Here is a 57671-nt window from a genome sequence, read left to right as displayed (position 1 = left end):
GCTTCGGACTCGTCGGAACTCGAAGCCGGCGGCGCAGAAAGCGTCCGCTCCGCCTCGAATCCACCCGCCGCGTCGCTGTGCCCGCCGTGGACCGGACGCACGTCGTCGACCCAGTCGTCTTCCGAGGGCTCTTCGCGCAACTGTGCCGACAGCTCGATGTGTTCATGCACCTGAGGCGCATCGTCATGGGCATCGTCGATCGCGAGGCTGGGCGCATGGCTTGCGGGTGGAAGATCGTCGCGGCTGGCGATGAAAGCGGGTGCTTCTTCGTTGCTAGCGGGTTTCGAGCGAACCGGACGCACGTCGTCGACCCATTCCTCCTCCGAATCCGACAGCCCGAGCACGTCGGGGCCTTCGTCATCGAACCTAGGGTCGTACTGTCCGCGGCCGCCGCGCCCGCGCTTGAGCCATTCACCACGTTTGCCGACGAGGTAGATGCCAACAAGGACGAGAATACCGATAACCAACAGAATCCAACGTAAGGTATCCATGTTCAACTCACTGCCATACGGGCCGCTTCGTCGATATCCACAGCCACCATTCGCGACACCCCGGGCTCGCGCATGGTGACGCCGATCAGGTGGTCGGCCGCCTCCATGCTGACCTTGTTGTGCGTGATCATGATGAACTGCACGCGCTCCGCCATCTCCTGCACCAGCCGGGCGAAACGGCCGACGTTGGCCTCGTCCAGCGGCGCGTCCACTTCATCAAGCATACAAAACGGCGCCGGGTTCAGCTCGAAGATGGCGAACACCAGGGCCACCGCAGTGAGGGCCTTCTCGCCACCCGACATCAGGTTAATGGTCGACAGGCGCTTGCCCGGCGGGCGTGCAAGCACGGCCACGCCGGTCGTGAGCAAATCCTCGCCGGTCATCTCCAGACGTCCCTCGCCGCCGCCGAACAACCGCGGGAACATGTCCTTGAGCCGTCCGTTGACGTGTTCGAAAGTCTCGCGGAACCGGCTGCGCGTCTCGCGGTCGATCTTGCCGATGGCCGTCTCCAGCGTGGTCAGTGCCTCGGTCAGATCGGCGTGCTGGGCGTCCAGGTACTCGGCACGCTCGCTTTCGCTCTGGTATTCCTCGATGGCCGCCAGATTGATTGCCCCCAGCCGCTGAATCTTCTGCTCGAGTTCGGCGACCCGCCTCTCCCAGGCCTGGATACCGGCGTCGGAATCCCGCTCGGTGCGCAGCTGCTCGCGCTCGAACCCGGTTTCGGCAAATTGCTCTCGCAGCGTCTCGCCTCGCACCTTGACCGATTCCAGGGCCAGGCGGCGTTCGCTCTGCTGCTCACGCAGCGATTCGACCTCTCGTTCGATCTCCACGCGCGCCTGTTCGGCTTCGCGCAGCTCCGCCTCGAGGTTCTGCACGGCGGTGCGGGCATCGGCCAGCTCGGCATCGACACGGCTACGCTGCTCGAGCAATCCGGCCAGCGTCTCACCGAGCGTTTCGGCCGGTCCGGCGTCGGCATCCAGCGCCTCACGCAGTTCAACTGCGCGCTGTTCCAGCTGCGCCACCTGCGCGCGCCCGCGCTCGGCTGCCTGATGCGTGGCGCTCAATTCCGTGCGCCGGGCCTCCAGCGCCAATGCCAGGCGGTGATGCTCCTCACGCCGGGCATGCGTACCGCGCCGAGCTTCGTCGAGCGCATTGGACAGCTCTACTCGATGCGAGTTCAGGGTTTCGCGCTCGGCGGCGAGACGTTCCATTTCGGCCACCGCAGCATTGCGCCCGGCGGTCGCGTCCTGCAGCGATTCGAGGTCACGCGCGTGGCGTTCGTCGACCTCCTCCAGCTCCTGGGCTACAGCCTCCGCCCGTTTCTGCAGCTGTTCCAGACGGGTACGCTGCGAGCCCAGGCGCGCATCGTCGGATGCTAGTGCGCGGTGGGTTTCGTTGACCCGGGCCTGAATCCTGGTCCGCTCTTCCTCATGCTGGCGCAGTGCCGCACGGGTGGCCTCCTGCTCCGTGACCAGGCGCTCGGCATCCGCTTCCAGTACCTTGCGGCGTTGCTGCAGGCGGATGATCTCCTCACCGCGCGCCAGCACGCCGGCATGTTCCTCGTCTTCGCCGGGCAGGCGCAGCCAGCCGCGGCCGACCCATTCGCCGGCGGGGGTGATGAACGACTCACCCGCAGCCAGCTCTGCGCGGCGTGTCAGGGCTTCGTCCAGCCCGTTCACGAGACGCACGCCACCGAGCAATTCGCCAATCGGCCAATCGCACTCGACCTGAGCCGCGAGTTCGCCGGTAGCCGGCGGCATCGTCTCCTTGGCCATGAAACTGCGCGGCGCCGTATCGTCGGCCGCGGCCTCGGCGACCGCATCGAGACGCTCGACGCAAACCGCCCCGAGCTGCGCGCCCAGCACGGTCTCGACCGCCCGCTCCCAACCGCCGCTGACGCGGATGCGTTCTCCCAGGCGAGGCGCGTCGGCAAGCCCTCGCGCCTTGAGCCAGGCCTTGCGGCCGTCCTCCCGCTTGCCCAATGCGGACTGCTGCAGCGCTTCCAGCGAGGCCAGCCGGCCACCCAGGGTCTGCAGTTCGCGCCGAGCGTGATCCAGAGACTGATTGAGGTCACGGCCCTGGGTGCGGGACTGCTCGATGGCTTGTTGGCATTCGGCGAGCTGCGCCTCTTCCTGCCCGACGCGGGTGCGCTGCTCGGCGACGGCGGCTTCAAGGCGCTTGATCTCGCCGTCCACGACCGCGGTGTCCAGCCCGCCGGCCTCGGACTGCAGGCGTTCACGGCGACTGTCCAGCGCTGCGATCTGGCGCTCGAGGTGTTCCATGCGGGTGCGCTCGACCTGTGCCCGCTGCGCGGGTTCGGCGGCGCGCCGGTTGAATTCGTCCCAACCGCTCTGCCATTCGCGCATGGCCTGTTCGGCCTGTTCCAGGCCGGCCAGCGCTTCGGTTTCGGCTTGTGCGGCGGCGGTCAGCGCCGGTTCGCGTTCGGCGACCTCGCCCTCGATCCTTGCGGCCTTGGTCTCGTCCGCCTCCAGCGTACGACGAGCCTCGGCGAGGTTGGCTTCGGCCTGCTCCAGCGCCTGCGAGCGCTGCGCACGCAGGGTTTCGGCGTGTTTGATAGCCTGCTCGGTGCGCGTGATCTCGCCACCGATCTGGTAGTGGCGCCCCTGCACACCGTTGAGCGCTTCGTTACGCTCGTTCAGTTGTTCACGGCCCTTGACCAGCTCGGTCTCGCGTGCCCGTAGACCCGCAATGGTCGCCTCCAGCGCGCTTTGCGAACTCTGGATGCTCTGCTCGCGCTTGGCTGCGTCGGCCTCGATCTCCTCAAGTCGCAGGCCGATGAGTTCGGCGCGCACGCGCCGCTCCTCGCCCTTGAGCGTCTTATAGCGCTCGGCGGTCTGAGCCTGGCGCTTGAGGTGCGAGAGATGCTTGGCGACCTCTTCGCGCAGATCGTCCAGACGCTCCAGGTTCTCGCGCGTGTGACGGATGCGGTTCTCGGTCTCGCGGCGGCGTTCCTTGTATTTGGAAATGCCGGCGGCTTCTTCCAGGTAGACGCGCAGTTCCTCGGGCTTGGCTTCGATCAGGCGCGAGATCATGCCTTGTTCGATGATGGCGTAGCTGCGCGGTCCCAGGCCGGTGCCGAGGAAGATGTCGGTGATGTCTCGGCGGCGGCAGCGCGCGCCGTTGAGAAAGTACTGCGATTGGCCGTCGCGCGTCGCCTGTCGCTTGACGGAAATCTCGGCGTATTGCGCATACTGCCCGCCCAGCGTGCCGTCGGAGTTGTCGAACACGAGTTCGACCGAGGCCTGGCCGACCGGCTTGCGCGCCGAGGAGCCGTTGAAGATGACGTCTTCCATCGATTCGCCGCGCAGATATTTGGCGGAGGATTCGCCCATCACCCAACGCACCGCGTCGATGGTGTTGGACTTGCCACAGCCATTGGGGCCGACGATCGCGACGCGCTGGCTGGAGAGCTGGATGGTGGTCGGGTCGACGAAGGACTTGAACCCTGCCAGTTTTATCTTGCTTAGCCGCATGCGCTGTCCGCGTCGATTCAGAGTGTGACTGGGCGTTATACTGACCGGCTTTCCCGGATTGCCGAAAGCGGCCGCGCGTCGCCCCCGGCAGTCCGCTATTTCGTCACCCAAAGAGGATTGTCCATCCATGGCGACCGAGCCTAGCAAGGAACTCGAAACCTTTCCCAACCCGCAACCGGGGCGCGATTATACCATCCGTATCCGCATCCCGGAGTTCACCTGTCTCTGCCCGGTGACGGGCCAGCCCGACTTCGCCACGCTGCATCTGGAATACATTCCCGAGAAGCGCTGCGTGGAACTCAAGTCGCTCAAGCTCTACGTCTGGGCCTTCCGCGACCAGGGCGCGTTCCACGAAGCGGTCACCAACGAGATTCTGCAGGATCTGGTCGACGCGCTGGAGCCGCGTTTCATGCGCCTGACCTCCGAATTCAACGTACGCGGCGGCATCTACACCACCGTGGTGGCCGAACATCAGGCCGAAGGCTGGGTGCCGCCCGTCCCCGTACAGCTGCCCTGAACCCGTCATGGCCGCTGCGCCCCTGTACATCGGTGTCGACGTCGGCACCTCCGGGGTGCGCGCCATGGCCGTGGACGAGGCGGGCGAAGTGCGGGCCCAGGCCCGCACGTCCCTGCCCCCGCCGATAAGCGGCCCGGCCGGCCGTCAGGAGCAGGATCCGGAGTTGTGGTGGCAGGCGCTTGCGGCCGCCCTTCCTCGTGGCTCCGAGCCGATTGCACTGGCATTGGACGACACCTCGGGCTCGCTGCTGCTGACGGACGCCGACGGCCATGCGCTGCACTCCGCCCTGCTCTACGGCGACCAGCGCGCGACGGACGAGGCGCGGGAGGTCGCCGCGACGGCGCCGGCCGAAAGCGCTGCGCACGGCGCCAGTTCAGCCCTCGCGAAACTGCTCTGGCTGCGCAGGCACGGCATCGGCAAGGCGGCCCATGCGCTGCACCAGGCCGACTGGCTGCTCGGCCGCCTCGGCGCGCCCTGGGGCACGTCGGACGAAAACAATGCTCTGAAGCTCGGATACGATCCGGTCAGCCGGAGCTGGCCGCAGTGGCTGCAGGAACTCGGCGTGCCGGTTGCCTGCCTGCCGCGGGCGCACCAGCCGGGCACGCCTGTTGGGCAACTGAGTGCACGGGCTGCCGCCGCGCTCGGACTGCCCTCCGGCCTGCAGCTGGTCGCGGGGACCACCGACAGCGTTGCGGCCTTCCTCGCCACCGGCGCCAACACGCCGGGCGACGGCGTCAGCTCGCTGGGCAGCACGCTGGTACTGAAGTTGCTCAGCAGCCGGCCGGTGTTCGAACCGGCGCTGGGCATATACAGCCATCGCCTCGGCAAGCGCTGGCTGGCCGGGGGCGCATCCAACAGCGGCGGCGCCGTGCTGCGCGCCTGGTTCAGCGACGAGGAAATCGCCCGCTTCAGCCTGGAACTCGAACCCGACAGCCCGACCGGCCTGGACTACTACCCGTTGCAGTGTCCAGGGGAACGCTTCCCGCTGGCCGATCCCTCCCTCGCTCCGCGTCTGGAGCCACGCCCGGCCGAGCGGCGGGTGTTCTTTCAGGCGATACTCGAAGGCATCGCATCGATCGAAGCTCGGGGTTACGCCCGCCTGACGCAGGCCGGCGCCGACCCGCTCCGCAGCGTGCACAGTGTGGGCGGCGGCGGTGCCAATCCGCTGTGGACCGACATCCGCGAACGCAGACTGCAAGTGCCGATGCTCCCCTCTGCTCAGGTCGAAGCCGCCTACGGCGCGGCGCTCCTGGCGCGCGGGTTGCCGGCCTGAATCCCAGGTCTCCTGTAGGTATTGCAGTCCGCAGAACATCTCGGGTTCACGCTCGGACACTGATACCGGGCATACCGTGCGAGCGCGTAGTGCCGTTTTCGATCACAATCGCACCGTCATCGCTTGCCGCTCAACCGAACAGGCTGCCGGCGGGCAAAGGCACTTTGAAGACGATGTCGAACAGGTAGTAGAACAGCAAGACGACAGCCAGGCCGGACAACGGATAGACCGCCAGGCGCAGCGGCGTCCAACGTTCGTACATGGCGACCGCCATGATGATCAGATAGGCCCCGAGGGCGGATGTCACGAAACCGATGTGGGGCATGGCCAGGGCGGCAACGAACATGCCCGCCAGCAGACCCAGCCGCCGCGGCACCGAGCCGCGCGGGGCACGCGCTTCGCTGGCGGCGTGTCCCAGCAGATTGCGCACCACCAGCAAGGCTGAGAATCCCGTCATGAGCAGAATCACGACATGCGGGAAGATGACTGCCGAGGCACTACCGACACCGAGCATGCTCCACCAGGCGATCGCCCCCACCCCGATGAACATGAGGGCGCCCAGCGTGCCGCGGATGTCGTTGCGATCAGAGGTGGGATGGTTTGCTTTCATCGCCGGTTCCTTTGCGGGCTTTGCGCAGCCGCTTGATCAGCAGCGGATAGAGAAGCGAAAACAGCGTCAGCGCGATGATGCCAATGGTCAGCGGACCGCTGAAAAACGCGACGACGGGATGACCGGTTGCGCTGCCGATCATCCAGCCCTGAACGAAGCCCTGCTCCGCAATCGGACCGAGGATCAGACCCAGGACGATGGGTGACGGTTTGAAACCGAGCCGATCGAGTCCCCAGCCCATGATGCCAAGCCCGATCATGATCACCACGTCCGCAACGCTGTTGCGGATGGCATAGGTGCCGATGATGGTCATGAACGCCACGACCGGCACCAGCACCGCCTTGGGAAAGCCCACGATGGATCGGAAGGCGTAGCGGCCGATCAACAGTCCGATAGGCAGCATCAGGAGGGTGGCGATGAACAGCCCGTAGATGAACGTGTAGACGATCGCACCTCCGGCGGACGAGAACAGCTCGGGGCCGGTATGAATGCCCTGCACCAGCAGCGCACCCAGAATCACCGCATCCGGCGGCGTACCCGGAATGCCCAGCACCAGGGTCGGAATCATGCCGCCGCCGACGGTCGCGTTGTTGGCCGATTCGGTAGCCTGGATACCGTTCGGCTCCCCTTTCCCGAACCTTTCCGGATGGCGCGACGCGCGCCTGGCCTCGGAGTACGACACCAGGCTTGCGATGGAACCGCCCGCGCCGGGCAGAATCCCGGTCAGCGTTCCAAGCACGGAACTGCGCAAGAGATTGAACTTGCCCGTGCAGCACAGTCCGAACGCCTCGCGCAGGCGGAATCCGCGACTCTCGCCGGTCACTTCCAGATGTCGTTCCGGACGCGCCACGAGGTCGATCAATACCGGGATGCAATACAGGCCGATGAGACCGGACACTACATTGATACCGCCAAGCAGCGTGGCCGAGTCAAAGGTGAAGCGAGGTGCCCCGCTGATCGGCGCGACCCCGACGCAGGACAGCAGCAGGCCGAAGGACGCTCCGATCAGCCCTTTGATGAGTTGTCCTTCGGAAATCGCGGAAATCAGCGTCAGGCCGAAAATCGCAAGCCAGAAATACTGCACCGGGCCGAAAGCCAACGCTACGTGCGCCAGCGGCGGTGCGAGCAGCAACAGGGCTGCCGCGCCTACCAGTCCACCGACCACGCTCGCCAGGCAGGCCAGGGTGACCGCGAGATCGCCGTCGCCACGCTTGGCCATCGGGTAGCCGTCGAAGGTGGTGGCGATCGCCGAGGGCGTTCCCGGCGTATTGAGCAGGATGGCGGCATAGGCGCCGCCGTAGATCGCTCCCGTATATATCGCGCCCATCAGCAGCAACGCGGAGGCCGGATCCATCGAGAAAGTCAGAGGAACCAGCACCGCGATCGCCATGGTCGCGGTCAAACCCGGTATCGCGCCCAACACCGTGCCGGCCACCACTCCGGCGAGCGATAGCATCAATCGGAACGGCGTTACGGCGTCGACAACATATTCCAGTCCCAGCATCGGATTACCCTGTCTGCAGCGAAGAGAGCGCCGCCCGGCGCAACACCGGGCAGCAACGACGGCTATTTGATGACGCCGGCGGCCTTGCCGAGCCGGATGTACTCCTTGGTCTTCTGCCGCATGAACGCGCCTACTTTCTTGTATGGCACGTCGATGAGCACGAAGCCCCGGTTTTCCATCTTCTTCTGGAACTCCGGATCGGCGTTGATTCTGCCGATCAGATCGGAGACCTTCATCCGCATGGCTTCAGGGGTCGACTTGGGTACGGCAATACCCCGGTAGGTTCCACCGATCATATCGATGCCTTTCTCCTTGAAAGTGGGAACGTCCGGGAACAGCGGCACCCGCTTCTCGGTCGCTACGGCCAGCATGCGCACATCGCTCTTGTGATTGGCCGCCACCGTGCTATAGCCCCACTCCGCCTTGACCTGCCCGCCCATCAACGCGGTAAACGCCGCGCCGGTTCCCTTGAACGGAATATAGGTGGTCCTGGTGCCGGTAGCGTCGTCGAAACGCGAGTTCGCCAAGTCGTTGGCGGTCCCCTTTCCCGAGCCGGAGAAGGTCAGCTGCCCCGGATGGCTCTTGGCGTAGTCGATCAGATCCTGAAGCGTCTTGAACGGGCTGTCCTTGCGCACCAGAATGGCGTCGGGCGTGTACTCGAACATGTATACCGTGGTGATGTCCGAGGTCTTGAACCCGACGTTACCCATCAGCGGCTTGATAATGATGTGGGGCAGGTTGACGCCCATGATGTTATAGCCGTCGCCCTTCATACCGTTCAGCTGCGACCAGCCGACCGCCCCGCCTCCGCCGGGCTTGTAGCTGATGATCAGATCCTCCCCTGTCAGTTTCTTGAAAAAGGGCTGCTGCAGGCGCGCGGTGATATCCGACTCTCCGCCGGGGCCGAACGGAATGACATATTGCACGGGTCTGCTGGGATACTTGTCAGCGGCCCACGCGACGGGCAGCAAACCCAGCGTGCTCAACGTAAGGGCGATACCCCCAAACAGTGCTTTTTTACGGCTCAACATAATCCCTCTCCTCCTACGCTCTTCTGTTTGCCTGCGTCACTTGCACGATCAGGTTTCCGGCTAGGCCGGCCCCGATACCTTGCCCCCATACATAACCAAGGGGTCTTCCGAGATGGTGAGATGCGCGTGCTTGTTTATGCATGCCTCCGGCAGCCGGACCGTTACTTGCTGCCACCGAAGTTTTGTCAGTTCCCTCCCGTGACTTCAGTCGATTTGCCCATCGCACAATCGGCCCCTCAGTCCCGCCCATCCGCCCGACGTTCAATCTCCTCGTACAAGGTGTCGGGAATGTCGAGCCCATTTTCGAGATTATGCGAGCGGTTCAGCAGACGGCGTTCGCCCGGCAGGCGCGCCCCCGCCTGTCCGGTAACTGCCGTTAATAGCAACTCCAGACGCTGATAGTAGTCGGCACCGGCCATCTTGATCGGATCGAACAGGAGAAACAGCTGCCCGACCCGCGGCGGATCGCCCTCTGCAGTGAAAAACGAACTGGCTTCGAAACCGAACTGCGCTCCGGTGAGACCCGCTGCCATGATCTCCACTGCGAGAGCGAGGGCCGCACCCTTGGCGTCGCCGAGCGGCAGCATGGTGCCGCCGTCCAGCACGGCTTGCGGATCGGTGCTCGGCTCTCCGGCGGCGTTGAGTGCCCAATTATCCGGTATGGCTTCACCCCGGTCGCGCGCCACCATCACCTTGCCTCGCGCAACCTTGCTCAGCGACAGATCGACCACCAGCGAAGGCTGTTCCAGCCGAGGAGTAGCGAAGGCGATCGGGTTCGTACCGTATACGGCGGCGGCACCTCCCCACGGGGCTATTGCAGCTGGAGAGTTGCCGAAGGCGAGTGCGACGGCCCCCTGTTCGGCAGCACGTTCGACGTGATGGCCGGCAACGCCGAAGTGATGCGAGTTCCGTACCGCCAGCGCGACCGCTCCGACTTCCTGCAAGCGTTCCAGCGCCGCCTTCATGCCGTCTTCGATGGCCGGGAACGCGAAACCGCAACAGGCGTCGCTGCGGACCACGGCCGGAGCGGCAATATGCACATCCGCTGTCGCCTGTCCGTCCACCTTGCCGCTGAGCGCCTGGTCCGCGTACGAAGGCAGGCGCGATACGCCATGCGAGGTGAGGCCATCTAGATCGGCGGCAACCAAAGCACGGGCGACGCAGCGCGCGTTGTTCTCTGAGGTGTTCGAGCGGACCAGGGCGCGGACCACCAAGTCCGTGAGCTGCTGCGCATCCACCAGGCTCACGCGGCTGTCTCCAGAATCCGTCCGACGGCACGGGCAATCATCGCGCTGACCCGAATGTTGGACTCGCACGTCACACCGGCGATATGCGGCGTAAGCAGGAGGTTCGGTGTGTCCCGATACACTGAATCCGCCGGCAGGGGCTCGGTCTCGAACACATCCACCGCCGCGCCGCCGATGCGGCCGGTGCGCAGCGCATCGGCCAGCGCGGCATCGTCGATCACGCCGCCACGCGCCGTGTTGATCAGGATCGCATTCGAGCGCATGAGTGCGAGTTTGCCGCCATCGATAAGATGGCGCGTGTGTGGCGTAAGCGGAACGTGCAGGCTCACGACGTCGCTGCCCACGAGCAGTTCTTCAAGACTGTCCGCACAATTCACCTGCAACGCCTTCCAGCAGGGTGCGTCCTTCGCCAGTGCGGGATCGAACGCATGGACCTCCAGCCCCATGGCGCGGGCCCTCGATGCGACCTCGCGCGCAATGCCCCCAAAGCCGACCAAGCCTAGGGTGCGGCCGCTGACCTCTCCCCCGATCAAGCGGCTGCGTGGCCACTCGCCGGCCAGCATGGCTTCGTTGGCGCCGAACGCGCCCCGCACCAGCAACAGCATGGAAGCGACGACATATTCCGCGACAGCGGTATTGTTGGCGCCCGTCGCGGGCACTACCTGAATGTTTCGCGCGGCACACATCTCCTGGTCGATGTTATCCAGGCCCACTCCCAGACGTCCGACCACGCGCAGACTTCCTGTCGAACCCAGAAGGTCCGCGTCGACCTGTGTACGGTTGCGAACGATCAGTGCTCTGGCGCCATGAAGCGCATTTGAGAGACGCCCAGGGTCGTTCACCAGAGTCGGTTCGTACAGCACTTCGAAACGCGACCGCAGTCCGCTGACGGCGGCCTCGTCCATGAATTCGCTGATGACTATGTCGCTCACTTATCCCCCCTGCACTCGGCATAAAGACGCCGACCAATTCCAGGCGATCCCATTTTCCGAATGTCCGGTGACCGTGAACGCCGCAACCCGTGAAGGGCGCGCGTCCACGGCCTCGCCGGTGGACATCAGGCGCTGCGATAGAGCTTGGTGAACACGAACTCCCGGTGCCCCAGCGCCTCGGCTGCGGTCGAGCGGCCGTTGCAGGTGCGCAGCATGGTTTCTATCAGCTCATCGCCGGCCTGGTCGAGATTCATCTCGCGACGCAGAATGCCGGAGACATCCAGGTCGATGTGCTCCGCCATGGTCCGCGCGGTGCGCGGATTGGCGGTGAGCTTGATCACGGGCTCGACCGGATTGCCGATGATGTTGCCCTGGCCGGTGGTGAACAGATGAACCACGTAGCCGGCCGCGCACTGCAGGGTCACGCACTCGGCAGCCGCCGATGAGGTGTCCATGAAGTACAGCCCGGAGCCCTTGGCCGGCGTTTCGGCCGGTTCCAACACATCGATGAACGGCGTCTTCTTGCCGATCTTGGCGAAGTTGCCGAAGGCCTTTTCCTCGATCGTGGACAGACCGCCCGCGATGTTGCCCTTGGTCGGTTGCGATTCCGAAAGGTCGTCGGTCTTGTGGCGGTTGATGAAGTCGTTGTAGTCGTTCCAGGTCTTCAGGAACTTCTTTTTCACCTCGTCGTTGACCGCGCGTTCCGCACAAACCTGCTCGGCGCCGGTCAGTTCCGAGGTCTCGCCGAAGCACATGGTCGCGCCGAGCGGAACCAGCTTGTCGACCAGATTGCCCATGGTCGGATTCGAGGCCAGACCGGACGTCGTATCCGATTCGCCGCACTTCATCGAGATCCACAGCTCGTCGATGCCGCAGCGTTCGCGTTGCAGCTCGGTGGCCCATTGCACGTACTCCTTGGCTGTGCGGGATGCCCTGGCGATGGTGTCGATGTCGCCATGCTCCTCGATCGCGAAACCCGCCACAGGCTTGCCCGTCGCCTTGATGCCGTCGACCACGCGCTGTGTCCAGCCGGGTTCGATGCCGATGACCACCACCGCCGCCACGTTGGGATTGGCGCCCGTGCCGATCAGGGTGCGGAAATGCAGGTCGAGATCGGCCCCGAACTGCAGGCGGCCGTACGGGTGCGGCAACGCCATGCAGCCCTTGATGTTGTTCGCCACCGCTTCGCAAGCCGCATTCGACAAGTCGTCCAGCGGCAGAATCACCACATGGTTGCGGATTCCCACGCGGCCGTTCTCACGCCGATATCCCAGAAAGCTCAGATCGTTGTTCGCCATCGTTACCACCGCTTCGTCTTGATGTTGTGTACGTGCACGTGATGCCCCTGCCCGATGTCGGCCACTGCGCGGCCGATGTCGTGCTCGTACTCCATGATCGTATCGCCGTTCGCGATGTCGGCCAGTGCGATCTTGTGGCCAAGACGAATGTCGTCCTTCGCCTCCAGTCGAATGGTGCTGTCGTCTTCCAGAAGCCATCCGGTCAGCTCTTCACCGGCCTTGATGTCTTCCACAACGACAACGCCTACCTTGTCTACCTTGTTGTGAACCAGAAAGTGGGTCGTCATGCCTACTCCTTGGAAATCATGCTGCCCATGTGAGTTATATCATATGTCTTATATAAGACGTAATTTAAAGTAGACTAGGCTATCATCATCGTCAAGGGGTAAAATGACCTCGACGAAAGTGCAGATTAGCGTCAGGCCGCACGGAGTCCCGCGAACATGCGCACTATCGGCAAATGCCCAATTCGAAAAGAGTGAGAATCATGCAAGAGGCAGCAGGACCGAATTTCCGTCCGCTATACAGTCAGATAAAGGAATTGCTCATCAGACGTCTGGCCGCGCGGGAGTGGAAACCGGGCGATGCCCTGCCCAGCGAGATCGCGCTGGCCAATGAATACGGCGTCAGCCAGGGCACCTTGCGCAAGGCGCTGAACGAAATGGAAGCCGAACGGCTGGTCGTACGGCGTCAGGGCAAGGGCACTTTCGCGGCCAAGCACAGCGCCAATCGGTCCCTGTTCCAGTTCTTCCATCTGGTGGGAGAAAACGGCGAGCGACAGCTTCCAGAAAGCCGTGTACTGGAATGCAGCGCCGGGAGAGCCACGCAGAGCGAGCGCGCAGCTTTGGGGCTGGAGGCAGGCATGTCGGTAACCCGGATCTCGCGGGTGCGGCAGATGAATGGCCGCCCCGTCATCTGCGAGCGCATCAGCGTACCGACCTCGCTGTTCCCCGAACTGCAGCGCTGCACGCCGGAGGAAGTCACCAACACGCTGTACGACATGTATGAAACCCGCTACGGGGTCATCGTCGTACGGGCCAAGGAGCAGCTCCGTGCTGTAGCGGCGGGAGAGGAGGAGTCGCGGCTGCTGGACGTGCCGGCGGGTTCTCCCCTGCTGGAGATCGACCGTGTTGCGCTCAACATAGAGCGCCAACCCGTGGAGTGGCGTGTGAGCCGCTGCGATACGGCACACTTCTTCTATCTGAACGACCTGGATTAAGGTTCTGGGGAAACCGCCTCATAGCTCTGATCGAGCCATCAGGCCCCGGTCACACATTCCTCAGCTTGAATTCCGGAGGATACGGGTCGAGATAGACCTGCCGCTGCACATAGGGTTGTGGATGCCGGCGCAGATGATGGTTGAGCAGCGTGATCGGCACGACCAAGGGCACCAGGCCGATTCGATAGGCCTCGATCAGCTCGGCCAACTCGGCGCGATCGGCCGCGTCGAGAACCTCGCGGAAATACCCCGCAATATGCTGCAGGACGTTGGCGTGGCGGCCGCAGGTCGCCGGCGTGGAAAGAGCGTTCATGAGTGCCGGGAAATATTCGTCGACCGAAGTCTCCGAAGCCCCGGCCCGCGCAACCACGCGGCCCAGTCGGCGATAGGCGCCGGGATCGTGCGCCATGAGCAGCAGCTTGTGGGAGGAGTGGAAGTCCACCAGAGTCCCGGGAGTAAGACCTTCACGCAGCAGACGTCGCCAGCGGTGATGGACGAACACACGCTGCACGAAGTTCTCGCGCAGCCTCGGGTCGCCCAGGCGCCCCTCTTCCTCCATGGGTAGCTGCGGAAACCGCCGCCGAAGCTCCGCAGCGAAGCCGCCGACTCCGCTCCGCGTGGCATTCGCCCCAGCGGCATCGTAGACCCGCACCCGTTCGAGACCGCAACTCGGCGAGTCCTTCTTGAGGATGTAACCGTCGAGTTCCGCGTGCGTCTCCGCGAAGCGCCCGGCATACGCGGCGAGTGCATCGGTAACGTCGAGTTCGGGGGTGCGCACGCCGACGACGCGGATGCCTCCGTCGATACGGCGCAGGTGAATGGGCTCGCGCGGCACGCTCAGCCCGATCGCGGTCTCGGGGCACTGCGGCACCCATTCGAACCACTCTCCCAGAACATCGCAGATATAGGAATTACGCTTGTGGTTGCCGTCGAAACGGACCGACTCGCCGAGCAGACAGCTGCTGATGCCGACCGGAACGCGTTCGGCATCCATCCGCTGCCGGGTAACGCCGGATGCGTTCGGCGCAGTCATGAATGCTCGCACCTAGCCCCGCACGAGCCTCAAGAACTCGGCCCGGGTATCGGGGTTGCTGCGGAAATATCCGAGCATCACGGAAGTCGTCATGCAGGAGTTCTGCTTCTCGACACCACGCATCATCATGCACAGATGCCGGGCTTCGACGATCACCCCCACGCCTTTGGCCCCCGTCACTTCGAGCACCGCGTCGGCAACCTGGCGGGTCAAGTCCTCCTGGATCTGCAGGCGCCGTGCATACATGTCCACGATGCGAGCGATCTTGGACAGTCCCAGCACCTTGCCGTCAGGCAGATATGCCACATGGGCCTTGCCGATGAACGGCAGCATGTGATGCTCGCACATCGAGTACAGCTCGATATCGCGCACCAGCACCATTTCGTCCATCTCGGATTCGAACAATGCGTCGTTGACGACCTCGTCTAGCGTCTGGTTGTAACCCCGAGTCAGGAACTGGAACGCCTTGGCCGCGCGTAATGGCGTATCACGAAGCCCATCCCGTTCCAGTTCCTCACCGGTGCTACGGATGATCTCGCGATAGTGCGTTTCCAGTTGTTCGATATCCATGGCTTTCTCCGGAGGACGGCTGTGGTGCAGAAACGGTGCGGGGATTATACGTCACTGGGGACAGCTGTCCCCATTCGACGGGGCAGGATACCTGAGCAGTTGGATTCCGGACCGACAAGCGTGGAGTCACGACGACACGGACACGCCGTCGCTGGGTTTTGGGGCGTTTTCGGACGCGTCACCGATTCGGACGGAGCCGAACCATCGCCCCTCGCTTCATGTGGGTCGTCCATGCCGAAGCGCCTCAGCATCATCCGCGGAGCAAGCCTTGTAGCCGCTAGTAGCTCAGACAGCGCCCATCCGGATGGTAGACGGGACCGCGATGCAGATAGTTCTCCGTGTGGACGGTGACCTGCTCGTCGTCGAGCAGAACCACACCGTAGGCGGGAGGTTCGTGAGTGAAATAGTCATCCAGCGCAACGAAGTCGAGCATCGACTGATGCGCCGTGGCCGGCAGCGTGGAAAACGGGATACCCCGCCAACTGCCGAAGATGGTGCGGTGAATGTGGCCGAAGAACAGATGCCGTATGTTGCTGCGTCCCCGCAATACTTCACTGAAGGCGATTGCGTCGGGTGCCGCCAGATTGATGTCGTCGAAAGACCGCACTCGCACACCGAAAGGCGGATGGTGCATGAACAGATAGACCGGACGGTCGCCAGCCTCATCGAGTCTCTCGCGCAGCCATTCTACACGGCCGCCGCCGAAATAGCCGGCGGCAGGATGGCCCGCCTCGTCGCCGCGCATCACCGTGTCGAGCAGCACCAGACGGCCATCGTCACAGTCCCGCACCCACTGCACGAAACCATTCGCATCGCGTGGCACCTGCGGGAATGCGGCACAGAAGCGCTCGCGATGGTCGTGATTGCCGATCAGCGGCAGTACCGGCATAGACAGGGGCTGCAACAGCTCGCGCAGCTGCACGTAGGCTTCCTCTTCGCCGCGGTGCGCCAGATCGCCGGTGATGATGCAAGCGTCTGCATCGGCGTGCTGCTGCTGAATATGGTTGATCGCGGCGGCCAGACGCGCCGCGGTGTCCAGCCCGTAGAGCACCCGCCCGGGCGGAACCAGGTGGGTGTCGGTCAAATGTATGATCTTCATCGTTTATCGGTCGGCCAGCACGCGCGCGTGGTCGAAATCCCAGCCCGCATGCACTCGGCAGCCGATACCGAGTTCGGAAGCATCGGAAGTGGGAACGTCGGCGAGTACCTGTTCGCCTGCATCCAGGCCGATGGTCAGACGGGTTGTCGCGCCGAGAAAGACGCGTTCGCACACCGTTCCGGGAAGTGTGTCCGGAGGCAGGCCGGAACCGTTCAACGCGCCCAGCCGCACGTGTTCGGGACGCAGAAAGACCTTCACATTCTCGTTGTTCCCGAAACCACGCGCCCGCTCGGCGTGAAGTTTCATGTCGTTGATCGCGATAACTCCCTCGTCTGCATCGACCACCTGGCCGGAAAGCACGCTGGAGACGCCGATGAACTGGGCGACGAAGCTATGCGCCGGTTCCTGGTAGATCTCGGCAGGTTCACCGATCTGTACCAGATCGCCCCCGTACATCACCGCCACGCGGTCGGAAATCGACAACGCCTCTTCCTGGTCATGCGTGACGAACACAGTGGTGATGCCGGTTTCGCCCTGGATGCGGCGGATCTCGTCCCGCAGCTGCACTCGAACCTTGGCGTCGAGCGCCGACAGCGGCTCATCGAGCAGCAGCAGCGTGGGCTGGATCGCCAGAGCCCTGGCCAGGGCAACACGCTGTTGCTGGCCGCCGGAAAGCTGATGCGGATACTTGTCGGCGTGCTCGGCCAGTCCGACCAGATCCAGCATCTCGTCGACCCGCCGGCGCTGTTCGGCGGCGTCGACCTTGCGCACGCGCAGACCGAAGCGCACGTTGTCGGCGGCCGTCATGTTCGGGAACAGGCTGTAGGCCTGGAACACCATGCCCATGTTGCGTTGGTTGGCGGACAGGCCGCTGATGTCGCGGTCGCCGAGCAGCACTCGCCCCTTGTCCGCATGCTCGAAGCCGGCCAGGATGCGCAGCAGCGTGGTCTTGCCGCAACCGGAGGGGCCCAGCAGCGACAGGAACTCACCAGGCGGCAGCTCCAGCGAGATATCGTTGAGTACGGTGCGGCCGTCGTACTGCTTGGCCACGTTTTCGATCGATAGATACGACATGTTTTAACGGGCTCCCCCGAGCTGAACTTGTCCGCGGCCGGTCAACAGCACGCCGAGCATGGCCAGCCAGGTAATCAGGAAACTGAGCAGCGTCAGCGCAGCCGCTTCGGTGGCGGAGGTTTGACCGACGTAATTGATGTAGACCGCGAAAGTATTGAACAGCAGTACGTTCGCAAAGGTGAACTCGCCCATCACGATGGCGATCGTGAGCAAGGCTGCGCCGGCGAGCGCACTGGTCAGATTGGGCACCAGCACGCGCAGGATCAGTGTGCCCCACCCTGCCCCCAGGCTCTGCGAGGCTTCGGTCAGCGTCTTCAGATCCAGCGCACGCATGCCGACGTCGAGTGCGCGGTAGGTGTATGGCAACGCCAGGATCACATAAGGCACGACCAGGAAGTTGGAGGTGCCGACGAACCAGGACGGACCGGTGTAGAGTGCGGTCAGGCCGGCCACCAGCGCGATCGGCGGCACGACGAACGGCATCACCGACAGAAAATCGAACAGCGGCTTGAAGGACTTGGCCTTGAGGTGCATCCAGAATACTGCCGGCAACAGGATGACCAGGGTCACGGCGATGGTCTCAAGCGCCAAATGTAGCGACATCCACAGGCTATCCCAGAGATCGCGTTGATGCACCAGACTGATGTAGGCGCGCAGGCCGTAACGGTCGCCGCCTTCCCAGAAGCTGAAAATGCCCGTGGCTAGCAATGGCACCACGAAGTAAAGGCCGACCAGGGCCAACACGGCCAGCCCGCTCCACGAACCACGTTGTTGTGTACTCATTGGCGTGTCCACCTGCTGGCACGGCGCGCGGCGACCACGTAGATGAGCATGATTACCACCATTACTCCGATCATGCCCAACGACAGCGCCGCGCCGGTCTGCGGCGAGAGCATCACGTTGCCGGACAGCACGTTGCTGATCTCGACCGGCACCAGGGCGAGAATACCGGACGTCAGGGCATACGGCGTGGCGTAGGCTGCGAACGCATTGCCGAACAGCAGGATGTATGAGGACAATAGCGAAGGCAGCAGAATGGGCAGGCCCACATGGCGCCAGTAAGTCCAGCTGCTCGCGCCGAGGTTTTCCGCCGCTTCGCGCCATTCGCGCCGCAGGCCTTCGATCGCAGGCGCGATCACGATGACCATCAGCGGAATCTGGAAATACGCATAGACGATGACCAGGCCGGTCACCGAATACAGGCTGAATCCGCTGGCGTACAGATTGACGCCCAACGACTTGAGCCACACCGTGACCATGCCGAGGCTGCCCAAGGTGGAAACGAAGGCGAATGCCAGCGGCACACCGGCGAAGTTGGCGGCCACCGCACTGAACGAGGTCACCATCGAACGCAGACCGCGCGGCGCGCCGGGACGCAGGATCAGGTAGGCGACGATGCCACCCACCACAAGGCCGACAAGCGAGGAAACCGACGACAGAACGACGGAATTCACGAAGGCCTTGACGGTTTGTTCCTGGCCGAGCTGGGCAATGTATTTCAGCGTGAAGCCGTGCTCACCCGAAAACGCCTGGTCGAACAGCCGCAACGCCGGCAGTATCAGGAACGCCAGCATGTAAAGCAGGAACGGACCGATGAATATCAGCGTCAGCAGTTTGGTGCCCGACCGGAGACGAGCTCCGGCCGGGGTGCTACGAACAACTGTCGACATTATTAGACCTTAACCATCTTGGTCCATTCGGTCTTGAGCAGGTTCTGCGCCTTTTCGGTCTGTGCCTTGTTCGGGAACTGGACGTGCTTATAGGGCGCGGCAGGGGGCAGCTCCTTGAGCATTTTTTCGGGCACGACACCGCGGCTGACCATGTCGGAGAAGCGCGCCGGATGGGCGTAGCCTTCCAGGTAGATCAGCTGGCCGGCGTCGGAGTACACGAACTCTTCCCACAGCTGGGCAGCCTTGAGGTTGGGCGCGTACTTGCTGATGGCCTGGCAGTAGTACCCACCGTAAGGCGCGGCGCCTTCGGGGATCAGGACGTCGATCTGCACCATGCCCTTGTTCTTGTTGGCCTGGGCAAGGTTGAGGTAATCCCAGTTGACGACGATCGGAGTCTGGCCGGAAACCAGGCTGGCGGAAGTCGCATCGGACGGGTTGAAATTGCCCGCCTTGGCCAGCTTGGCGAAGAACTCGATGCCCGGACCGATATCGTCCAGCGAGCCGCCGTTGGCCATCGCTGCGGCGAAGACGGCACCGAAAGCGGCGCCGGCGCCCAGCGGGCTGCCGTTCAGGGTGACCATTCCCTTGTACTCGGACTTGAGCAGGTCGTTCCAGGTCATCGGGGCGTTCTTGACCACCGAGCGATTGACGCCGAAGGACTCGACACCGAAGTAGTCGCCGTACCACATGCCGCCGGCGTCCTTCATGTTGTCCGGGATGCTGCTCCAGGTGCTGACCTTGTAGGGCTGGAACAAGCCTTCGGCAGCGCCGATCAGCGCGAACGAGGGACCGACGTCGACGACGTCGGGACCGCGGCGCTGACCCTTGAGCGAACGGATGGCCTGCAGTTCCTGGGCCGAGCTGGCGTCCGGCGAGGCATTGTGAATACGGATGCCATACAGACGCTCGAATTCACTGATCATCTTGCGGTAGTTGGCCCAATCCGGCGGCAGCGCGATGGTGTTCAGGCCGCCGTCCTTCTTGGCCGCGGCGATCAGGGCCTGGTCCATCGGGTGCGTGGCGGCGAATGCGTTATTGGCCAGGCCGGGTACGAACATCGAAGCCACGCCGGCGCCGACGGCACCCGCACCAAGCTTCAGAAATTGACGGCGGCCCTGCTTGTTATGACGATCATCCATCTTTATTCCCCTTGTATGGGATGGTTGAAGTGGCGCAACCATAGGCGCACCACATGACGCTTTAATGACAGGGAGGCAACGCGGCTGATTGTAGCTCCGCTTTGCAACAAGTGCGTGACTAAAGTCTCATTGGCAGCAATTGCAACTGCGTCCTATGCGTATCCGTCACTCGGATTTGTCACGATCCAGCCGTCGTCGATCGAGAGCCCCACATGGCTGCCGGGCGGCAAGTCGCAAGGGTGTTCGCACAGGATACGCGCGGCGGGCGCGCCCAGGAGTTCCACCTCGACTTCGTGCTTCCCGCCCAAATACCGACGACTTACGACCCGCGCGTTGGCGGCGCCGGCTGGCTCAAGGCGCACGTTGTCCGGACGCACCAGCGCGCGGGCCGGCCCTGGCACTACCCCCGCCGCCGCACGCACGGGAAACTCGCCACCCGCGCATCGGGCCGTCAATTGCGAAGACTCCTTCGCCTCGAAAATTTCCACGTCGAATACGCGCCCTCGCCCGAGGAAACGCGCTACGGCCTCGCCGCTCGGTTCGCGGTAGAGCTTGTGGGGCGTATCCACTTGCAGCAAACGCCCATCCGCAAACACCGCAATGCGATCGGCCAGCGCCATCGCTTCGCTCTGATCGTGGGTCACGTAGACCAGCGTGCCGCCGAGCACCTGATGGAATTCGTGGATCAGTTCCATCATTTCTTGGCGTAGGTGTACGTCGAGACTGGCCAGCGGTTCGTCGAGCAAGGCGAGGCGCGGGCGCTGGACCAGGCAGCGAGCCAGCGCAACACGCTGGCGCTGGCCACCGGACAGCTCTTCCGGATAACGCTCGGAGAACTGCAGCAGCCCCATGCGCCCGAGGGCTTCGGCCACGATGTCGCGAGCGTCGCCGGCAGAACATTTTCGCGCCGAGGCCTTGAGCGGATAGCCGACGTTCCCGGCGACAGTCATATGCGGCCACAATGCATAGCTCTGGAAAACCACTCCGACATCGCGTCGCTCCGGGGGCAAGCCCAGCGAAGGGCTCGCGATCCGCTCGCCGTCGAAGAGGATTTCCCCCTCGCTAAGCGTTTCGAAACCGGCCAACAGCCGCAACAACGTCGTCTTACCGCAGCCCGAAGGACCGAGCAGCGCCAGGAACTCCCCGCGTTGCAACTGAAGATCAATACCGTGCAAGGCCCAATGATCGGCGTCGTAGCGTTTGCCGACGCCCTTGAGTTCGACAGTGGACATGTCTTGGTTCGCCATGAAGGGCACGCCGGAGCCGTGCCACCATACGGGAAAGGCAACGATATTAAACAGGTGCGGGACATCGCGGCAAGCGACGCCCGGCCACCGGCCGGATTGTCACGGCACAGACATCTTCCGTCGCTATGGTGCGTCCCCTATCGCCATCATCTGCGGAGATCGTCATGTCTTCAGCTTCGTCTCGTGCCACCGTCGACCACAACCGCCGACGTCTGCTCGGTGTAGGAATCGGTCTTGGCGCGGCCGCCCTGTTGCCCTCGCCCGTGCGCGCCGACACCTCGGTCAAAGGACAGTTGGTGCTGTACACCAGTCAGCTGCTGCAGGATGCACAGCAGACGGCGGCGGCATTCAAACGCGTCTATCCCAATGTCGAGGTCAAGTGGATTCGCGACGGGACCACGCAGCTGCTCACCAAACTGCGCGCCGAATTCGCCGCGGGCTCGCCGCAGCCTGACGTGCTGCTTATCGCCGACGCGCTGGCCATGGCCGGACTCAAGCACGAGGGACGGTTGGCGCCCTATCGCGACGCCGCCGCCGACGGCTTGCCCAGGCAATTGCGCGATCACGACGGCTATTGGTACGGCACCAAGCTGATCACCACCGGCATCGCCTACAATACGGCCGCCCAAAAGGAACCCCGACGCTGGTGGGATCTGGCCGACGCCAGCGGACAGATCGCCATGCCCAGCCCGCTTTACTCCGGCGCGGCTACGGTGATGCTCGAGTCTTTCGTGCAGGACGGCGCGCTGGGCTGGAAATACTACGAGGCGCTGGCACATGCGCGCGCGATCGCCCAGGGCGGCAACGGTGGCGTGTTCCGCAAGGTCGCGGGCGGTGCCAAGCTGTACGGCATCATGGTCGATTTCCTCGCCATCCGTTCGCAGCAGAAGGGCTCGCCGATCCGTTTCGTTTTCCCCGAAGAGGGCGTCTCCGCCGTCACCGAACCCGTGGCGGTTCTCAAGACCGCGCGCAACGTGCCGGCCGCACGTGCCTTCGTCGACTTCGTGTTATCGCGCACCGGCCAGCAACTGATCGCGCACCAAGGCATGCTGCCGGCACGGTCGGACGTCATCCCGCCTCCGGGATTTCCCAGAGCCGACCAGATCAAGCTGCTGGACCTTGACGTGGAACGCGCGCTGCGCACGGTTCAGGCCGACAAACAGCGATTCAGCTCGCTGTTTGCCTAAGTTCGGCGGTCTGGCTGCGCGTCCAGGCACGCCAGCCAGACCTGCCGCATACGCGATTGCCCGATGAATCGACACCCGAATCCCGAGCGGCTGCTAAGCCTGGGCGCGGCGGCGCTGCTGTGCGGCATCGTTGCCGCGCCGCTCGCGCGCATCGCGCAGGAGGCGCTGGCTCCGCACGGGGGAACACGGACTCTATGGCACACCCTGAGCGCCCCGGTAACGCTCGACGCCACGCTGCACAGTCTGGTGGTCGCCGGCGGCGGCACATTGGTCGCGGTGTGCCTGGGCACACTGTACGCGCTGCTGATCGGCCTGACCGACATTCGGGCCAAGCGCGCACTCGTATTTCTGCTCCTGCTGCCGCTCATGATTCCACCGCAGGTCACCGCGCTGAGTTGGGCGCAACTGATGGGGCCGGCCAGCGTGCTACTCAAGACTTTGGGTGTGGCGCCGCCGCCGGGCTCGGCCAACCCTATCTACAGCCCCTGGGGCATCGCTCTGCTGCTGGGGCTACAGCAAACGCCCCTGGTGTTTCTGGCGTTGCGCTCCGGCGTTGCGAGCTTGCCGCGCGATCTGGTGGAAGCGGCTCGCTGCGCCGGGGCCGGCAGCTGGCGGCGCTTCGTCGACATCCTGCTGCCGCTATGCATGCCCGGAATCCTGGCCGGCGCGGCCCTGAGTTTCGTTTCCTGTCTGGACAATTTCGGCATTCCCGCCTTGCTCGGCGCCCCCATCGGGTACAACGTACTCGCCACGCTGATCTACCAGCGGCTGTCCGGTTTCGGGACTTCCGTGCTCGCGGAAGTGGCTCAGCTCAGTCTGCTCGCCGCCGGCCTCGCGCTGCTCGGTCTGGGTCTGCAGTCCCTGCTGCAGCGCCGCTGGCAGCGACGGCTCAGCGTCTCTTCGCCGGCTTTGCGCATCGCGCTCGGCCGCCGCAGGCTACCGTTGGAGTGCTTCGCATGGGGGCTGCTCATTATATTTTTGGGCGCGCCGGCGATGGCCTTGTTGGCGGCCTCCCTGGTATCGGCATACGGGTTGCCCCTGAATCCGCATACGCTCACGTTCGCGCATTACACGCGTCTCCTAGCGGATCCGATGACGCGCGCGGCGGTCGCCCACAGCACTGTGCTTGCCGGGCTTGCGGCCGGCATCGCCGGCATGATTGCTCTGCCCGTGGCCTATCTGGTGGCCTGGGAAAAGGGGCGGCTCACGCGCCTGTTGGCCGGTCTGACCGACCTGCCTTTCGCCCTGCCGGGCGCCGTGGTGGCGATAGCAGCAATCCTTCTGCTACTGAAGCCCCTGCCGTTGCTGGGGTTCAGTCTGTACGGGACATTGTGGATCATTCTTTACGCGTATCTGCTGCGCTTTCTCACGCTTTCCATCAAACCGGTCCTCGCCGGTCTCGCGCAAGCCGACCCCGCACTCAACGAAGCAGCACGCTCCTGCGGAGCCGGACTAGGCCTGCGAATGCGCAGCATCGTCTGGCCGCTGGCCAGTCCCTTGCTGCTGGGCAGCGCCATCATGGTGTTTCTCATGGCGGTCAACGAGTTGACCGTGTCGGCACTGCTGTGGTCCTCCGGTTCGGAGACGCTGGGCGTCATGATCTACAACCTCGAAGACGGAGGTTTGACCGGAGCCGCCGCAGCGCTGTCGGTAGCCACCCTGGCCGGTATCTTGCTTCTGCTTGCCGCTCTGCAGATGCTGGCGCGACGCTTGCCATCCGGAAGCCTGCCCTGGGCTTAGCGAGGATCGCCGGCGCGTTTCATAGGCTCGTCACAAGGCTGCTCTATGCTCCCGCCGATGCACGCCATCCGCCTGGACAACGTAAGCAAACACTACACCGACTATCGTGCAACAGACGCGGTAAGTCTCGCCATCGAACCCGGCCAGTTCGCGGTCGTGCTCGGCCCTTCAGGCTGCGGCAAGACAACCCTACTGCGTCTGGTGGCGGGCCTAGAGCATCCCGATGAAGGCCGTATCGAACTGCACGGACGCGATGTGACCCGCCTGCCGCCCGGCCACCGCGAACTCGGAATGGTGTTCCAGAGCTATGCTCTGTTCCCCCACCTCAGCGTCGGCGAGAACCTGCTGTTCGGCCTCAAGTTGCGCCGCACTTCGCGCGCCGAACGCGAACGCCGACTGGACGAAACCGCCCGCCTGCTTGGACTCGAGACCCTGCTGGCCCGAAAGCCAGCCCAGCTTTCGGGGGGCCAGCAGCAGCGCGTCGCGCTGGGCCGCGCGATCATCGGCGGGCGGCGCACAGTGCTGATGGACGAGCCGCTGTCAAACCTCGACGCCAAGCTGCGCCACGAGATGCGCCGCGAACTCAGGAGTCTGGCACGTGAGCTGGACATGACGGTGCTGTACGTCACCCATGACCAGGCCGAAGCACTAGGCATGGGGGACGTGGTGGTGGTCATGAACCAGGGACGCATCGAACAGATCGCGTCTCCCGAGAAACTGTACGAACATCCCGAAAGCCTATTTGTCGCCCGTTTCATCGGCACGCCACCTATGAATCTGCTGCCGCTGGAATCGGGACCCAGCCTGGAAGGAACGGATCATGCGCTGGGTTTCCTGGCCGACGGCGAGGGCCAGGTGCTCGGGCTGCGCCCCGAGCAGCTCGAGGTGACCAGACCGGGAAACGGCATCGAGGCCGTGGTTGAAGCCGTCGAATATCTCGGCGCGGACGCCGTGCTCAGCTGCCGCGCCGGCCGCCACGAACTATCTGCGCGAGTGCCGGGACGTCTGCGCCCACAACCCGGGGAGTCTCTGTTCCTCGGGTGGAAGCCCCACGCCGTCAACCTGTTCGATGCCGCCAGCGGACGGCGGCTGCCCGATCCTCCGGTTCCTCTTACACAAGCCCGTTGATAAAGTTTTTTGGAGATTTCCAATGCAACGCCGTGATTTTCTGAAGCTTTCAGCCGCCTCCGCACTGACTGCCGCGCTGCCCATAGGCGGCGCCCATGCCGCCGACGCGATAGAACTCCCTATGTACTACCCCGTCGCCGTAGGCGGGCCGATCGCCAAGATCATGGACGGCTATGCTGCGGCCTTCCACCAGGCCAATCCGGACGTGCGCATACGGCCGATCTACACCGGCAGCTATCAGGACACCACCATCAAGGCACTGACCGCCCTGCGCGGCGGCGGCAACAGCGCGCCCAAGATGGCCGTGGCGCTGGCCGTGGACATCTTTACCTACTACGACCAGAACGTGCTGGTCGCCGCCGATGACCTCGCCAAGGGTGACAAGGCTTGGCTGGACGGCTTCTACCCCGCCTTCCTGGCCAACTCGCGCATGGCCGACAAGACCTGGAGCGTGCCCTTCCAGCGCTCCACGCCGGTGCTGTACTGGAACAAGGCCGCCTTCAAGGCCGCCGGCCTCGATCCAGAACGCGCTCCCGCCGACTGGAACGAGATGCAGGACTATGCCCGACGCCTGACCCGCGCCCACAACGCCAAGAGCATCACCGACTGGGGCGTGCAGATCCCCTCCTCCGGCTTCCCCTACTGGCTGTTCCAGGGGCTGGCCATCGAAAACGGCCAGGCGCGCCTGGCTTCGGTCGACGGCACCGCGACCCATTTCGACAGCCCGGAGACCATCGGCGCGCTGGAATACATGGTCGGCCTGGCGCGCAAGAACGGCGTGATGCCCAGCGGCATCATCAACTGGGGCACCACGCCGCAGGACTTCTTCAAGGGTCGCTGCGCCATGATGTGGACCACCACCGGCAACCTGACCAACGTGCGCAAGCACGCGCCGTTCCCATTCGGCGTCGGCATGCTACCCAAGCACAAGCGCTATGGCGCCCCTACCGGCGGCGGCAATCTGTATGTGTTCAACAACACCACCACCGAAGAGCGCGCCGCTGCGCTGCGATTCATCCGCTGGGTCACTGCGCCCGAACAGGCTGCCGACTGGGGCATGCAGACCGGCTATGTCGCCACCAGCCCTGCCGCCTGGAACACGGGTGCATTGAAAAAGTACGTGGCCGGCTTCCCGCAGGCCGCCGTTGCCCGTGACCAACTGCAATACGCCGAACCCGAGCTGTCCACCCACGAGAATCAGCGCGTGACCAAGGTGTTCAACGACGCCCTGGAAGCCGCGCTCACCGGTCAGAAGTCCTCCGCCGCTGCGCTGCACGAAGCGCAGTCCAAAGCGGATGCGATTCTGCGCCGCTACCGCGCCTGAGCCTGCGTCCCGCTCCGCGCTGCGCGCGGGGCGGGACTCTCCATCCCTTTTCAGCGAATCATCATGGCCGCCATCGCCCCCGTATTGCCGCGCGCCAAGGCGCTATACCTCGGCGACCACCTGGTCGCCTGGCTGCTGATCGCCCCGGCCCTGCTGCTGTTCGTCGCCTTCACGTTGTATCCGGCCGCCGCGACGCTGCTGCAGAGCCTCTACTCGACGCCGATGGCGCATCGGCCCGCGCATTTCGTCGGTCTGGCGCACTTCCAGCAGATGCTCGGCGACCCCGTGTTTCGCCAGGTGCTGGGGAACAACCTGCTGTACGCAGCCGGTTCGATACCCGCCTCGGTGGCGCTGGCGCTGCTGATGGCGCTGCTGGTCGACGCACGGATACCCGGTCGCGGCTTCGCCCGCATGGCCTTTTTCACTCCTACCGTGCTGCCGCTGATCGCCGCGGCCAATATCTGGCTGTTCTTCTACACGCCGGGCTATGGGCTGCTGGATCAACTGCTGCATGCGTTCGGCTTCGCCGGACACAACTGGCTCGGCACGCCGTCGACCGCCCTGTGGGCCGTGACCGCGGTGGCGGTGTGGAAGCAGGCCGGCTTCTTCATGATCTTCTACCTCGCCGCACTCCAACAGATTCCCCCCAGCCTGCGCGAGGCCGCCGCGGTCGAAGGCGCGTCGCGCTGGCACACCTTCCGCCGCGTAGTGCTGCCGCTGCTGGGCCCGACCACATTGTTCGTACTGGTCAACGCCGTGATCGGCGCCTTCAGCCTGGTCGATTCGCTGTTCGTCCTGACCCAGGGCGGACCCGACAACACCAGTAATCTGCTGCTCTACTACATCTTCCAGAACGCCTTCCAGTTCTGGGACACCGGCTATGCGGCGGCGCTGACTGTCGTGCTGATACTGATCCTGGCCGCCGCTTCGCTGCTGCAGTTCCTATTCGTCGGCCGCAGGACGCATTACCAATGAACGGTTCGCGTCTACTGGCCGTGGCGATGTGGCTACTGGCAGCGCTGTGGATCATGCCCCTGCTGTTCGCCCTGTGGGCGGCTTTCCACAGCTTCGCCGATGCCACGCATTTCAACCCGCTGGCACCGTTGACGCTGGACAACTTCGTACGCGCCTGGAACGCGGCGCCCTTCGCACGCTACTTCCTCAACACCTTCCTGATGGTCAGCATGACGCTGGTCGCACAGCTGGTGATCGGCTCGCTGGCTGCCTACGCCTTCGCCCGCTACCGCTTCGCCGGCCGCAACTTGTTGTTTTCGCTGATCCTGATCCAGCTGCTGGTGATGCCGAACATGCTGATCGTCGAGAACTACCGCACCGTGGCCCAGCTCGGCCTGGTCGATCACCTGCTGGCCGTCGGCCTGCCTTATTTCGCCTCGGCCTTCGGCATCTTCCTGCTGCGCCAGACCTTCATGAGCGTGCCCAAGGCGCTCGAGGAAGCCGCACGCATCGAAGGCGCCGGGCCGCTTGCGGTGCTGTGGCATGTTTACCTGCCGCTGGCACGACCGGTGCTGGTCGCCTACGGGCTCGTCTCCGTGAGCTACCACTGGAACGACTTCCTGTGGCCGCTGGTGGTCACCAACACGCCGGGCAGCCGCGTGCTAACGGTCGGTCTGCAGGTGTTCTCGACCTCTGACCAGGGCGTGGACTGGTCGGTCATCAGCGCCGCCGCGCTGATGACCTCGGCACCCCTGCTGGCGGCGTTCCTCATTTTCCAGCGGCAATTCGTACAGTCCTTCATGCGCGCGGGCATCCGTTAGTCAGGCCAAGCTGTCACGGAAGTGACACACGTCCGCGGTAATCTCGCCCGGATGTCAGCCGAGCCCCGCACCATATTTAACGAATCGCCCGCAACACCACAGCACGCAGCCGGCGAACCGCCCTGCGCGCTGGCGATAGAGAGTCTGACGCATCGCTACACCGATGCGGAGGTGCTGCGGGATCTACAACTGCAGCTGCCGGCCGGAGAGTACGCCTGCCTGCTCGGCGACTCGGGATCAGGAAAGAGCACGCTACTGCAACTCATCGCCGGCATCGAACGCGCCCAGTCCGGCCGCATCGTCATCGCCGACCGCCCGGTGGCCGATCCGGCCCGTGACCTACACGTGGCGCCTGAGCGGCGCGGACTGGGTATGGTCTTTCAGGACCAGGCGCTGTGGCCTCATCTGACGGTACAGGCGCATCTGGAGTTCCCCCTGCGCGCCCGACGCCAGGCGGTGGACCACCAAGCCCTCGCGGCCTTGCTGCAGCGTGTCGGCCTGTCAGGTCTCGAACATCGCCGTCCGGGTGCGCTTTCCGGCGGCCAGCGCCAACGCGTCGGCCTGGCACGGGCGCTGGCCGGCAATCCCCGCCTGTTGCTGCTGGACGAACCGCTGTCGGCGGTGGATACCGCCATGCGCAGCGAACTGCGCACCTATCTCAAACGTCTGTTCGACGAGTTGGGCTTCACCGCCCTGCATGTGACCCACGACCCCGACGAGGCCTTCGAACTGGGTACGCGGGTCGGCGTGCTGGAACGCGGCGAGCTGGTGCAATGGGGCACGCCGCAGCAGCTATACCGCCAACCGGCAAGCCTCAACGTCGCGCGGCTGAGCGGCACTTGCGGCGTCGCCGAGGTGGAGTGCCTCGAGCATCACGGCACAACGGCGCATGTGCGCTGGCAGGGAACGGTTCACGAAGTGCCTGCTCACCCCGATGTCCGTGTTGGACGCGCGCAGCTGTTGCTGCGGCCCGATGCACTGCGCCCGGCTACGAACGGTCTGTCGGCACGCATCGCAGGAGCACGTTTCCAGGGCGACCGCTGGCTCGCCCACGTGCAGATCGGCGAATCGGAACCATTGCCAGTGCATCTCGCTGAAATCCCCACGCACCCCCCGACCCTCCGGCTTGACGAATCAGCCGCGTGGCTTTTACCGATTCACGAATAATCAACAAGGATTACAGTTATGTACAAGCGCTTCCTAATGCTGATTGTCAGCCTTGCTGCGACCTTGGCCCTGCCCGTCCAGGCCGCACAGACGCTGGTCGTCTACAGCTCCGGTCCTGCCTCGCTGGCACGCGCCCTGGCCCGCAATTTCGAACAGCAGACCGGTGCCAAGGTGGAACTCTATGCCGCCAGCACCGGCAAGGTGATGGCGCGCCTGGCCGCCGAAAAGAATCATCCGCGTGCGGATGTGGTCATCCTGGCCAACTGGACCGCCGGCCTGGCCTTGGCTGAACAGAAGGAGGTTTACCCCTTCCACCCTGCCGACATCGCCAAGCGTCTACGGCCGGCGCTGGATACACAGGGGCCGTTTCTGCCCATCGGCGGGGACACTGTATCCATCGTCGTCAACACCAAGAAGGTGAACGATCTGCAGAGCCTGGACGACTGGTTCGCGCTCGAAGGTAAGGCCTGGCACGGCGAAGTCACCATGCCGAACCCGCTGCTGTCCGGCACGGCATCCGATTTCGTGCTCGCCTTCACGGCGCGCTACGGCGACCGCGCGTGGAACTACTTCAAGGCGCTCAAGGCCGAGGGCACCATCTGGCCCGGCCCGAATGCCGCCGCGCTGCGCCCGGTCGAGCTCGGCGCCCGTTCGGCCATGCTGTCGGCAGTCGGCCATACCTCGCTCAAGGCCAAGCACAAGGGCAACTCGCTCGCACTGGTGTTCCCGAAGAGCGGTACGGTGCTAATTCCCCGTCCGATCCTGATCATGCGTTCGTCGCACGACAAGGCGCTGGCCGAGCGCTTCGTGCGCTACAGCCTGTCCGAGCAGGGACAGAAACTGGTGTCCAGCGCACTGCTGATTCCGGCGGTGAGCGCGGTGCAGCCAGCCTCTATCTGGCCCGACCTGTCTTCGGTGAAGTTCATCAACGCCGACTGGCAGAAATTGGCCGCTCACCGCACCCAGGTGCTGGAGCGTTTCCGGCGCGACATTCTGGGTCAGTAACCCGATGCCTGTCCGTTGGCTGCCCAGGCCGCTCGGCCTGGGCAGTTGGTTTGTGCTCGGCATCCTGGTCGCCGCGCCGCTTGCACAGATACTGCTGATCGCCTTCGTGCCGGCCTTCGGCGGTGCCGACGGCACCGGCATGAGCGCCGCGCTGCGCACGCATGATTTGTGGAATGCCTTGGGCGGCACCTTGGCGCTGGCCTTTCTGACCATGTGCATGACACTTGCGCTTGGCTGGGCTCTGGCCGCGTTGATGGTCGAGACGCCGCTGCCGGTCGCGCCGCTCTGGGAGGCCCTTCTGCTGGCGCCCTTCCTACTGCCGCCCTACCTCACCGGCATCGCCTGGAGTCTGTTGCTGCAACCCGGTGGGTATTTTACCCAGTGGTTCGGAGCGGCCAGCGCGCCGCTCGGGCAGGCACTCTACACGCTGCCCGGAATGGCCTGGGTGATGGCCCTGCATCTTGCGCCATTGGCCTATCTGATGCTGCGTGCCGCGCTTTTGCAGCGCGCCGATTCACCGCGCCTGGCGGCACGGGTGCACGGTGCCGGGCGACTGCGAAGCTGGCTGCAGATAGAACTGCCCGCCGTCGCCCCTGCCCTGGCCGGTGCGGCATTGCTGATTTTCCTGGCCGCATCCGAGGAGTACGGCGTGCCGGCGGTGATCGGCAGCTACGCCGGAGTGAGCGTGCTCGCGACCGCCGTCGAGGAATCGGTCAGTGTGTGGCCGGTGGATTTGCCCAAGGCCGCGTCGCTGGGCGTCATCCTGTGCCTGCTCGCGTTGTTGGTCTGGCTGCCCTACCGACGGCTGTCGCGGGTGCCTACGGACAGTCCGCAGCAACGCCCGCGGCCGGCCCGTTGGTCCGCCTTGCTGCCGGTACTCGTATTCGTGCTGCTGGCCGACGTATTGCCGATCGGCGCCATTCTGCTCACTTCGCTACTGCGGGCGGTGACCAACGGCATCACGACGACGAATCTGACCCTGGCCCATTATGCCGACGTGCTGGGGGCGAACTCGGTCGGGTTGCAGGCGCTGCGCACCAGTCTGTGGCTGAGTCTGTTCACCGCCTTGGCGGCATTGGCGCTGGGACTGATCGTGGCCGGTGCCCTGCTGCGGCGAAAGGCGGTTCCGACACCTTCGCGCGCGCTCGATCTGTTGGCTTCTCTGCCGACCGCGCTGCCGGGAGTGGTCGTCGCTGTGGGGCTGATTCTGTTCTGGAATGCACCCTGGAATCCGCTGGGCATCTACGGAACCCCGCTGATACTTGTCATCTCCTATCTGACCGTGACCTTCCCATATGCGCTGCGCTACGCCCAGGTAGGGCTTGCCGCCAGCGGCGCTCAACTCGAATTCGCGGCATCGGTACACGGTGCGGGAGCGGTCGGGCGTTTCCTGCGTGTCACGCTGCCGCTGGCGATGCCGGCATTGGCAGGAGCGGCCTCGGTCGTGTTCGCACTGTCGATGCGTGAGCTGGTGACCTCGGTGATGCTGCAGCCGCCCGGCACGCAGGTCATCTCGACCTACATCATGAACCAGTTTCTGCAGGGCGACGTGGGCGACGGCATGGCAATGGCAGTGATCGGCGTGTTCAGCAGCGCCGCCCTGCTCGGCCTGGCGCGCCTGCGCCTCGGACGGGCATGACAAAAAACGGCCCCGCGGTTGCCCGCGGAGCCGTTTTGAACAAGCCCGAAGAATGTTTACTTCAGACCGAGCTTCTTGGTGATGGCGGCAATTTCAGCCGGCATCATGGTCTGCTTGTTGACGATGTTGCCGCCTTCCACCTGCCAAATGATCTCGGGGCCCTGGATGTCGCCCTGAGCATCAAACTGCAGATCGCCGGAGGCGCCGACATAGCGGATCGACTTGCCGGCCGCAAGCAGTTCGCGAGCCTGCTTCAGCCCGGCGACGCCAGCCGTGACGGGAGTACCGTTGGCATCGTTGGTAACCGTGCGGATGTGATCGCGGATGCAGCTGCCGCTATCGCACTTGCCGGCTTCCATGGCCAGCGCGATTGATGCCACGGCATCGTAGGCATTGGTGTCGTAGGGCTGGGTGAACCCGTGGCCGAATTTCTTCTTGAACTCCGCGGCAACGATAGGCTGGCTCTTGGTGCTCATGCTGCCGGGCACGGTGCCCCAGACGTGGCCATTGAGGTACTTGCCGCCAATGTCGCCGATGAACTGCGGTGCGTTGAGCGCATCGGGGAACAGGTAGGTCTGCGCACCGCCATTGCTGATCCATTCACGCAGCACGGTTGCACCCTCGTTCGGGTAGGCGACCAGGAACAAGGCCTGCGGATTCCCCTGCAGCGCCTTGGTCACCTCGGAGCGGTAGGACGGCTGCTTCGGATTGTAAGGCACCATCGCGGTCACTTTGCCGCCGTAGGCGGAGAAAGCCTGCTGGAAGCGATCGGCCAAACCAACGCCATAAGGGTTGTTGAGATAGATGACCGCAACGCGCTTGAGCATGGCCTTGTCGTGCGCGACGTAAGCCATCGCTACGCCTTGCAGGGCGTCGGACGGACAGGTACGGAACCAGTAGCCACCGGTCTTTCCCTGCTTGGCGAGCTGAGTAAAAGCCGGGGAAGTGGAGCCGGCGGAAATCTGTACCACCTTATTGGGTTCGGTGGCGGAGGTCAGAATGGCCATCGACACACCGCTGGAATAAGCACCGATGACGGCCGGGACGTGATTGATGTCGATCAGCTTCTTCGCCGCATCCACGCCGACCGCGGGCGCGGTCTGCGAATCGTAGACGATGCTCTTGAGCGTACAGCCGTTGATACCGCCGGCTGCATTGAAGTCGTCGACGGCAAGCTGTACGGCCTTGACGTTCTCCTGACCGGTGGCGCTGAGCGAGCCGGTCAGCGGCAGGACAACACCGATGGTCTTGTCGCAGGATGCGGCATGGCTTGCGAGGGGAGTCGCGGCCAACGCCAGTGAAAATACCAAACCGAGGTAACGCATGGGTTTTATCCCTCCACAGAGATGAAAGCTTGTTCCGCCAGGTGGCGATTGGTGTCCAGCGACTCCTCTTGCGATCCCCTCACATGTTCACTTGTATGTAAGGCTTCGCCCTTAAAGACGGCCCCGCTCCAAAAGCCACTCGACTTCGGCGGGGCCTTTATTTAGCCGGAATGAACGAGGCGGCGATGCTCCCCATGCACCACCGCCTCGACGGCTTAGTACTTCTTGATGACTGCGTTGATGGCCTTGACGCTCATCATGCCGGTCTGCTCGACCTTGCCGCCCTTGACGGTCCAGATCGCCATCGGGCCCGAGGTATCGCCGTATGCGTCGAAATTCAGCTCACCGACGGTGCCGACATAGTGGAAAGGCTTGCCTTCCTTGATCAGCTTCTTGGCCTTCTCGAAACCGGCGGCACCGGCGTAGACGGCCTCACCGGCGGTGCCGGTGACCTTGCGGATGTTGTCCTTGACCACTGCCGAGGAGGTACCCTTGCCCTTCTCCATGGCCAGCGCAATGACCATCACGGCGTCATAGGCGTTGGTCATGTAAGCCTGGGTCGGGAGTTCGCCATACTTGGCCTTGAAGTCGTTATTGAAGGTGGTCAGCGACGGCGTCTTGACCGAACCACCGGCGGTACCGATGACCTTCTTCATGTACTTCGCGCCGACGTCGTCGACGAACTTCTGCGACTCGAGCCCGTCGGGCAGCAGGAAGACCTGCGGACCACCAGCGGAGACCCACTCGCGCGCCACGGTGGTACCGTCACCGGGGTAACCGATCAGGAACACGGCCTGTGGCTTACCCTGCAGGGCGCTACCGACTTCGGAACGGTAGGAAGGCTGTTTCGGGTTGTACGGCACGGCGGCGGTGATCGTGCCGCCCATCCTCTTGAAGTAGGTCTGGAACTCGCCGGCCAGACCTTCGCCGTAGGGGTTCTTGAGGTACAGCACGGCAACGCGCTTGAGGCCGTCATCGTGGGCCATCTTGGCCATCGCCACGCTCTGCAGCGCGTCGGAAGGCGCGGTGCGGAACCAGTAACCACCGGTCTTGCCCTGCTTGGCCAGCGCGGTGAAGCTCGGCGAGGTCGAAGAGGGGGAGATCTGCACGACCTTACTGGGAGCCGTAACGGAGGTGAGGATTGCCATGCTCACGCCGCTGGACAGCGCACCAACTATGGCCGACACGTGGTTGATGTCGACCAACTGCTTGGCTGCGGACACGCCGACGGCCGGATTGGTCTGGTCGTCCAGGAGCGCCAGCTTCAGTTGGCAGCCATTCACGCCACCGGCCTGGTTGACCGTGCTGACGGCCAGTTCCGCACCCTTGGCGATAGCCTGACCCAGCGCACCCAGCGAACCGGTCAGCGCCATGACGCTGCCGACCGTGGTGGTGCACGCTGCCTGCGCGCCCATCGGGGCGATGGCCATTGCACCGACGATCGCCGAAGCGATCAGGGTCTTCTTCAGGTTCTTCTTCATCATCAAACTACCCCGTAGTGTGTTGGTTGAACCTTCTCCCGAGCGCGAGCTACCCCCGCCCCCGAATTTTTCTCCCGGCCAAAATTCAGCCTGTAGAGATCTTGCTCCTCGCACGTTCGGCCGCAATAGCCTTGCGTTCGCCCATGATTCCTCGCGGACGGAATAGCAGGACAAGCATCAGGACGAGGCCGATTAGGATTATCTGAACAGCGCCGCCCTTCACCTGAAGACCAGGCGGTAGGATGGACTGGACCAGTGTGCCGCTACCGGTCCACAACGCCCACACCAACACCGAACCGACAATGGCGCCCAGATTACTGCCGCTGCCGCCGACGATCAGCATCGCCCAGACCTGGAAAGTCAGCACCGGCATGAACAGCGTCGGACTGATGTACTTGATGAAACTCGCATACAGCGCACCCGAAAGCCCCATGAGCATCGCGCCGATAACGAAAGACTGCAGGCGGTAGCTGAAACCGTTCTTGCCCACTGAACTCGCGGCGGTCTCGTCTTCGCGAATGGCCATCAGAACACGCCCCCAGGGCGCGTTCACCATGCGTTCAAGACCGTAATACACCACACCGACGATAACCACCATCATTGCAAGAAAAAAGAGGTTATACCCCAAATTGCTGCTGAAATAATTCGACAGAGGTTGCGGGATGTTGTAGATGCCCTGCGGACCTCCGGTCAGCCAGCCGTAGTTGTTGGCGATCAACTGGATGCTCGCGGCAATGCCGATGGTCGCGATCGCCAGATAATCCTCCCGCAGCCTGAGCGTGGGGATACCGACAAGCAATGCGATGATCCCCGACATCACCAATGCGCCCGCAATCGCAAGGATGAACGGCCAGTTGAAGCCACCGAACTGCCCCGCCATCGGCGAGGCGGCGAGAATTGCGAAGGTGTAGGCGCCGACCGCGAAAAAGCCGACGACGCCGATGTTGAAAAGGCCCGTATAGCCCCATTGCAGGTTCAGCCCCAAAGCCATGATGGCGTAGATCAAGGCCAGAATGAGAAAGAATACGAGATAAGAAAACAAACCAGTCATCGGGCTTTCTCTCCAAGAATGCCGCTGGGGCGTACCAGCAGAACCAGAATCATGATGGCGAAGGCGATCGCCGGCTTATAGGCCGGAGAAAAGAACAGCACGGACAGATCGGAGGCAATACCGATCACCAAGCCGCCGAGAATGGCGCCGTAAATGCTGCCGATGCCGCCGAGGATGGCTGCGGAGAACAGGAACAGCACTAGATTGAAGCCCATGTCCGGCAGGATCTGCACGGTCAGACCGAAGAACACGCCCGCCACCGCCGCTAGCGACGCGCCGACGACCCAGGTCCAGCGCACGATCGCGTGGATATTGATGCCGCTGACCTGCGCCAGAGCTGCATTGTCCGCGGTCGCCCGCATCGCCTTGCCGAGCTTGGTACGGGTAAGGAACAGATGCAGCACGACCACCAGCACGATGCTCAGAACGACCACGAATATCTGGTCGGGCGTCACCCGCACCCCCGGCAGGATCTGCTGAGCGATCTGGATGTTGTCCGAGTAGTACTGCGGCTCCGGACCGAACACCAGCACGATGAGGTTGCGCAGCAGCAGCGAGGCGCCAAACGAGGCGATGACCAGCGCCACCTGAATATTGCTCTTGCGCAGAATGCGGAACACCAGCCAATCGACCACCAGAGCCAGCAGAGCCGTCATCACGCCTGAAAAGACGAGCGCGGCGACGAAAGGCCAACCGAAAGAAAGCGGCCCGAACGTCCCCCCCTGTACGCCGGAGAACGCCACCACCACGACCCAGGCGAAATACGCACCCCAGGACAGCAGTGAACCATGCGAGAAATTGGCGAAATTGAGGATGTTGTACGTCAGCGTCAACCCGACTGCACCGAGTGCGATACTCGAGCCGAGTATGATGCCGTCGGCAAGATACTGGGCGATCATAGCAGGCCTCCCTTTGAGCCGAGGTAGAGTTCGCCGACCTCGGGATTTTTCAGCAACGCATCGGCGCGGTCTTCGAGTTGTTCCTTGCCCTCGGCGAGAACGTAGCCGCGGTCCGAAATCATCAGACCGGCCTTCGCGTTCTGCTCGACCATCAGGATGGTCACCCCGGAGTCGCGCACTTCCTGAACGTTTTCAAACACCATGCCGACCAGTTTGGGCGACAGACCCGCCGAAGGTTCATCCAGCATCAGCAGCTTGGGTTCGACCATCAGGGCTCGGCCGAACGCTACCATCTGGCGCTGGCCACCGGAAAGCTTGCCGGCCGGGTGATGGCGCAGGCGCGCCAGATCGGGAAACAACCGGTAGGTCGCCTCGAGGCGCTCTTCGACGCCGTGCTTGCGCGTGTAGGCCCCCATTTCGAGATTCTCCTCCACGGTCAGCTTGGCGAACACGTTGTTCACCTGCGGCACGTAGCCGACACCGGCTGCAACCATGCGATGCGGCGCAAGCCCGGTGATGTCCTTGCCGAGCAGGTTGACGCTGCCGCTGAATACCGGAACCAGCCCGGCAATGGCCTTGATCAGGGTGGACTTACCGGCGCCGTTGGGGCCGAGCACGGTGACGATTTCGCCGGTATTCACGACGATATCGGTGCCGCGCAGGATCGGCACTCCCGGCGTGTAGCCGGCCTCCAGGGTCGAGACGCGCAATACGGTTTCGCGGTTCTGCTCGGTCATCACGCCTCCACCAGCTCGGGTTCGCCGCCCAGATAGGCGTCCAGTACACGCGGATCCGTGCGCACTTCATCGGCACTGCCTTCCATCAACAGCCTGCCGTTGGCCATGACCAGAATCGGATCACACAGATTCATGACCATATCCATGTTGTGCTCGATCAGTAGGAAGGTAATGCCGCGCGCATGCAGTTCGCTGATGCGTTCGATGATTTCAGCCAGCAGGCTCGGGTTGACGCCGGCGCCAGGCTCGTCGAGGAGGATCATCTCCGGATCGGCCATCAGGGCACGACCGATTTCGACCAGCTTCTGCTGACCTCCGGACAGGTTCTTGCTCTGCAGATTGAGCACTCGCGTGAGGTTCAGAAACTCGGCGATTTCGCACGCCTTGTCGTGCAGCTCGCGTTCTTCCTCGCGCACCTTGCCCGGTCTGAACCAGTTGTTCCAGAACCGCTCACCGCTCTGTCCTGCCGGCACCACCAGCAGGTTTTCCAGAACCGTCATGTCCGGAAATGGACGCGGAATCTGGAACGTGCGCACCAAACCTTTGTGGAAGATGCGATGTGGCGCCAGTCCCTGTATACGTTCGCCCTTGAACAGGATTTCACCCCGTGTAGGTGCAAACACCCCCGCGATGGTATTGAACAGGGTGGTCTTGCCTGCCCCGTTGGGTCCGATCAGGCCGGTGATGGTGTTCTTGCGAATCTGGAACGAAACACCATCAATCGCTTTCAGCCCGCCGAACTCCTTACCGAGTTCCTTTACTTCGAGCATGAGTCACTCGCGTTCCTTCTGTGGCCGCTAGGCAGCCATGGTTATCGTTGCTCGGTGCCTGCCTTCAGCGCCGAACCCGTCCTCGCTCCGCCCGGACATCACATCGGGACAGGACGATTCAGTCAAAATGCGCGGAGTTCACTGCTCCACGCGTATACACGCCACGCGAATCTCGTCGTCGATGGCGCGCAATGCCGGTACTTCGCCGGCACATGCTTCTATCGCCCGCGGACAGCGGGTGCGGAAAACGCAGCCGCTGGGCGGGTTGATCGGCGACGGCAAGTCGCCGGGCAACAGTTGTATCGTCTTGTTGCGCTCCAGCTCGGGATCCGGAATAGGCACGGCCGAAAGCAGCGCCTGGGTATAAGGATGACGCGGCTCGCGATACAACCTGCGCTTGGGTGCAAGTTCCATGACATGGCCGAGATACATCACCATGACGCGGTCACTGATGTGCTCCACGATACTCAGGTCATGCGCTATGAAGATCAGGGTGAGATCGAGCCTGCTCTGCAGATCCTTGAGCAGGTTCACGATCTGCGCCTGGATCGAGACGTCCAACGCACTGACGGGTTCGTCGCAGACGATAAGCTTGGGGTCGACGATAAGCGCACGAGCGATGCCGATGCGCTGGCATTGACCGCCGGAGAACTCGTGCGGGTAGCGGTTGATCTGATTCGGCAGCAGGCCCACCAGCTGCATGGTCTCCCGGACCTTGCGCTTGACCTCTTCGCGCGGCACGTCGGGACGCAGACTGCGCAAGGGTTCCGCGATGATCTCTCCAATGGTCATGCGAGGATTCAGCGAGGCCAGCGGATCCTGAAAGATAATCTGCAGTTCCCGGCGTTTATTCTTCCACCCGCGGCGGTCGAGACCGAGCAGATCCTCGCCCAGCCAGGAGACCTGCCCGCCCTGCGCCGGCAGCAACCCCAGAATGGCCCGTGCCAGCGTCGACTTTCCGCAACCCGATTCGCCGACCACCCCCAGGGTTTCGCCCGGATAGAGTTCGAAGCTGACGCCGTCGACCGCCTTCAGCGTCTGCGGCGCCTCCCAGGGCCAGCGGCGATTACGGTTCACCGTAAAACGCACCTGCAGGTTGTCGACCTTGAGCAAGGGCTGGTTCATACCGCCTCCTCCCGCTTGTGGCAGGCCACCGTATGCCCGGCTTCTATGCCGTGCAGCAGCGGAACGTCCGAAAAACAGCGTTCCGAACTCTCGGGACAACGTTCATTGAAGGGGCAGCCGGATGGCAAATTGAGCATGTTGGGAGGATTTCCCGGAATGGTGCGCAAGCTGTCTTCTTCACCGCCGACACGAGGCAAAGCGGCCAGCAGTCCGGTGGTGTAAGGATGCTGGGGATTGTGGAAGACCTGGTGAACGCTGCCGTACTCCATGGTACGACCGCCGTACATCACCAACACCTCGTCGCAAAGTCCCGCGACAACCCCGAGGTCATGCGTGATCATGATGATCGCCGTGTTGAACTCCCGTTGCAGTTCCTTGAGTAGCTGCAAAATCTGCGCCTGCACCGTGACGTCCAGCGCGGTCGTCGGTTCGTCGGCGATCAGCAGTTCGGGACGGCACAGCAGCGCCATGGCGATCATCACGCGCTGGCGCATGCCGCCTGAGAATTCATGTGGATACATGTCGATGCGCTTACGCGCTTCCGGAATCTTGACCGCATCGAGCATGTCGATCGATGCCCTTTTGGCCTCGGAGCGACTCATATCCTTGTGCAGCGTCAGCACTTCGCCCAGTTGGCGCGCAACCGTCATGTATGGATTCAGCGACGTCATCGGATCCTGAAAGATCATCGAGATGTCGTTACCGCGGATGCGGTTGAGTTCCGCCGGCGGCATGTCCAGCAATGAACGGCCCTTGAAAGCCGCCGTGCCGCCGGTATGTCCGTTGCGCGACAACAAACCCATGAGCGCGAGCATGGTCTGGCTCTTGCCGGAACCCGACTCACCGACGATACCGATGCTTTTGCCCTGTTCGAGCGTGAAACCGAGGCCGTTCACGGCACGCACGATCCCGTCATGGGTATCGAAACTGACCGTAAGATCCTTGACCGACAGCAATGACATCATGTATCCCTCAACGATCCTTCGGGTCCAGCGCGTCGCGCAAGCCATCGCCGATGAAATTGAAGCAATACAAGGTCGAGGTCAGCATTCCGGCCGGGAACACCAGCGTCCACCAAGCGGTCCCCATGTTGCTCGCGCCATCGTTGACCAACACGCCCCAGCTCGTCATCGGCTCCTGCACGCCCAGACCGAGAAAACTCAGGAAGGCAGAGGTCAGAATGACGGTGGGCACGGTAAGCGTAGCGTAGATCACCACGACGCCGAGCAGGTTGGGCACCACGTGGCGGCGAATGATCGTCGGCTTGCCCACGCCGCAGGCATAGGCCGCCTCGATGAACTCCTTGCTCTTGAGTGTCAGCGTCTGGCCACGGACGATACGGGACATGTCCAGCCAGGTAATGGCGCCGATGGCCACGAACAGCAGAATGAAATTGCGCCCGAAGAAGGTCATCAGCAGAATCACGAAGAACAGGAAGGGCATCGAATACAGAATGTCCACGATGCGCATCATGAATCCGTCGACCCGGCCGCCGAAGAACCCGGCGACGGAACCGTAGGCCACTCCGATGACGATGCTGACCAGGCTCGAGATCAGGCCTATCAGCAGCGTGATGCGTCCGCCCATCATGGTGCGCACGAACACGTCGCGGCCCAAGTCGTCTGTACCGAAGATATGTCCGTTGGCCAGGCTTGGCGGGTGGAAAATCGCTCCCCAGTCCGTGTCCGTGAAACCGTAGGGACTGAACAAAGGCCCGATCAAGACGGCGACCACGATGACGGCCAGGATGACCACCGCGGCCATCGCCGCCTTGTTGCGGAAAAAACGCCGCCTGGCGTCGACCCAAAGGCTGCGTCCCTGCACGTCCTGCTGCAGCCGTTCGGAGAAATCACGCAGTTCCGCCGTGCCGGGTTGTCCCAGACCAGTGCGCTGCTCGTTGACGGTTTGGTTGGGCATCGGCATCAGTAACGAATCTTCGGATCGAGCACGGCGTACAGAATGTCGACGATCAGATTGAAGGCGACCACCAGGACACCGACCAGAATGACCAGCCCCAGCACCGTGGTGTAATCGCGGTTGGTGGCGGATTGCACGAAAATGGTGCCGACGCCGGGCAGACCGAAAATCTGCTCGATCACGACCGACCCTGTCAGCACCGCGGCCATCGCCGGCCCGAGATAGGACACCACTGGCATCAATGCCGGGCGCAGCGCATGCCGCAACACGATCGTGCTGGTTCTCAGCCCTTTGGCGCGGGCGGTACGGATATAGTTGCTGCTGAGCACCTCGATCATACTCCCGCGCATGATTCGCGCGATGATGGCGATCTGCGGCAGAGCCAGCGCGATGACGGGCAGCAATATGTTGTACAGCCCGCCATGTCCCCAACCGCCTGCCGGCAGCCAGTGCAGCATCAACGCGAACACCAGCACCATCAGCGGCGCGGTGACGAAATTCGGAATAGAGACGCCGGACATCGACAAACCCATGACGGCATAGTCCAGCCAACTGTTCTGGCGCAATGCCGCGATGCTGCCCAGCGCCAGACCCAGCAACAACGCCCAGAACATGGCCCAGAGACCGATCTTGAGCGATACCGGAAAACCTTTTGCGATCAGCTGGTTGACGGTCCAGTCCTGATACTTGAACGAGGGTCCCAGGTCACCGTGCAGCAGATCGTCCAGATAACTGAAGTACTGCTTATACAGCGGCTGATCCATGTGGTACTTCTCAAGCAGGTTCGCCTTGATCTGCGGAGGCAGATTGCGCTCCCCCTCGAATGGACCGCCGGGTGCCAGGCGAATCATGAAAAAACACAGCGTAACGAGGACGAACAGCGTCGGGATCGCGCCGAGTATTCGCCGGATCGTGTAGGAAAGCATCTTTATATATGACCCAGGTCGGTTGCGGTAGGCCGCGGGCCGGCGATTACCGGCCCGCGTTCCGACTCAGTTCTTGACGAAGTACCAGTCAGCGGAGTGGTTGTGGTCGAGCGGATTGCCTACGTAGCCACGGAGATTTTTGCTTCTGAAGTGCAAGGCGACGTACTGGAAGATCGGGATGATCGGATAGTCGTTCATCGCCATGCGCTCGGCCTCGGTATAGAACTTCACGCGCTGGGCCTCGCTGTCGCTGTTGGCGGCCTTCTCGACCAGAGCATCGTACTTGGCATTGCAGTAATGCGAGTTGTTCTGCGCCACGCCGCAGCGGAAAAGATCGGTAAAGGTCGTCGCATAATCGTAGTCACCGATCCAGCCGTCACGGGCGACCACGAAGTTGCCCTCCTGACGATCCCTGAGGAAGACCTTCCACTCCTCGTTCTCCAGGCTGACCTGGACGCCCAAGGCCTGCTTCCACATGGACGCTAGCGCCAGGGCTATCTTCTTGTGATCGGCGTTGGTGTTGTAGAGGATCGTGATCTTGAGCGGGTTCGCCTTGGAGTAGCCCGCTTCCTTATACAGTTTCTGTGCCTCGGCGATACGCTTGCTGTTCGACCAGTCGGACCAGCCGTACTGAATGAAATTGATGCCGGCGGTACCCTTGGGGACGAAGTTGTAGGCCGGGATCTGGCCCTGGCCGAGCACGTACTTGGTCAGCGCGACGCGATCCACCGCCAGCGACAGCGCCTTGCGCAGCGCCAGACTGCCCTTGAACGGCGGCTTCTGCATGTTTAGGTCGTAGTAGTACAGGCCGAGGTAGGGCTTGGTCACGATCTGACTACCGTACTTGGCCTTGAGGGTCTTGTACTGGCTGGAGGGGATGGTATAGGTCCAGTCCGACTGACCGGACTCGACCATCTGCATGGAAGTGTTGCTGTCGACGATCGGCAGATACTTCACTTCCTTGATCACCACATGCTTGGCGCCCCAGTAGTAGGGATTCTTGACCAGCGTGATATGGCCGTTGACCACCCAGCTCTTGAGTTCATAGGCGCCGTTGGACACCAGATGGCCAGGCTGCGTGAACTTGTTGCCCCACTTCTCGATACTTGGCTTGTAGGCGGGGAAAGTGGCCGGCTGACTGACGATCTGCAGGAAATACGGCGCCGGCTCCTTCAGCGTGATCTGCAGCGTGTGCGCGTCCAGTGCCTTCACGGCCAGATCCTTGAGCGGCAGCTTGCCGTCGTTGATCGCCTTGGCGTTCTTGATCGGATACAGGAAGTAGGCGTAGGCGGAGGCCAGTTTGGGGTCGACGCCGCGGCGCATGCCGTAGACGAAATCCTCGGCGGTCACGGGCTTGCCGTTGGACCAGCGTGCGTCCTTGCGCAAATGGAAGGTGTAGACGAAGTGATTCTTGCTGATCGTCCAGCTCTTGGCCACGCCCGGAACGATCGAGCCGTCAGGCGCTTCGAGGGTCAGGCCGACGAAAAGATCCAGGGAAATATTGCTCGCCGGCACGCCTTCGACCTTCTGCGGGTCCAGCGTGCCCGGTTCGGCGCTGTTGTTCTTGACCAGCACCTGTTTGGCAGCGAGCTGCGCACCGGCCGGCACATCCGCGGCCTGAGCACTGGTGAATGCGGCGATGCTCATAGCAGCCAACAGACTTACTACAGCGACGATCCTGGAGCATTTAATCATCGTGGCGTCATCCTTTGTTATTAAGGGTCCGTGGAAATTTCCGTCCCCGGATAAAATCCGGTGCTCGACAGCCAACCTCTAGTTAAGTTCCTTCATGAAAATCATCACCATGAAGAAACAGGCTTCTCGGACAAAACGGGCGCATAGTAGGGAGCCCCCCGTAGACTGTCAACGAACCGCGGCGGGATACATTTCACACTCCCGACCCAGCCATCGCAACGCGCAGCACACAAGCAAACTTCGGACCAGCGCGTTTACAGCGCATCAGAAGCACATGACTTGACGCAGGCTCGCACCACAGCGGTGCGATTTTGGTGGCGACGCCTCAATATGTAGCACGATCTTCGCGTTCATGCCGTTGTACGGTGACGATTCGCCCCGAACAGAATCAGCTCCTACTCATGGCAGGATCGACCGAATGCCCCCAATAAACCTCCGCGCGGCACGACCCGACGATGCTCCTGCCCTGCCCCGGCTTTCCACGCAGCTGGGCACTCTGCACTCATGCGCCGGCCACTCCAGGCCGTTGAGGACTCATCGGAACATGCGGTATACGTGTTCTGCGACGATGTCGAGCTGCTGGGGTGGACACACGTCATGCGCACCTTACGTCTCGAAAGCGGCTTCGGCGCCGAAATCGCCGGACTGATCGTGTCCGGGCACAGTCGAGAGCAAGGATTGGGCAAACGCCTGGTACTCCAGGCCGCGGACCGGGCCAGCTCCGGGTTCGCGGCCGTATGGAACGCGCCGGAGCGCACGCCTTCTACCAAGGACTCGGTTTCCAGCTGGAAAAGCTGCAACACGTTTTCATCCGCTCTCTGTAAGCACCTCTTGCAGCTATGTCCCCTCACCCTACAAGGAGACGACAAGAAACAAGGCCATGGATCACGCACCTCTTTCGCCCCCCAACTCCGAACTGCGGATTCGCGCCTATATTCCCGGCGACGGCGCAGACGTCATCAGACTCTGGAACGCCTGCGCTCTGGTGGTTCCGTGGAATGATCCGGCGACCGACATCCAACGCAAGCTGGACGTCGATGCCGCGGGCTTTCTGATCGGCGAGATCGGCAACCGTCTGGTCGCCAGCGTCATGGCCGGCTACGAGGGCCATCGCGGCTGGCTGAACTATCTTGCCGTCGACCCCGAATTACGCGGCAAGGGTTACGGACGCCGCATGGTGGATGCAGCCGAAACGCTGCTCATGGGGCGCGGCTGCCCCAAGGTCAACCTGCAGATTCGCGCCGGCAACGCGACCGTCGTCGAGTTCTACCGGCGTTTGGGCTACAGCCCCGACGCCGCGCTAGGACTGGGCAAGCGCCTGATCCCCGACATGGCGGCGCCGGGCACGGACGCTTCCGACGAGCAGATCCGGATCAGCTACGCCCCTCCGGCCATCGATGAATATCTGGAACTGCGTACCCGCGCAGGCCTGGGCACGCACTCTGCGGAAGCCGCCGCGCTCGGCCTGCCGCGCGGCCTGTTCGCGGTATCGCTGTATCGACGCGGGCGTCTCGTCGGGATGGGCCGCGTGGTCGGCGACGGCGGCTGCTACTTCGTCATTACCGACGTTGCGGTCGACCCCGACATACAAGGAGAAGGGTTGGACCATCAGGTGATGGACGAGATCATGAAGTATCTCGATCGCAGTGCGCCGCCCGACGCATACATTTCCCTGCTCGCCAACGTGCCGGAGTTTTACGAAACATTCGGATTTGAACGCACTGCGCCGGGCTGCGAGGGTATGTACTGGCCCGGGAACCGGAAACAGGTCCAACAGGAGGCAAGCGCTTGAAAACCCTGGGACTACTGGGCGGCATGAGTTGGGAGTCCACCGCTTCCTACTATGCCCTGATCAACGAAACGGTGAAGCAACGCCTTGGCGGCCTCCATTCCGCACGCATCCTGCTGAACAGCGTCGATTTCGCGGAGATCGCCGAGTTGCAGCACGCCGATGATTGGCAGGCGCTGGGCGAGCGTCTCGCCCAGGAGGCCGCCAGACTGGAAAGCGCGGGCGCCGACTGTCTGGTTCTATGCACCAATACCATGCATCGTGTCGCCGACCTGATCGAGAGCAGCGTCTCCATGCCGTTGCTGCACATCGCGGACGCGACCGGCGAGGCCCTGAGGGCAGACGGTGTCCGCGAGGTTGGACTTCTCGGCACCCGTTTCACCATGCAGGAAACGTTCTATCGCGAGCGGCTGCGCGAACGCTTCGGCCTGAATGTGCGGCTGCCTGGCGCCGCCGATCAGGAGCGCATACACCGCGTGATCTACGACGAACTGTGCCTGGGCCGAGTTGCCGAAGCTTCGCGCGCCGAGTATCTACAAGTCATTGCCGATCTGCAGCAGAACGGCGCCGAAGCCGTGATTCTCGGCTGCACGGAAATTGCCTTGCTTGTGAAACAATGCGATACGTTGGTGCCCCTGTACGACACCACGCACCTGCATGCGTTCAAAGCGGTCGACTTCGCACTGAAGCCGGACTAGACACGCACAGAGCCAATAATGGACACCCGGCGGCATTAAACGGTGTGTTCTTGAACAACAGCGGGAATCCCTGCCAAGTGGAGAACTGTTCATGCCAAAAGTCGCACTTATCACCGGCGGCAGCCGCGGTATAGGCGCCGCCACGGCCCGACTGGCCGCGGAACGCGGCTACGCAGTCTGTTTTTCATACCGGCACGACGAATACGCCGCGGAACAAGTGCTGCAGGACGTGCGTGCATTGGGTGGGGAAGCGCTCGCGGTACGCGCCGACGTCTGCAGCGAAGCCGACGTACTGCGGCTATTCAAACACTGCGGGGACGCTTTCGGCCCTCCGCACGCACTGGTCAACAATGCAGGCATTCTGGAAGCGCAGACAACGGTCGAAAACATGACCGCCGATCGTCTTCAGCGGGTCTTCAACATCAACGTGATCGGCTCCTTTCTGTGCGCGCGGGAAGCCGTGCGGCGAATGTCGACCCTCAGCGGCGGCGCCGGCGGCGCGATCGTCAACGTCTCCTCGAGAGCGGCCTGTCTCGGATCGCCGAACGAATACGTGGACTATGCCGCGTCCAAAGGCGCGATCGACACGCTAACGATCGGGCTGGCAAAGGAAGTGGGCGGAGCCGGAATCCGGGTCAATGCCGTACGACCGGGAGTCATCCACACGGACATCCATGCTTCAGGCGGCGAACCGGATCGTGTAGAGCGGATCAAATCCGCCATCCCCATGCAGCGCGGCGGACACGCGGAAGAGGTCGCACGTGCCATTCTGTGGCTGCTTTCGGACGAAGCGTCCTACACCACTGGCAGCTTCATCGACGTGTCCGGCGGACGCTGACTACCGTCCCACCGCGCTTCCCGACACCGAATACGGCTCAAATCCGGACCTGAACGACGAAATTCCGAAAAATGGACTATTGTGTCGGAAAATGAAACCGACAAAGGTTGTCAAAAAACGCGCTGCGTGAGCATTTCCAACGCCCCAACGCAAGAGGGAGTTGGGTTAAGAACACGCCGAAAAAATGACCGACGGGGTGCACGGATCGGAGCGGCCTGAGCCTACCAACCGGATAGACAAAGTACGTGTGCAGCGCGTGAGATTTCAAATCGCCCACACAGCCGTTTTCCCGGCATGTCCATAGTTGGGATACTCCCGCTACAAACAACCAACAGGCCAGCGACACTCCAGATGCCTCGACCACCCTCAGCAACCGCCGCCGACTCCAGCGCACAACTGGGAAAATATCTTTCATTTATTGACAAATTGCTCGATCGCGCCGGAACACGCGACGAACTGAACGATACGCTGATCGAGGGTCTCATCGAACTGGGTGTGGATGCTGCCTGGATCGGTCGCCTGACAGGAGAGGACTTGATCGAGCCGGAACGCTGGGCCGGCGAACAGATCGAGCACTATCTTTTCAGCACTGAAGTGCGCCTCAGGCAGAGCCCGGAAAACCCCAACCCCTCCTCCCGGGCCTGGCGCTGCAGCGAGTCCCAGATCATTGAACACTGGCCGGATCATACCGAGCAAACAGCTTCCTGGTATCGCCTCGGTTGGGAAATCGGCTGGCGCTCCTCGGCCCATGTTCCGCTACTCGCCAACGGCAAACCCATCGCTCTGCTCAATTTGTACAGCCGAATCCCTGGCTTCTTCGCGCTGCCCCCATGGCCGTTCGTGCTGAATCATCTGAGCCACGCCGCCGGCAATACAGCGCGTTATGTCGAGTTGGTCCGGCAACTGGCCGAACAACAGCAATATCTGGCGGAGATCGCCCTGCGCGACCCGCTGACCGGACTACGCAACCGAGCCAGCCTGGAAGACCATATTCAAGCAGCCATGGCCCGGGCACGCAGACACGAAAAACTCCTCGCGATCGGCATGCTCGACCTCGACTCCTTCAAACCGATCAACGACACCTATGGGCACGCCGCCGGCGATACCGTGATCAAGACCATCGGCGAGAGACTGGGGCACTCCCTGCGCGAAACCGACGGCGTATTCCGGTACGGCGGTGACGAGTTCGTGCTGTTGATAGAGAGCCTCGACAACCTGGGCTACCTGGACGAACTGCTCGAACGCACCGGACACGAACTGACGGCTCCGATCACAGCGCTTGAACATCAGGTACGCATCGAAGCCAGCCTCGGCATCGTCATCTATCCATTCGGCATAGCCGAAGACAACGAGCCCGGCATTCTCCTGCGACAGGCGGACCAGGCGCTATACCGCCTCAAGCGCAACAAGGCGCACCGCGGCAACTGGTGGACCCTCTACGCGCCAGACCAAGGGCAAGCGACGCACCACGAAGTTCTCCCTGACGCATCCGACGAAGCGCCACCCTATGGTCCGCGCGCCGCAGCACTGCTGGAAGGCATGTCATCGACATTCGACGAACATCACACACGCCCCTGGATGCAGGCACTGTATCAGCAGATATTGCACCGTTCGGGCGCCCGCTACCTGCTTACGATGCTGTCTCAGGCCGAAACCGAGCGTCTTCTGGATATTCTCGAACAACATGCGAAACTGCTGTGCGACCCCAATCTCGATGCGCTTACGCACCGGCGCGCAGCATTGGCCTCCGGACATTCCCACGCCGTTCTCGGCGTGGAAATCGGCGCGCTGATGGAAAGCTACGACCTCATGACCCGCATCCTTGAGCATCTGGCGCAGGCCGAAGGCCGACATTCCCATACCCTGAACGCACTGCTGACCCGGCGTATCGGCCTGGACGTACGCTGGCAGGTTCATGCCTATCACAACCTCGCCGAACAGCGCCAGGCGGTGCTTGCGCGCATCGACACCCTCGCCTGGGAATCGGACCGTTACCCGGATCTGGCACAAGGCGTGGTCAACGCCCTGCTGGAACTCGACGAAGTCGTATCGGTAACGATCGGCCGTCCGAATACGAATGGAGTGTTCGAGTTCGAGTTCGTTGCCGGAACCCCGTTCAAACAGTATCTCGATGCGCTGACCCGGAAAGCGGCCGCGCCGATCACCGTCGACACGAGCCGGCGCGATGGCCGCGGCCCTACCGGCCGCGCCTGGCGTAGCGGCCGCATAGAGCGCTGCCTGAACTACACCACGGACCCGGTCATGGAGCTTTGGCGCAAGGCGGCGGTCGAACTCGGTGTACGCTCCAGCGTGGCCATACCACTGGGTTCTCCGCAGGGCGAACCTCGCGCGGTGCTCACGCTTTACTGCGCCCTGCCCGGCGGCTATTCCTCCGAGGCACAAACCCATTTCCTGCAGCACCTGCAGAACACGCTGGGCCTGGCCCTGCATTCGATCGAGTCCCGGGAGGGCAAATCGGAAGCGGTGTCCCACGCTTCGCGCCGCCATTGGCGCCAGCTGATCGAGCAAGGCCTGGAAATGTATTTTCAGCCCATCATAGACCTGCGCGACGGGAGTGTCATAAAAGTCGAGGCGCTGGCACGTCTGCGCGATGGCGAAACGCTGCTGCGTCCCGATCAGTTCCTCCCCACGTTCACCCGGGACGACCTGCGGTCGTTATTCGAGCACGGCCTCGACCAGGCTCTGGAGATGCGCCGCAAGTGGTCCCGGCAAAATTGTTCGCTATCGATCTCGGTCAACCTTCCCACCACCGCGCTGACCGATCCGAGCTACGTGAGGATCACCCGTAGGCTGCTTGCGAGCCATACCTGTCCGCCGCGCGAGTTGTTCCTCGAAATGCTGGAAAGCGACGAACCGGAGGATGCGGGAATGCGCGCCCATGTACTGGGTCAATTCCGCGAACTGGGGGTACGGCTGTCCGAAGATGATCTCGGCGCCGGCTACAGCAGCCTGCATCGTCTCAGTCTACTGCCTTTCGACATCGTCAAGATCGATCAGATGCTCGTGCGCGGCATCCTCAACGAACCACAGAGGCTACTGACCTTCATTCGCCAGTTGACCCGCCTCGGTCAGGACCTCGGACTCTTGGTCGCCGTCGAAGGCCTGGAAACCCCCGGCCTGATCGAAGCCGCCGCGATCCTGGGAGCCGACATGGGGCAAGGCTATGCGATCAGCCGGCCGCTGCCGGCGGCGGAAGTGCTGAACTGGGCCAGGAACTACGTCAATCCGCTGCATCCCCAGCACCACCCGCTTACGGCCCTTGGCGCGATGGCGAGTTTCATCCTGTGGGAAGAACAGCTACGCTCGATCGCGCAACAGGAAACCTTGCGCGCGCAATTCTCGACTCTGCCCTGCCGGATAAGCGGCTACATTCGCGAACAACGCCTTTTCGGAACCGCGCTCGATCGTGCGCACGCACAGCTACATTCGGTCGCAGAACGGGAGGCCCCGGCCACCTCCGTCAGCTACCGCGAGGCGCGCGAGGCCTTTTTATCCGAATTGGGCAGACTGATCCATGCGTGAATCGAGAAAGCGATAAGGCATCAACTCGCGCCGAGCAACCATTCAGCGTACTCCAGATCCTCCGGACAGGTGATCTTGATGTTGTCCGCACGCCCCTCGACGACGCAGGGACGAAAACCCGCCTGCTCCATGGCGGAAGCCTCGTCGGTGACAGTCCAGCCATTCCTCTGCGCCAGCTCGAGACTGTTCAGCAGGGTTTCGAGGCGGAACATCTGCGGCGTCTGAGCATGCCATAGAGCGGAACGGTCGACCGTAGCCTCGATTTCGCCAGCAGCGTTCACGCGTTTCATGGTGTCGCGTACCGGCGTCGCGAGAATGCCACCGACCGGATGGCTGCGCATCCGATCGAGCAAACGCGACAGATCCTCCTCGCTCAGACAGGGTCGCGCCGCGTCGTGCACCAACACCCAGTCCGATCCCCGGGCACGGTCCGCCAAGGCACTCAGGGCATTGCACACCGAATCGGCGCGTTCGGCCCCACCGGTAACGCGTTCGACGCGCATGTCGGCGGCACACTCCAGAGTGGGCCAATAAGGATCGTCCGGCCCGACCGCGACGACCACACCCAGCAGCTCCGGACGATCCAGGAAACGCTTCAGCGTGTGTTCTATGACGGTACGGCCGGCAAGTTTCAGATACTGCTTGGGGCGTTCGGCCCCCATACGTCGACCGACACCCGCGGCGGGGATAACGGCCCAAAACGCATGCGGGGATGCACTCACGGTCTGCTGCCGGAATTGCGGGGCACGGCAACGGCAGGAACGACGGCACGCGTGCCGCCGGCTGCCGGCGCGACATATTGATAGAAAGTATCGCCCTTGCGGATCATGCCCATCTGACTGCGCGCCAGCTCATCGACCGCTGCAGTCCCACTCTTGAGATCCTTGACCTGCGCCTCGAGCGCCGCATTGCGGTCCTTGAGACGGGCGTTTTCGGCGCGCTGGGCGGCGATTTCCTGATGCAGGCGGTAGACGTCGCCGACGTTGCCCTCGCCGAACCATAGCTTGTACTGAAGCAAAACCAATAGCACGACGAGAAGCGTCACCAACCACTTCATCTTGGCGTGGGCCTCATACGCGCGGCAGGTATCGCCGCGATGCGGCGCGCCTTCCCCGACTCATCGCGTGAATACGCTTCGTCCGGGATATTCGGCCTGGGCACCCAGTTCCTCCTCGATGCGGATGAGCTGGTTGTATTTCGCCACACGGTCGGAGCGCGACAGAGCACCGGTCTTGATCTGCCCTGCCCGCGTGCCGACGGCGAGATCGGCAATGGTGATGTCCTCTGTTTCGCCGGAGCGATGCGAGACCACCGCGGTATAACCCGCATCCTTGGCCATGCGGATCGCTTCGAGGGTCTCCGTCAGCGTACCGATCTGGTTGACCTTGATCAGAATGGAGTTGGCCACCCCCTGCTCGATACCGCGAGCCAGAATCTCGGTATTGGTCACGAACAGATCATCACCGACCAGTTGCACCTTGTCGCCGAAGCGCTCGGTAAGCAGCTTCCATCCGGCCCAATCATCCTCGGCCATGCCATCCTCGATGGACACGATGGGATACTGCGCGACCCAGCCTGCCAGATAGTCGGCAAAAGCCGCCGCATCGTAGCGCTTGCCTTCGGAGGCCAGGACGTAGGCACCGTGCTCGTAGAATTCCGAACTGGCCGCATCCAGCGCCAGGGCGATGTCGTCACCGGCGCTGAAACCGGCCTTCTCGATGGCCTCAAGAATCGCGTGTATTGCCGCTTCGTTCGACGGCAGATTGGGTGCGAAACCGCCCTCGTCGCCCACCGCGGTGGACATGCCCTGCTTGCTCAGCACGCTCTTGAGCGCATGGAAGACCTCCGCGCCGTAGCGCACCGCCTCGCTCAGGCTCGGCGCGCCCACCGGCACGATCATGAACTCCTGCAGGTCCACACTGTTGTCGGCGTGTGCGCCGCCGTTGATGATGTTCATCATGGGCACCGGCATAGTCAGCGTGCCGTTGCCTCCCAGATGGCGGTACAGTGGCAGCCCCGCCTCGGCCGCGGCGGCCTTGCTCAAAGCCATCGACACTGCAAGCAGTGCGTTGGCGCCCAGACGCGACTTGTTCGGCGTGCCGTCGAGTTCGATCAGGCGCCGGTCGATGCCGGTCTGGTCGCGTCCGTCGAGACCGAGCAGATCCTCGCGTATCTCGCCATTCACATTGGCTACTGCCTGGCGCACGCCCTTGCCGCCGTAGCGTTGCGGATCGCCGTCGCGCAGTTCGACCGCCTCGCGCGTCCCGGTGGAGGCGCCGGACGGGACCGCCGCGCGCCCTTCGGCGCCGCTGGCGAGACGCACGTCGGCCTCGACGGTCGGGTTGCCGCGCGAATCAAGCAGTTCGCGGGCGCGAATATCGACGATCTCGGACATGTTCGTGAAGCCTCCTTGCCAAATCCTGCTGAACGGTTAAACGCCTGTCGCGGTCAGATCGGCTTCCGCCAGAGGCGCCGCCTTGACCGTCGCATCGAGCGCAACGAGAAGTTCGAGCAACGAAGCCATGCGCGCAAGTGGCCAGGCATTCGGACCGTCACTCAATGCCCGATCGGGATCGGGGTGGGTCTCCATGAACAGGCCGGCTACGCCCGCCGCAACGGCGGCCCTGGCCAGCACCGGGACGAACTCTCGCTGCCCGCCCGAGGCCGTCCCCTGGCCGCCAGGAAGTTGCACCGAATGCGTGGCATCGTAGACCACCGGGCAACCGGTATCGCGCATTACCGCGAGGGAGCGCATATCAGAGACGAGATTGTTATAGCCGAAGGATACGCCACGTTCACAGACCATGATTTGCTCGTTTCCGGCCTCGCGCGCCTTGTCGACCACGTTGCGCATGTCCCAGGGTGCGAGGAATTGGCCCTTTTTGATATTGACTGGCAGCCCCTGGCTGGCGACGTTGCGAATGAAGTTGGTCTGGCGGCACAGGAAGGCGGGCGTCTGCAGCACGTCGACGACCGCCGCGACCTCGCCCAGCGGCGTATCTTCGTGCACGTCCGTCAGCACCGGCACGCCGATCTGCTTGCGCACCTTGTCCAGGATCGTGAGCCCCTGTTCGATGCCCGGACCGCGGAAACTCGCCCCGGACGAACGGTTGGCCTTGTCGAAGGAGGACTTGTAGATGAACGGAACACCCAGGCGGTCCGTCAGTTCCTTGAGCTGTCCCGCCGTATCCAGCGCCAGCGCCTCGCTTTCGATCACGCAAGGCCCCGCGATCAGGAACAGCGGATGCTGCAAGCCGACTTCGAAACTGCACAGTTTCATGCCGACTTCGCCGTCTTGGTCTTGCATTCGCCGTGGTACTCGCGAGCGGCGCGCACGAAGCCGCTGAACAGCGGATGGCCGTCGCGCGGCGTCGACCTGAACTCGGGATGGAACTGGCAGCCGAGGAACCAGGGATGATCCTTGAGTTCGGTCATCTCGACCAGCGAGCCATCCATGGACGTTCCCGATATGACCAGGCCCGCCTCGCTCAACGGCTCGCGATACACATTATTGAACTCGTAGCGGTGGCGGTGGCGCTCGACGATCACGTCACTGCCGTAGACTCGATGCGCCAGGCTGCCCGGCTCAAGCCTGCACTCCTGGGCGCCGAGACGCATGGTGCCGCCGAGCTCGGATTCCTCGTCGCGGCGCTCGATACGGCCGGTGTGGTCCTGCCACTCCGTAATCAGGGCGATCACTGGATGCGGCGTGTCACGGTCGAATTCGGTGCTGCTCGCACCCTTGAGCCCGGCGATATGGCGGGCGAACTCGATCACCGCCACCTGCATGCCAAGACAGATGCCCAGGTAGGGCACCTTATGCTCGCGCGCGTATTGCACGGCCAGGATCTTACCCTCGATGCCTCGGCTGCCGAAGCCACCGGGAACCAGAATAGCGTCGAGATCGGCGAGCAGATCGGTGCCATCCACCTCGATCTGTTCCGAGTCGATGTAACGGATGCGCACTCGCGTCTGAGTGTGGATTCCCGCGTGGGTCAGAGCCTCATTGAGCGACTTGTAGGACTCCTTCAAATCGACGTACTTGCCGACCATGCCGATCACCACTTCGGCTTCCGGGAATTCCATGGCGTTGACCACGTTCTTCCAGTCCGACAAATCCGCCGGTGGCGCATCGAGATGGAACTTGCTTACCACCAGTTCGTCGAGGCGCTGAGCATGCAGCCAGAGGGGCAATTTGTATATGTTGTCCACATCAATGGCGGAGATCACCGCCTTTTCCTCGACATTGGTGAACAACGCGATCTTGCGCCGTTCCCCTTCCGGCAACGCTTCCTTGCTGCGGCAGATCAGGATGTCGGGCTGAATGCCGATCGAACGCAATTCCTTGACCGAGTGCTGGGTCGGCTTGGTCTTGATTTCACCGGAAGTCGGCAGATACGGCACCAGAGTCAGGTGAATGAACAGCGTGTTCTCGCGCCCCAGCTCCACGCCCAACTGGCGAATCGCCTCAAGAAACGGCAGCGACTCAATGTCTCCCACCGTACCGCCGATCTCCACCAGCGCGATATCGGCGTCATCCGCACCCTCGCGGATACAACGCTTGATCTCATCGGTAATGTGCGGGATGACCTGCACCGTACCGCCCAGGTAGTCTCCGCGGCGTTCCTTGCGGATAACGTTCTCGTAGATCTGGCCAGTCGTGAAGTTGTTGCGCTCGGTCGCCTTGAAACGCACGAAGCGTTCATAGTGTCCGAGGTCGAGGTCGGTCTCCGCACCGTCGTCGGTGACGTATACCTCGCCATGCTGGAACGGACTCATGGTGCCCGGATCGACGTTGATATAAGGGTCCAGCTTGAGCATCGAAATACTCTGCCCCCGGGCTTCCAGAACAGCGCCCAGCGAAGCGGCCGTAATACCCTTGCCCAGGGAGGAAACCACTCCGCCGGTAATGAAGACAAAACGTGTCATAAATTTGCGCCTGAGGGCGAAAGAAGGGGATGTTCGAGAGAAGATTTATGGCGCGCGAGTTTACCAAACTGCACCCGTGCCCACAATTGAGGAACCTGTTCCGCAGACCCTGGAGGGTTGTTGGAACGGATTCCGATCCAACCTCGTGCTGCGTACGGCTTCATCGCGCAGCCCGCATCACCATCAGTAGGTCCTCGGGAGTGATCCCTGGCATATCGAGCTGGAGTTCGGCAAGCGCCCGCGCCAGGCTTGAACGCAAGCCCTCGTCCTCCAGCGGTGCGCCGACCAATGCAGCGGCGAGCCGTTCCACCCCGCTTTCCGGTAAACAAGTGAAGTCGCCGCTGAGTTCGAGTCCGGCGATGACTCCGTCATGCACGAGCATACGCACCCGCAGCAGCCCGCCCGCTGCCTTGTGGGATGCCTCCGCGATATGCGTATCGTTGGAAATCTTCACCCGCCCGGGCGTGAAACGGCGCCCTCGACGATAGTTCCACTCCGGATCGCGCATACGCTGCTCCCACTCATTGATCGCTTTCAGCTCCCTCGGCGTGGGCTGGGACGGCACCGGCGTCGCCCCCAGGCTCGTTTCCACCTCTTGGAGAAAGGCCTCTTTGACCGCCTCGCGCTCCGGCGGCATGCCGAGTTCGCGTCTGAAGGACGTGATGTACTCGCTAAGGCTGTCGTAGAGCTTGTCGCGAAATTTTTCCGACGGCACGCGCAGGCAGCGGCTCATGTGCTTGGCATCAAAATCGAACATAAAACTGCCCACCATGACAATGGCCGAGTCGAAAGTTGCAGCCCCGGTGCCGCCGATCTTGCGGCCGTTCACCTGTATATCATTGATCGGACGCATCTCGGCCTGGATGCCGAAGCGGCGATAGGTGCGCACCACTGGCTCGATGAACAGTTCATAAAGCTCCTGGGCGAGATGCAGACCGTGTTGTTCGGGATAAATGAAGTGAAAGAACAACTGGTGATGGTCCAGGTAGACCGCACCGCCACCGACGTAGCGACGAACGATCGGCAGCCCGTGCATCGAGCAGTAGTCTTCGTCGACCTCCTGTTCGATATTCTGATGCGCGCCGACGCAAACGTACGGCTCTCGAGGAAACGCCAGACTCAACACCGGCGTGTCGTTCATACGCATGGCGCTCGCCACGCCATGATAAACCGCCTGCGACCGCAGCGCCGGCAGCGGGCCAAAGTCGAGCACACGTAGCGGATGCATCGGAACCTCCCTGGGCGAAGCGCCGGACGGGATCATTCGCTCCGGCGCAGGGATTTTCAGTGCCGCCTCACTTCATCCACGTTTGGCGAAGGTTTGTGATCAGCGGTATGGGAAAATAAAGCGCCAGACCAACCAGCGCTATGCCACCGGCAAAATAGAGCATGTCCAGCGGTTTGTCGAAATGTATCCCCAAGGCGTGTTCGAACAATTTGACGATGAGAATTCATCAGCACGACCTTGCCCAATCGAGCCTTCAAGTCTTTCGGGCTTTTTATGAACAACACGCGCGAACCCATTTCGGAGTTCT

At 62.9% G+C, this 57671-nt stretch carries 51 protein-coding genes (2 of these 51 cut by a window edge); 16 read left to right on the top strand and 35 right to left on the bottom strand.

The annotated features are described in order from the left end of the window. Both zipA and smc read right to left on the bottom strand, forming a co-directional pair. Positions 1-491: the start of a cell division protein ZipA gene (gene zipA / locus P8014_RS03230; protein WP_337815867.1), read on the bottom strand. The gene continues 1516 nt to the left of window position 1, outside the view; only the first 491 of its 2007 coding nucleotides appear in the window; the start codon lies at positions 489-491; its stop codon lies off the left edge, out of view. 2 nt (positions 492-493) lie between these two features. Then, entirely contained in the window at positions 494-3985 is a 3492-nt protein-coding gene (gene smc, locus P8014_RS03225) for a chromosome segregation protein SMC (RefSeq protein ID WP_337815866.1), read from the bottom strand. A 127-nt stretch (positions 3986-4112) separates the two neighbouring features. On the opposite strand from smc, the gene queF reads away from it, so the two are divergent. After that, positions 4113-4502, top strand: coding sequence for a preQ(1) synthase (queF, locus tag P8014_RS03220; protein WP_337815865.1), 390 nt, complete (start codon positions 4113-4115; stop codon positions 4500-4502). Between the two features lie 7 nt (positions 4503-4509). Further along, positions 4510-5775 (top strand): FGGY-family carbohydrate kinase, encoded by a 1266-nt coding sequence (locus P8014_RS03215; protein WP_337815864.1) that lies wholly within the window; start codon positions 4510-4512, stop codon positions 5773-5775. A gap of 130 nt (positions 5776-5905) precedes the next feature. Here P8014_RS03215 and P8014_RS03210 read toward each other — a convergent pair whose 3' ends face one another. From P8014_RS03210 to P8014_RS03180, 7 genes are all read right to left on the bottom strand, one after another. Further along, entirely contained in the window at positions 5906-6385 is a 480-nt protein-coding gene (locus P8014_RS03210; RefSeq protein WP_337815863.1) for a tripartite tricarboxylate transporter TctB family protein, read from the bottom strand. Next, positions 6360-7889: a tripartite tricarboxylate transporter permease gene (locus P8014_RS03205; protein WP_337815862.1), complete on the bottom strand. Its 1530-nt coding sequence runs from the start codon at positions 7887-7889 to the stop codon at positions 6360-6362. The genes P8014_RS03210 and P8014_RS03205 overlap by 26 nt, the downstream gene beginning before the upstream one ends. A gap of 62 nt (positions 7890-7951) precedes the next feature. Beyond that, a complete protein-coding gene (locus P8014_RS03200; RefSeq protein WP_337815861.1) occupies positions 7952-8920 on the bottom strand; it encodes a tripartite tricarboxylate transporter substrate binding protein in 969 nt (322 codons plus the stop codon). 236 nt (positions 8921-9156) lie between these two features. Further along, on the bottom strand, positions 9157-10167 hold the full coding sequence (locus P8014_RS03195) for an Ldh family oxidoreductase (protein WP_337815860.1): 1011 nt from the start codon (positions 10165-10167) through the stop codon (positions 9157-9159). Then, positions 10164-11099: a hydroxyacid dehydrogenase gene (locus P8014_RS03190; protein WP_337815859.1), complete on the bottom strand. Its 936-nt coding sequence runs from the start codon at positions 11097-11099 to the stop codon at positions 10164-10166. The genes P8014_RS03195 and P8014_RS03190 overlap by 4 nt, the downstream gene beginning before the upstream one ends. Before the next feature lie 125 nt (positions 11100-11224). Beyond that, entirely contained in the window at positions 11225-12397 is a 1173-nt protein-coding gene (locus tag P8014_RS03185) for a UxaA family hydrolase (RefSeq protein WP_337815858.1), read from the bottom strand. A 2-nt stretch (positions 12398-12399) separates the two neighbouring features. Further along, positions 12400-12684 carry a UxaA family hydrolase gene (locus P8014_RS03180; RefSeq protein ID WP_337815857.1) on the bottom strand — a complete coding sequence of 95 codons (285 nt, stop codon included), beginning with the start codon at positions 12682-12684 and terminating at the stop codon, positions 12400-12402. Positions 12685-12884: 200 nt separating this feature from the next. On the opposite strand from P8014_RS03180, the gene P8014_RS03175 reads away from it, so the two are divergent. After that, entirely contained in the window at positions 12885-13616 is a 732-nt protein-coding gene (locus P8014_RS03175) for a GntR family transcriptional regulator (protein WP_337815856.1), read from the top strand. Between the two features lie 49 nt (positions 13617-13665). Here the strand turns inward: P8014_RS03175 and P8014_RS03170 are convergent, their stop codons facing one another. The 8 genes from P8014_RS03170 to P8014_RS03135 all read right to left on the bottom strand — a co-directional run bounded on the left by P8014_RS03170 (position 13666) and on the right by P8014_RS03135 (position 21433). Next, positions 13666-14649, bottom strand: a complete 984-nt coding sequence (locus tag P8014_RS03170) for a DUF523 and DUF1722 domain-containing protein (protein ID WP_337815855.1) — start codon at positions 14647-14649, stop codon at positions 13666-13668. Positions 14650-14661: 12 nt separating this feature from the next. Next, positions 14662-15219 carry a GTP cyclohydrolase I FolE gene (gene folE / locus P8014_RS03165; RefSeq protein ID WP_337815854.1) on the bottom strand — a complete coding sequence of 186 codons (558 nt, stop codon included), beginning with the start codon at positions 15217-15219 and terminating at the stop codon, positions 14662-14664. A 277-nt stretch (positions 15220-15496) separates the two neighbouring features. After that, a complete protein-coding gene (locus P8014_RS03160) occupies positions 15497-16318 on the bottom strand; it encodes a phosphodiesterase (protein ID WP_337815853.1) in 822 nt (273 codons plus the stop codon). A 3-nt stretch (positions 16319-16321) separates the two neighbouring features. Beyond that, complete coding sequence (locus P8014_RS03155) at positions 16322-17392, bottom strand: ABC transporter ATP-binding protein (protein WP_337815852.1); 1071 nt, start codon at positions 17390-17392, stop codon at positions 16322-16324. 3 nt (positions 17393-17395) lie between these two features. Beyond that, the gene (locus P8014_RS03150) at positions 17396-18175 is read right to left on the bottom strand and encodes a hypothetical protein (protein WP_337815851.1); all 780 of its coding nucleotides are present in this window, start codon (positions 18173-18175) and stop codon (positions 17396-17398) included. Then, positions 18172-19062 (bottom strand): ABC transporter permease subunit, encoded by an 891-nt coding sequence (locus P8014_RS03145; RefSeq protein WP_337815850.1) that lies wholly within the window; start codon positions 19060-19062, stop codon positions 18172-18174. The genes P8014_RS03150 and P8014_RS03145 overlap by 4 nt, the downstream gene beginning before the upstream one ends. A 2-nt stretch (positions 19063-19064) precedes the next feature. Next, positions 19065-20201, bottom strand: coding sequence for an extracellular solute-binding protein (locus P8014_RS03140; protein ID WP_337815849.1), 1137 nt, complete (start codon positions 20199-20201; stop codon positions 19065-19067). A gap of 152 nt (positions 20202-20353) precedes the next feature. Next, entirely contained in the window at positions 20354-21433 is a 1080-nt protein-coding gene (locus tag P8014_RS03135) for an ABC transporter ATP-binding protein (protein ID WP_337815848.1), read from the bottom strand. Positions 21434-21612: 179 nt separating this feature from the next. Between P8014_RS03135 and P8014_RS03130 the strand changes: the two genes are divergently transcribed. From P8014_RS03130 to P8014_RS03090, 9 genes are all read left to right on the top strand, one after another. Next, positions 21613-22635: an ABC transporter substrate-binding protein gene (locus P8014_RS03130; protein WP_337815847.1), complete on the top strand. Its 1023-nt coding sequence runs from the start codon at positions 21613-21615 to the stop codon at positions 22633-22635. Positions 22636-22698: 63 nt separating this feature from the next. Further along, positions 22699-24375, top strand: a complete 1677-nt coding sequence (locus P8014_RS03125; protein WP_337815846.1) for an iron ABC transporter permease — start codon at positions 22699-22701, stop codon at positions 24373-24375. Between the two features lie 45 nt (positions 24376-24420). Next, positions 24421-25503: an ABC transporter ATP-binding protein gene (locus tag P8014_RS03120; protein WP_337815845.1), complete on the top strand. Its 1083-nt coding sequence runs from the start codon at positions 24421-24423 to the stop codon at positions 25501-25503. Positions 25504-25525: 22 nt separating this feature from the next. Beyond that, positions 25526-26827, top strand: coding sequence for an ABC transporter substrate-binding protein (locus P8014_RS03115; RefSeq protein ID WP_337815844.1), 1302 nt, complete (start codon positions 25526-25528; stop codon positions 26825-26827). 63 nt (positions 26828-26890) lie between these two features. Further along, positions 26891-27802 carry a sugar ABC transporter permease gene (locus P8014_RS03110; RefSeq protein ID WP_337815843.1) on the top strand — a complete coding sequence of 304 codons (912 nt, stop codon included), beginning with the start codon at positions 26891-26893 and terminating at the stop codon, positions 27800-27802. Then, the gene (locus P8014_RS03105; protein ID WP_337815842.1) at positions 27799-28602 is read left to right on the top strand and encodes a carbohydrate ABC transporter permease; all 804 of its coding nucleotides are present in this window, start codon (positions 27799-27801) and stop codon (positions 28600-28602) included. Before P8014_RS03110 ends, P8014_RS03105 begins: the two co-directional genes overlap by 4 nt. Positions 28603-28653: 51 nt before the next feature. Further along, positions 28654-29769: an ABC transporter ATP-binding protein gene (locus P8014_RS03100; protein WP_337815841.1), complete on the top strand. Its 1116-nt coding sequence runs from the start codon at positions 28654-28656 to the stop codon at positions 29767-29769. A gap of 18 nt (positions 29770-29787) precedes the next feature. Continuing rightward, on the top strand, positions 29788-30774 hold the full coding sequence (locus P8014_RS03095) for an extracellular solute-binding protein (RefSeq protein WP_337815840.1): 987 nt from the start codon (positions 29788-29790) through the stop codon (positions 30772-30774). Between the two features lie 4 nt (positions 30775-30778). Further along, positions 30779-32413 carry an ABC transporter permease subunit gene (locus P8014_RS03090; protein WP_337815839.1) on the top strand — a complete coding sequence of 545 codons (1635 nt, stop codon included), beginning with the start codon at positions 30779-30781 and terminating at the stop codon, positions 32411-32413. Between the two features lie 56 nt (positions 32414-32469). Here the strand turns inward: P8014_RS03090 and P8014_RS03085 are convergent, their stop codons facing one another. The 11 genes from P8014_RS03085 to P8014_RS03035 all read right to left on the bottom strand — a co-directional run bounded on the left by P8014_RS03085 (position 32470) and on the right by P8014_RS03035 (position 44291). Next, the gene (locus P8014_RS03085) at positions 32470-33738 is read right to left on the bottom strand and encodes an ABC transporter substrate-binding protein (protein ID WP_337815838.1); all 1269 of its coding nucleotides are present in this window, start codon (positions 33736-33738) and stop codon (positions 32470-32472) included. Positions 33739-33953: 215 nt separating this feature from the next. After that, entirely contained in the window at positions 33954-35222 is a 1269-nt protein-coding gene (locus P8014_RS03080) for an ABC transporter substrate-binding protein (protein WP_337815837.1), read from the bottom strand. A gap of 82 nt (positions 35223-35304) precedes the next feature. Further along, positions 35305-36270, bottom strand: a complete 966-nt coding sequence (locus P8014_RS03075) for a branched-chain amino acid ABC transporter permease (RefSeq protein ID WP_337815836.1) — start codon at positions 36268-36270, stop codon at positions 35305-35307. After that, positions 36267-37169 (bottom strand): branched-chain amino acid ABC transporter permease, encoded by a 903-nt coding sequence (locus P8014_RS03070; RefSeq protein WP_337815835.1) that lies wholly within the window; start codon positions 37167-37169, stop codon positions 36267-36269. Before P8014_RS03070 ends, P8014_RS03075 begins: the two co-directional genes overlap by 4 nt. Next, a complete protein-coding gene (locus tag P8014_RS03065) occupies positions 37166-37906 on the bottom strand; it encodes an ABC transporter ATP-binding protein (protein ID WP_337815834.1) in 741 nt (246 codons plus the stop codon). The genes P8014_RS03070 and P8014_RS03065 overlap by 4 nt, the downstream gene beginning before the upstream one ends. Further along, positions 37906-38676 carry an ABC transporter ATP-binding protein gene (locus tag P8014_RS03060; protein ID WP_337815833.1) on the bottom strand — a complete coding sequence of 257 codons (771 nt, stop codon included), beginning with the start codon at positions 38674-38676 and terminating at the stop codon, positions 37906-37908. The genes P8014_RS03065 and P8014_RS03060 overlap by 1 nt, the downstream gene beginning before the upstream one ends. A gap of 138 nt (positions 38677-38814) precedes the next feature. Beyond that, a complete protein-coding gene (gene oppF, locus P8014_RS03055) occupies positions 38815-39801 on the bottom strand; it encodes a murein tripeptide/oligopeptide ABC transporter ATP binding protein OppF (RefSeq protein ID WP_337815832.1) in 987 nt (328 codons plus the stop codon). Continuing rightward, on the bottom strand, positions 39798-40766 hold the full coding sequence (locus P8014_RS03050; protein ID WP_337815831.1) for an oligopeptide/dipeptide ABC transporter ATP-binding protein: 969 nt from the start codon (positions 40764-40766) through the stop codon (positions 39798-39800). Before P8014_RS03050 ends, oppF begins: the two co-directional genes overlap by 4 nt. Positions 40767-40773: 7 nt before the next feature. After that, positions 40774-41724, bottom strand: a complete 951-nt coding sequence (locus tag P8014_RS03045; RefSeq protein WP_337815830.1) for an ABC transporter permease subunit — start codon at positions 41722-41724, stop codon at positions 40774-40776. Then, positions 41724-42644, bottom strand: a complete 921-nt coding sequence (gene oppB, locus P8014_RS03040; RefSeq protein WP_337815829.1) for an oligopeptide ABC transporter permease OppB — start codon at positions 42642-42644, stop codon at positions 41724-41726. The genes P8014_RS03045 and oppB overlap by 1 nt, the downstream gene beginning before the upstream one ends. Positions 42645-42710: 66 nt before the next feature. Beyond that, positions 42711-44291: a peptide ABC transporter substrate-binding protein gene (locus tag P8014_RS03035; RefSeq protein WP_337815828.1), complete on the bottom strand. Its 1581-nt coding sequence runs from the start codon at positions 44289-44291 to the stop codon at positions 42711-42713. Positions 44292-45219: 928 nt separating this feature from the next. Between P8014_RS03035 and P8014_RS03030 the strand changes: the two genes are divergently transcribed. The 4 genes from P8014_RS03030 (at position 45220) to P8014_RS03015 (ending at position 51207) form a co-directional block, all read left to right on the top strand. Next, the gene (locus P8014_RS03030; protein WP_337815827.1) at positions 45220-46131 is read left to right on the top strand and encodes a GNAT family acetyltransferase; all 912 of its coding nucleotides are present in this window, start codon (positions 45220-45222) and stop codon (positions 46129-46131) included. Then, a complete protein-coding gene (locus P8014_RS03025) occupies positions 46128-46826 on the top strand; it encodes an aspartate/glutamate racemase family protein (protein WP_337815826.1) in 699 nt (232 codons plus the stop codon). Before P8014_RS03030 ends, P8014_RS03025 begins: the two co-directional genes overlap by 4 nt. Positions 46827-46917: 91 nt before the next feature. After that, positions 46918-47664, top strand: a complete 747-nt coding sequence (locus P8014_RS03020) for an SDR family oxidoreductase (protein WP_337815825.1) — start codon at positions 46918-46920, stop codon at positions 47662-47664. 351 nt (positions 47665-48015) lie between these two features. Further along, on the top strand, positions 48016-51207 hold the full coding sequence (locus tag P8014_RS03015; RefSeq protein WP_337815824.1) for an EAL domain-containing protein: 3192 nt from the start codon (positions 48016-48018) through the stop codon (positions 51205-51207). Between the two features lie 20 nt (positions 51208-51227). Here the strand turns inward: P8014_RS03015 and ispD are convergent, their stop codons facing one another. From ispD to P8014_RS02980, 7 genes are all read right to left on the bottom strand, one after another. Continuing rightward, the gene (ispD, locus tag P8014_RS03010) at positions 51228-51929 is read right to left on the bottom strand and encodes a 2-C-methyl-D-erythritol 4-phosphate cytidylyltransferase (RefSeq protein ID WP_337815823.1); all 702 of its coding nucleotides are present in this window, start codon (positions 51927-51929) and stop codon (positions 51228-51230) included. Next, entirely contained in the window at positions 51926-52264 is a 339-nt protein-coding gene (ftsB, locus tag P8014_RS03005) for a cell division protein FtsB (protein WP_337815822.1), read from the bottom strand. The genes ispD and ftsB overlap by 4 nt, the downstream gene beginning before the upstream one ends. A gap of 60 nt (positions 52265-52324) precedes the next feature. Continuing rightward, entirely contained in the window at positions 52325-53602 is a 1278-nt protein-coding gene (gene eno, locus P8014_RS03000) for a phosphopyruvate hydratase (RefSeq protein WP_337815821.1), read from the bottom strand. Positions 53603-53638: 36 nt separating this feature from the next. Then, the gene (kdsA, locus tag P8014_RS02995; RefSeq protein ID WP_337815875.1) at positions 53639-54487 is read right to left on the bottom strand and encodes a 3-deoxy-8-phosphooctulonate synthase; all 849 of its coding nucleotides are present in this window, start codon (positions 54485-54487) and stop codon (positions 53639-53641) included. Further along, complete coding sequence (locus P8014_RS02990) at positions 54484-56136, bottom strand: CTP synthase (protein WP_337815820.1); 1653 nt, start codon at positions 56134-56136, stop codon at positions 54484-54486. The genes kdsA and P8014_RS02990 overlap by 4 nt, the downstream gene beginning before the upstream one ends. Before the next feature lie 160 nt (positions 56137-56296). Then, positions 56297-57364 carry a lipoate--protein ligase gene (locus P8014_RS02985; RefSeq protein ID WP_337815819.1) on the bottom strand — a complete coding sequence of 356 codons (1068 nt, stop codon included), beginning with the start codon at positions 57362-57364 and terminating at the stop codon, positions 56297-56299. A gap of 56 nt (positions 57365-57420) precedes the next feature. Beyond that, positions 57421-57671, bottom strand: partial view of a YqhA family protein gene (locus P8014_RS02980; RefSeq protein WP_337815818.1) — the 3' portion only. 106 nt of this gene lie beyond the right edge of the window; the window shows 251 of its 357 coding nt (coding positions 107-357); the start codon falls outside the window, past its right edge; the stop codon is at positions 57421-57423.

The sequence above is a fragment of the Acidihalobacter sp. genome (assembly GCF_037381185.1).
GTDB lineage: Bacteria > Pseudomonadota > Gammaproteobacteria > DSM-5130 > Acidihalobacteraceae > Acidihalobacter_A.
This window is presented reverse-complemented; position numbering and strand designations above follow the sequence as displayed.

Bases quoted from the DNA above. Each gene is read 5' to 3' on its own strand.
- smc (WP_337815866.1), bottom strand. From the start codon at position 3,985: ATGCGGCTAAGCAAGATAAAACTGGCAGGGTTCAAGTCCTTCGTCGAC.
- queF (WP_337815865.1), top strand. From the start codon at position 4,113: ATGGCGACCGAGCCTAGCAAGGAACTCGAAACCTTTCCCAACCCGCAA.
- P8014_RS03215 (WP_337815864.1), top strand. From the start codon at position 4,510: ATGGCCGCTGCGCCCCTGTACATCGGTGTCGACGTCGGCACCTCCGGG.
- P8014_RS03210 (WP_337815863.1), bottom strand. From the start codon at position 6,385: ATGAAAGCAAACCATCCCACCTCTGATCGCAACGACATCCGCGGCACG.
- P8014_RS03205 (WP_337815862.1), bottom strand. From the start codon at position 7,889: ATGCTGGGACTGGAATATGTTGTCGACGCCGTAACGCCGTTCCGATTG.
- P8014_RS03200 (WP_337815861.1), bottom strand. From the start codon at position 8,920: ATGTTGAGCCGTAAAAAAGCACTGTTTGGGGGTATCGCCCTTACGTTG.
- P8014_RS03185 (WP_337815858.1), bottom strand. From the start codon at position 12,397: ATGGCGAACAACGATCTGAGCTTTCTGGGATATCGGCGTGAGAACGGC.
- P8014_RS03180 (WP_337815857.1), bottom strand. From the start codon at position 12,684: ATGACGACCCACTTTCTGGTTCACAACAAGGTAGACAAGGTAGGCGTT.
- P8014_RS03175 (WP_337815856.1), top strand. From the start codon at position 12,885: ATGCAAGAGGCAGCAGGACCGAATTTCCGTCCGCTATACAGTCAGATA.
- P8014_RS03170 (WP_337815855.1), bottom strand. From the start codon at position 14,649: ATGACTGCGCCGAACGCATCCGGCGTTACCCGGCAGCGGATGGATGCC.
- folE (WP_337815854.1), bottom strand. From the start codon at position 15,219: ATGGATATCGAACAACTGGAAACGCACTATCGCGAGATCATCCGTAGC.
- P8014_RS03160 (WP_337815853.1), bottom strand. From the start codon at position 16,318: ATGAAGATCATACATTTGACCGACACCCACCTGGTTCCGCCCGGGCGG.
- P8014_RS03155 (WP_337815852.1), bottom strand. From the start codon at position 17,392: ATGTCGTATCTATCGATCGAAAACGTGGCCAAGCAGTACGACGGCCGC.
- P8014_RS03150 (WP_337815851.1), bottom strand. From the start codon at position 18,175: ATGAGTACACAACAACGTGGTTCGTGGAGCGGGCTGGCCGTGTTGGCC.
- P8014_RS03145 (WP_337815850.1), bottom strand. From the start codon at position 19,062: ATGTCGACAGTTGTTCGTAGCACCCCGGCCGGAGCTCGTCTCCGGTCG.
- P8014_RS03140 (WP_337815849.1), bottom strand. From the start codon at position 20,201: ATGGATGATCGTCATAACAAGCAGGGCCGCCGTCAATTTCTGAAGCTT.
- P8014_RS03135 (WP_337815848.1), bottom strand. From the start codon at position 21,433: ATGTCCACTGTCGAACTCAAGGGCGTCGGCAAACGCTACGACGCCGAT.
- P8014_RS03130 (WP_337815847.1), top strand. From the start codon at position 21,613: ATGTCTTCAGCTTCGTCTCGTGCCACCGTCGACCACAACCGCCGACGT.
- P8014_RS03125 (WP_337815846.1), top strand. From the start codon at position 22,699: ATGAATCGACACCCGAATCCCGAGCGGCTGCTAAGCCTGGGCGCGGCG.
- P8014_RS03120 (WP_337815845.1), top strand. From the start codon at position 24,421: ATGCTCCCGCCGATGCACGCCATCCGCCTGGACAACGTAAGCAAACAC.
- P8014_RS03115 (WP_337815844.1), top strand. From the start codon at position 25,526: ATGCAACGCCGTGATTTTCTGAAGCTTTCAGCCGCCTCCGCACTGACT.
- P8014_RS03110 (WP_337815843.1), top strand. From the start codon at position 26,891: ATGGCCGCCATCGCCCCCGTATTGCCGCGCGCCAAGGCGCTATACCTC.
- P8014_RS03105 (WP_337815842.1), top strand. From the start codon at position 27,799: ATGAACGGTTCGCGTCTACTGGCCGTGGCGATGTGGCTACTGGCAGCG.
- P8014_RS03100 (WP_337815841.1), top strand. From the start codon at position 28,654: ATGTCAGCCGAGCCCCGCACCATATTTAACGAATCGCCCGCAACACCA.
- P8014_RS03095 (WP_337815840.1), top strand. From the start codon at position 29,788: ATGTACAAGCGCTTCCTAATGCTGATTGTCAGCCTTGCTGCGACCTTG.
- P8014_RS03090 (WP_337815839.1), top strand. From the start codon at position 30,779: ATGCCTGTCCGTTGGCTGCCCAGGCCGCTCGGCCTGGGCAGTTGGTTT.
- P8014_RS03085 (WP_337815838.1), bottom strand. From the start codon at position 33,738: ATGCGTTACCTCGGTTTGGTATTTTCACTGGCGTTGGCCGCGACTCCC.
- P8014_RS03080 (WP_337815837.1), bottom strand. From the start codon at position 35,222: ATGATGAAGAAGAACCTGAAGAAGACCCTGATCGCTTCGGCGATCGTC.
- P8014_RS03075 (WP_337815836.1), bottom strand. From the start codon at position 36,270: ATGACTGGTTTGTTTTCTTATCTCGTATTCTTTCTCATTCTGGCCTTG.
- P8014_RS03070 (WP_337815835.1), bottom strand. From the start codon at position 37,169: ATGATCGCCCAGTATCTTGCCGACGGCATCATACTCGGCTCGAGTATC.
- P8014_RS03065 (WP_337815834.1), bottom strand. From the start codon at position 37,906: ATGACCGAGCAGAACCGCGAAACCGTATTGCGCGTCTCGACCCTGGAG.
- P8014_RS03060 (WP_337815833.1), bottom strand. From the start codon at position 38,676: ATGCTCGAAGTAAAGGAACTCGGTAAGGAGTTCGGCGGGCTGAAAGCG.
- oppF (WP_337815832.1), bottom strand. From the start codon at position 39,801: ATGAACCAGCCCTTGCTCAAGGTCGACAACCTGCAGGTGCGTTTTACG.
- P8014_RS03050 (WP_337815831.1), bottom strand. From the start codon at position 40,766: ATGATGTCATTGCTGTCGGTCAAGGATCTTACGGTCAGTTTCGATACC.
- P8014_RS03045 (WP_337815830.1), bottom strand. From the start codon at position 41,724: ATGCCGATGCCCAACCAAACCGTCAACGAGCAGCGCACTGGTCTGGGA.
- oppB (WP_337815829.1), bottom strand. From the start codon at position 42,644: ATGCTTTCCTACACGATCCGGCGAATACTCGGCGCGATCCCGACGCTG.
- P8014_RS03035 (WP_337815828.1), bottom strand. From the start codon at position 44,291: ATGAGCATCGCCGCATTCACCAGTGCTCAGGCCGCGGATGTGCCGGCC.
- P8014_RS03030 (WP_337815827.1), top strand. From the start codon at position 45,220: ATGGATCACGCACCTCTTTCGCCCCCCAACTCCGAACTGCGGATTCGC.
- P8014_RS03020 (WP_337815825.1), top strand. From the start codon at position 46,918: ATGCCAAAAGTCGCACTTATCACCGGCGGCAGCCGCGGTATAGGCGCC.
- P8014_RS03015 (WP_337815824.1), top strand. From the start codon at position 48,016: ATGCCTCGACCACCCTCAGCAACCGCCGCCGACTCCAGCGCACAACTG.
- ftsB (WP_337815822.1), bottom strand. From the start codon at position 52,264: ATGAAGTGGTTGGTGACGCTTCTCGTCGTGCTATTGGTTTTGCTTCAG.
- eno (WP_337815821.1), bottom strand. From the start codon at position 53,602: ATGTCCGAGATCGTCGATATTCGCGCCCGCGAACTGCTTGATTCGCGC.
- kdsA (WP_337815875.1), bottom strand. From the start codon at position 54,487: ATGAAACTGTGCAGTTTCGAAGTCGGCTTGCAGCATCCGCTGTTCCTG.
- P8014_RS02990 (WP_337815820.1), bottom strand. From the start codon at position 56,136: ATGACACGTTTTGTCTTCATTACCGGCGGAGTGGTTTCCTCCCTGGGC.
- P8014_RS02985 (WP_337815819.1), bottom strand. From the start codon at position 57,364: ATGCATCCGCTACGTGTGCTCGACTTTGGCCCGCTGCCGGCGCTGCGG.